Origin of the sequence: Arthrobacter sp. JZ12 (assembly GCF_035189165.1) — a bacterium.
In the GTDB taxonomy this organism is placed as follows: domain Bacteria; phylum Actinomycetota; class Actinomycetes; order Actinomycetales; family Micrococcaceae; genus Arthrobacter_D.
This window is the reverse complement of the sequence record NZ_CP045246.1, coordinates 1,257,748-1,315,182: the sequence shown is the minus strand read 5'-3', so window position 1 is coordinate 1,315,182 and position 57,435 is coordinate 1,257,748. Positions and strand designations below refer to the sequence as shown.

The following is a 57,435-nucleotide window of genomic DNA, read 5'->3' as shown; positions in this document are numbered from 1 at the left end:
TGGCCATCCGCTCCTCGACCGAGTAGTCCCGATCCACCACCCAACGGACCGCCTCGGCGAGATCCGCCCGCTCGCTCTCGGCTAAGAAACCGACGTGGCCAAGGTTCACGCCGAGGAGGGGAACGTCGGTTCCCCGGACTAGTTCGGCGGCGCGCAGGATTGTGCCATCGCCGCCGAGCACCATGCCCAGCTCAATGTCGTTCAGCGCGACATCCGTGCCCAGGGTTTCGGTGGGAGCGGCGAGCATTCCGTACTCGGCCTGGATGTCACGGAGCTCCTCCGCCCGCATGACCGGCGACAGGCCGGCGGCGTGCAGGCGGGTACAGGCCTCTTGCGCGGCGGCCATGGCATCGTGGCGGCCGGTGTGGGCGAGTACCAGTATGCGTCTTCTCATCACGCTCCGTTGTATCAGGTGAAGATGGCCTCAGGCACCGCGGTTGGCCGCGAAGGCAGGGCTGCCGGTCACGGCGTCATGCGCAAGCCGCGCTGCCTCCCCCACGATCCTAGGCACCGGAGCGCCGTCAGGCACTCTTATCCACACGAAGAACTCGACATTGCCATTCTGTCCAGGCAGTGGACTGCGCGCGATGCCCTGGATCTCAAGGCCCGCTTTCAGCGCGGAGGCAACCACCCCGACGACGGCGTCGCGCCGCTGCGTCTCGTCAGTCACCACACCGGTGCGGCTGAGTGCGCTCTTGCCCACCTCGAACTGGGGCTTGACCATCAGGACCAGGTCGCCGCCGCTTCGCGTTGCCCGCGCCAACGGTTCCATGACGAGGGTCAGTGAAATGAAGGAGAGGTCCGCGACGGTCAGGTCGACCTGCCCGCCGATGGTTTCGGGATCGAGAAAGCGCACGTTCAGTCCTTCATGGACAAGTACCCGGGGATCGTTGCGGAGCTGGTCCACAAGCTGTCCGTGACCCACATCCACCGCCACCACCTCAGCCGCGCCGCGGCGGAGCAATACGTCGGTGAAGCCTCCGGTTGAGGCCCCGGCGTCGAGGCATCGCTTGCCGAGGACGGCCACCTCGGGGAACGCGGTGAGGGCACCGTCAAGCTTGTGCCCGGCACGACTGAGATAGTCGGGACGCTCGCTCTCCTGGAGCACCAGGTGGTCGGAGTCCGCGATCGTGGCCGAGGCTTTGTTCAGGACGTGTCCGTTCCTGAGCACGCGCCCTTCAGCAATCAGCTGCGCTGCGTGGGAGCGGGAACGGGCGAGTCCGCGGGACACCATGGCCTGGTCAAGGCGCGCCACCGTCAGTCCTGCTCCGCATTGAGCTCCGCGAAAAGCTCATCGTGCAAGCGTTCATAGACGCCGACCTGTTCGGGCTCAGCCATCCCTGGAATGGAGGAAAGTGCATCGAGCACATGGTCCACTGACTGATCAGAAGTTGGCTCAATGGCCGGAAAGTTTACCGGCTCCGTGACCGGAAGCGACGCCCGCTCAGCTGGAGAGGATTCTGTACCTTCCATGCGATTCACCCCTTCTGGTTCTGTTCCTCGTTGGTGAACCTGATGGTCGGCATCGCGGCCGCTTCCTGCTGGGGCGTTGCCGTCCACCACGCGGCGCAGCCTGCGCGCCAGGTGTCCAGGTTGTCCTGCCCGCCGCTCATGACCAGGACACCGTCCAGGACGGTAGCCTGGGACGAACCGCAGGTGAAGGTTCCGCCCTGTTCGGTGATGTCCGGATATGGAAGATGGAGCTGCTCGAGGTTCTCGAGCAGGTAGGTGGGACGCTCATCCGTGACGGCGGCCAGTGCCGTCTGGACCGTATCGACGCCCGTCAGGACCAGGGCCGTCGCCATGCCCGCCCGATTCCCACCAAGGATGTCGGTGTCCAACCTGTCGCCCACGACGAGGGCGGTGTCGACGCCGAGGTGGTTCGCCGCCGTCGTAAATAGCTGTGCCTCCGGTTTGCCGGCTACGAGCGGACGCTTGCCGGTGGCAGCGCTCACTGCTGCCACAAGGGAGCCGTTACCGGGGGCGATACCGCGCGCCTGCGGAATGGACATGTCGGTGTTGGTGGCTACCCAGACTGCCCCGCCAGCAACGGCGTACGCCGCTTCAGCCAGGTCCTTCCAACCCAGCGATGGGTCGAAGCCCTGAATGACCGCATCCGGAACCGGACCTGCAGTGGTCACCGGTACCAGTCCCTGCTCGGCGACGTGCTGGGCCAGGACGGCACTGCCCGTCACCAGCACGGTGGAACCCGGTGGCACCTGTGCTGCGAGCAGCTCGGCCCCGGCCAGCGCGGAGCCGAAGACCTGTCCGGCGGTAGCGGGAGCACCTAGTTCCCTCAGGTGAGCTGCGACCTCCGCTGAGGACCGGGAGGCGTTGTTGGTGATGTAGGCGAGAGCCACTCCCTCGCTGGCGAGCCGCTCGAGTGCCTCGGTAGCTCCCGGGATAGCGGATGGGCCGGCGTACACCACGCCGTCGAGGTCCGCCAGAACCGCCCCGTACTGGGCGACCAGCGCGGTCATCACGTCACTTCCCGTCGTCACGCGTCTCCTTTGCATCGGCGGTGTCCGACTCTTCCCGGGCCGGTTCCGTCGCAGCGGAGACGCTCTCTATGGTTCCGCGCGCCGCATTCCGGTCCTGTCCGACGGCCTCGTCCTCATCGCCGACCAGATCAATGATGTCCGGCTCGGCGAAGGCTCCCGTTCCGAGGGCGTTCTCGGCTACGTCTGCCTGCCGACGCCACGATTCGGCTTCCTCTGACCGTCCGACGGCTTCGAGGGCGTCTGCGTAGGCACGGAACAGGCGCGGGCTGTAGCTGAACGCACGGTTCTTGTTGAGCTGCGGGATTTCGAGGGCGGCGACGGCGGCATCGAGCTGTCCGAGGTCAGTGCGTGCGCCGGACTCGACCATCGCCAGTTCAACCTTGCCGGCGGTGTCCAGGCTCGAAGCATCTTCCGACCGGACGAGGTCCAGGGCACGGTCGGGCCGCCCCAGGCCACGCTCGCAGTCAGCCATGACCGGCAGGTGCGCGTTGGACCCGCTGATACGCCGGTAGGTGCGGAACTCGCGGAGCGCTTCACCGTAGTGGCCGGCCGCGTACGCTGTGAGGCCAACTGCTTCACGGACGACGGCCAGACGGCCGCCTCGACGGCTGGCCGCCAGGGCGTGCTGGAAAGCGAGCTCAGGCTCGTCATCGATGAGGCGTCCGGCCATTACGAGGTGCTTGGCTACCCAGAGGGAGCTACGCTCCTCGAGATTGCGCACCTCCGCACGGGCTGCCTTGTCCAACTCGTTTCCGGTGACGTCCTCATCGATCTCGGGAGAACGCTCACGGTCGGGCCGGTTGGCACTGCGCAGGTCGCGGGCGTTGTGCGGGCGAGCGAACTGGCCCTCACCCCGGCCAGCGTCATTGCCGGAACGCTCCGGCCGGTCGAATGAGCGGCGGTCATCGCGGCGAGAACCGCCCTCACGCGAGAAACCGCCCTCACGACGCTGACCGCCCTCACGCGTAAAGCCACCCTCACGGCGCTCACCACTATCCCGCGAGAAACCGCCCTCACGACGGGGACCACGATCCCGAGAGAAGCCGCCCTCACGGGAGAAACCGCCCTCACGACGGGGACCACCCTCACGGCGCTCACCACGATCGCGGGAATAGCCCTCACGGCGCTCACCACGGTCGCCGGAATAACCACCCTCACGACGCTGACCGCCCTCACGGGAGAAACCACCCTCACGACGCTGACCGCCCTCACGGGAGAAACCACCCTCACGACGCTGACCGCCCTCACGGGAAAAACCACCCTCACGACGGGGACCACCCTCACGGCGCTCACCACGATCACGCGAGAAACCACCCTCACGACGCCCACCACGATTACGCGAGAAACCACCCTCACGACGCTGACCGCCCTCACGCGAGAAACCACCCTCACGGCGCTCATCTCGATCACGTGAGAACCCGCCTTCGCGGCGCTGGCTACCATTGCGCGGCGTACCGGAAGTCCGCTCGGACCGGTCGCCGTCGTAGCGACGACCTCCACCAGCCGAGTTCCGCGCTTCAGTGCCTGACGAGTTGCGGCGCCAGCCGTCCTGGCGATCCTCGCGCTTACCGCGATTGGGTTCCTTGTCAGCCATGGCAGCAATATTCCTCTCGTCATGAGCTGACCTGACGGTGGCAGGGCGCTCTTCGCTGTTCATCTATCGGGAGTCTCGATGGACTCCATGACCTTCCATTGTAGGTAGGCCGGGCCTTGGAGGCAGTTTCCGTTAAATGACTGAGGCTCCGACCATGCTGTCGGAGCCTCAGTGCTAAATGTTGTCCGGCGGTGTCCTACTCTCCCACACTCTCTCGGGTGCAGTACCATCGGCGCTGTGGGTCTTAGCTTCCGGGTTCGGAATGGGACCGGGCGTTTCCCCCACGCTATGACCGCCGTAACCCTGTTACCCGCCCCCGAACACGTGTTGGTGTGTGGGGTGGGAAGTCTTGTGGTTACAACTTCGTGGTTATGACTAACCTGTATTCAGTTGTGTGTGGTTCCCCAACTACCTGGGGGTTGTTGGTTGGGAACCGCATAGTGGACGCGTAGCACCCCGTGTTCCCACCAGTGGTGGGGGGGTTTGTGTGGTGTCAAGTTATCGGCGTATTAGTACCGGTCAGCTTCACGAGTCGTTAGTCCTCGCTTCCACATCCGGCCTATCAACCCAGTGGTCTAGCTGGGGGCCTCTCACACCAAATGGTGTATGGAAATCTCATCTTGAAGCAGGCTTCCCGCTTAGATGCTTTCAGCGGTTATCCCATCCGAACGTAGCTAATCAGCGGTGCACTTGGCAGTACAACTGACACACCAGAGGTTCGTCCGTCCCGGTCCTCTCGTACTAAGGACAGCCCTTCTCAAATTTCCTACGCGCGCAGCGGATAGGGACCGAACTGTCTCACGACGTTCTAAACCCAGCTCGCGTACCGCTTTAATGGGCGAACAGCCCAACCCTTGGGACCTACTCCAGCCCCAGGATGCGACGAGCCGACATCGAGGTGCCAAACCATGCCGTCGATATGGACTCTTGGGCAAGATCAGCCTGTTATCCCCGAGGTACCTTTTATCCGTTGAGCGACGGCCATTCCACAATGTGCCGCCGGATCACTAGTCCCGACTTTCGTCCCTGCTTGAGATGTCTCTCTCACAGTCAAGCTCCCTTGTGCACTTACACTCGACACCTGATTGCCAACCAGGCTGAGGGAACCTTTGGGCGCCTCCGTTACTTTTTGGGAGGCAACCGCCCCAGTTAAACTACCCATCAGGCACTGTCCCTGACCCGGATTACGGGCCGAAGTTAGATATCCAGAGTGACCAGAGTGGTATTTCAACGATGACTCCACCCGAACTGGCGTCCGGGCTTCACAGTCTCCCACCTATCCTACACAAGCCACACCGAACACCAATACCAAACTATAGTGAAGGTCTCGGGGTCTTTCCGTCCTGCTGCGCGTAACGAGCATCTTTACTCGTAGTGCAATTTCGCCGAGTTTATGGTTGAGACAGCGGGGAAGTCGTTACTCCATTCGTGCAGGTCGGAACTTACCCGACAAGGAATTTCGCTACCTTAGGATGGTTATAGTTACCACCGCCGTTTACTGGGGCTTAAATTCCCAGCTTCGCCCACAAGGGGCTAACCGGTCCTCTTAACCTTCCAGCACCGGGCAGGAGTCAGTCCGTATACATCGTCTTGCGACTTCGCACGGACCTGTGTTTTTAGTAAACAGTCGCTTCCCCCTGGTCTCTGCGGCCCCGATCCGCCTCCGGACAGCAAGTGTCCATCACGGTTGGGGCCCCCCTTCTCCCGAAGTTACGGGGGCATTTTGCCGAGTTCCTTAACCATAATTCTCTCGATCGCCTTAGTATTCTCTACCTGATCACCTGTGTCGGTTTGGGGTACGGGCAGTTGGAACCTCACGCCGATGCTTTTCTAGGCAGCATAGGATCACCGGATCCCCACCCATGGTGGGGCCCATCGGATCTCAGAGTCGGTATCAAAACCAGGACCACGGATTTGCCTATGATCCCTCCTACATCCTTAGACCGGGACAACCATCGCCCGGCCCGGCTACCTTCCTGCGTCACACCTGTTAATACGTTTACCTCCCAAGATCAGGTCCCACGCTCCCCACCAACACTGGGTCCGAAGACCACTCGATGGTGGTTTGGGTGGTTAGTATCCCTTGTTCAGTAGGGGCGGTTCTTCACCGGTACGGGAATATCAACCCGTTGTCCATCGACTACGCCTGTCGGCCTCGCCTTAGGTCCCGACTTACCCAGGGCAGATTAGCTTGACCCTGGAACCCTTGATCATTCGGCGGACGGGTTTCCCACCCGTCTTTCGCTACTCATGCCTGCATTCTCACTCGTGTAGGCTCCACCACTGGTTTACACCGCAGCTTCACCGCCCACACGACGCTCCCCTACCCATCCACACTCCTGAACCACGAAGGCTAGGAACAAATGTGAATGCCACAACTTCGGCGGTGTACTTGAGCCCCGCTACATTGTCGGCGCGGAATCACTTGACCAGTGAGCTATTACGCACTCTTTCAAGGGTGGCTGCTTCTAAGCCAACCTCCTGGTTGTCTGAGCAACTCCACATCCTTTCCCACTTAGCACACGCTTAGGGGCCTTAGTTGGTGGTCTGGGCTGTTTCCCTCTCGACTATGAAGCTTATCCCCCACAGTCTCACTGCTGCGCTCTGACTTACCGGCATTCGGAGTTTGGCTGACGTCAGTAACCTTGTAGGGCCCATCGGCCATCCAGTAGCTCTACCTCCGGCAAGAAACACGCAACGCTGCACCTAAATGCATTTCGGGGAGAACCAGCTATCACGAAGTTTGATTGGCCTTTCACCCCTACCCACAGCTCATCCCCTCCATTTTCAACTGAAGTGGGTTCGGTCCTCCACGACGTCTTACCGTCGCTTCAACCTGGCCATGGGTAGATCACTTCGCTTCGGGTCTAGATCACGCCACTCACTCGCCCTATTCAGACTCGCTTTCGCTACGGCTACCCCACACGGGTTAACCTCGCGACGTAACACTAACTCGCAGGCTCATTCTTCAAAAGGCACGCCATCACCGGAACAAAGCCGGCTCTGACGGATTGTAGGCACACGGTTTCAGGTACTATTTCACTCCCCTCCCGGGGTACTTTTCACCTTTCCCTCACGGTACTGGTCCGCTATCGGTCATCAGGGAGTATTTAGGCTTACCAGGTGGTCCTGGCAGATTCGCACGGGATTCCTCGGGCCCCGTACTACTTGGGATACATTCCAAGCGGCAGCACGCATTCCGGCTACGGGACTCTCACCCACTCCGGTCGGGCCTTCAAACCCATTCACCTATACGCCTGCACTCACTTCACCAGCCCGGCAGAACTGGCACGGAACGTCCCGCAACCCCAGTGATGCAACGCCCGCCGGCTATCACACACCACTGGTTTAGCCTCATCCGCGTTCGCTCGCCACTACTAACGGAATCACTATTGTTTTCTCTTCCTGTGGGTACTGAGATGTTTCACTTCCCCACGTTCCCTCCACGCACCCTATGTGTTCAGGTACGGGTCACTCAGTCACTCGCACGCTGAGCGGGGTTTCCCCATTCGGACATCCTGGGATCACCGTTCGGTTATCAACTCCCCCAGGCTTATCGCAGATTCCCACGTCCTTCTTCGGCTCCTGATGCCAAGGCATCCACCGTGTGCCCTTAAAAACTTGACGATCACACACAACCAACACACCAACCCCAAAAGGCCGGCACATCAATCGCGTGCACACAAAAATTTAAGATGCTCGCGTCCACTATGCAGTTCTCAAACAACAACCCCAACACACACCCCCACCACCCCAACCAGGGCAACAGGAAGTCATGCGCAGGAAACCAGAAACACCAGAAAAACCACACCCAACCCCACCACAAAAAAGCAGGACCAAAGCATGGGCTCCTGTTGCCTCAGGACCCAACAGTGTGCCAAAAGGAACCCAACCAACACCACCAACACTTTCCACGCACCCACCCCACAAAAAGGGACAGGAACCGTACTCACGCCAACAGCACCAACCAGGCACCAAATCCGTTGATATTCCACCCATGAGCACCCACCGCAGAACAAACGCCTGCGCAATGGGCTTACTCCTGACAACCCCCACCCAACACATAGGAAGGACAGAAAGCTGTAGGCGCTCCTTAGAAAGGAGGTGATCCAGCCGCACCTTCCGGTACGGCTACCTTGTTACGACTTAGTCCCAATCGCCGGTCCCACCTTCGACGGCTCCCTCCCACAAGGGGTTAGGCCACCGGCTTCGGGTGTTACCAACTTTCGTGACTTGACGGGCGGTGTGTACAAGGCCCGGGAACGTATTCACCGCAGCGTTGCTGATCTGCGATTACTAGCGACTCCGACTTCATGAGGTCGAGTTGCAGACCTCAATCCGAACTGAGACCGGCTTTTTGGGATTAGCTCCACCTCACAGCATCGCAACCCTTTGTACCGGCCATTGTAGCATGCGTGAAGCCCAAGACATAAGGGGCATGATGATTTGACGTCGTCCCCACCTTCCTCCGAGTTGACCCCGGCAGTCTCCCATGAGTCCCCGGCATAACCCGCTGGCAACATGGAACGAGGGTTGCGCTCGTTGCGGGACTTAACCCAACATCTCACGACACGAGCTGACGACAACCATGCACCACCTGTAAACCGGCCACAAGTGGCCGACACATCTCTGCGCCGTTCCGGTTCATGTCAAGCCTTGGTAAGGTTCTTCGCGTTGCATCGAATTAATCCGCATGCTCCGCCGCTTGTGCGGGCCCCCGTCAATTCCTTTGAGTTTTAGCCTTGCGGCCGTACTCCCCAGGCGGGGCACTTAATGCGTTAGCTACGGCGCGGAAAACGTGGAATGTCCCCCACACCTAGTGCCCAACGTTTACGGCATGGACTACCAGGGTATCTAATCCTGTTCGCTCCCCATGCTTTCGCTCCTCAGCGTCAGTTAATGCCCAGAGACCTGCCTTCGCCATCGGTGTTCCTCCTGATATCTGCGCATTTCACCGCTACACCAGGAATTCCAGTCTCCCCTACATCACTCAAGTCTGCCCGTACCCACCGCAGATCCGGAGTTAAGCCCCGGACTTTCACGGCAGACGCGACAAACCGCCTACGAGCTCTTTACGCCCAATAATTCCGGATAACGCTTGCGCCCTACGTATTACCGCGGCTGCTGGCACGTAGTTAGCCGGCGCTTCTTCTGCAGGTACCGTCACTTTCGCTTCTTCCCTACTGAAAGAGGTTTACAACCCGAAGGCCTTCATCCCTCACGCGGCGTCGCTGCATCAGGCTTGCGCCCATTGTGCAATATTCCCCACTGCTGCCTCCCGTAGGAGTCTGGGCCGTGTCTCAGTCCCAGTGTGGCCGTCCACCCTCTCAGGCCGGCTACCCGTCGTCGCCTTGGTAGGCCATTACCCCACCAACAAGCTGATAGGCCGCGAGTCCATCCAAAACCACAAAAGCTTTCCACCAACATGGCATGCGCCAGAAGGTCGTATCCAGTATTAGACCCAGTTTCCCAGGCTTATCCCAGAGTCAAGGGCAGGTTACTCACGTGTTACTCACCCGTTCGCCACTAATCCCCCCAGCAAGCTGGGGATCATCGTTCGACTTGCATGTGTTAAGCACGCCGCCAGCGTTCATCCTGAGCCAGGATCAAACTCTCCGTAAAAAAATACAGACACAACACAAACCCCCGGAAAAAGAAGGCCCATGCTGCACAAAATTCGAAACCAGCTAAAAACCAGCCACCCCACAGGGGCAGGATGACCAGCAATCAACCAATCAAAAAATCGGTATCAACAAACATGGCACACTATTGAGTTCTCAAACAACAGAAGCAATTCACGTAATTTGTATTTGTATTTACATTTCCGTGCTGCGACATTTCAAATCTATTTGATCCGATTTCTTCTTGTCAAATCCGCTTTTTCGGCGGAAATTCGACCAAAGAATCCGAATCCGCCCACCACAAACCGCCTGGCTTGAACTTGCACATTCAGTGCGCGTCCGTACCACTCAGATTTTTGGAGGGAGTGTGTCGCTCTTGCCAGGCTTTTCGAACTTTCAGTTCGTTGTCCCGGCCGCGGCGACTCAGAAAACATTACACCGGCTCGATGGCCAACGCAAATCGACTTCGAACCAGCTTTGGAAACTATCCCACTTCGACGGTCGCGAGGGTCCGTTTTCCGCGCCGGAGCAGCAGGAACCGGCCATGGAGGAGCTGCTCGGCGGCAACAACGGTATCGGGATCCGACACCTTCTCGTTGTTCACGTAGGCTCCGCCTTCCGCGATGGTTCGGCGGGCAGCCGAGTTGCTAGGCGCAAGCCCGCTGGCAACCATCAAGTCGACGATCCCCAGTCCGCCGCCGTCGACCTTTGCGGAGGGCAGCTCCGCGGTTGCGGCGCGAAGGGTGCCTTCGTCGAGCGCGGCCAGGTCGCCCTGGCCGAACAGGGCAGCCGATGCAGCGATGACCTTCTCCGTGGCGTCAACGCTGTGCACCAGGGAGGTGACGTCGAAAGCCAGCGCGCGCTGGGCCTCGCGAAGGTGCGGCCGGCCTGCCACTGCTTCAGCAAGTTCGTCGATCTCGGCCCGCGTGCGGAACGTGAAAACCTTCAGCCGGTCAATTACATCGGCATCGGAAGTGTTCAGCCAGAACTGGTACATGGCGTACGGAGTGGTCATAGCCGGGTCGAGCCAGACGGCGTTGCCTTCGCTCTTGCCGAACTTGGTGCCGTCCGAATTGGTGATCAGTGGTGTACCGATCGCGTGGACGCCCTTGCCCTCCACTTTACGGATGAGCTCTGTCCCGCTGGTCAGGTTGCCCCACTGGTCGGACCCACCGGTCTGCAGGACGCAGCCATGATCGCGGAAGAGATGCAGGTAATCCATTCCCTGCAGAACCTGGTAGCTGAATTCCGCGTAGCTGATGCCCTCGTCGGAGTTCAGGCGCTTGGCGACCGTCTCCTTCTTGACCATGGTGCCCACGCGGAAGTGCTTGCCGACGTCGCGCAGGAAATCGATTGCGCTCATCGGCGCGGTCCAGTCAAGGTTGTTGACCATCCGGGCAGCGTTCTCACCCTCGAAGCTGAGGAAGCGCTGCACCTGTCCCTGCAGGTAGCCGACCCATTCGGCGACCGTCTCCTTGGTGTTCATGGTTCGCTCGGCCGAAGGACGGGGGTCACCGACGAGACCGGTGGAACCGCCCACCAGTGCAATCGGCTTGTGCCCGGCCAGCTGCAGGCGCCGAAGAGTCAGCAGCTGCACGAGGTTTCCGAGGTGCAGGCTGGGTGCAGTGGGATCGAACCCGCAGTAGTAGGTAATTGGGTCCCCGGCGAGGAGCTTCTCCAGCTCCGCTTCATCCGTCGAGACGTGGATCAGGCCGCGCCACTTGAGTTCCTGCCAGAGGTTCTCGAATGAACTGTCATTCTGCTGTTCGGTCACGGCTGTATCCGGGGATTGGGTAGCTTGTTGCACTGCATCAAATTATCAGCCCTCAATCCCTTCAGGAATTTCACCGGTGGAGATGAGACGCAGGCGCTGGGTGGGACGGGTCATCGCGACATACAGGTCCCCCACGCGAACCGCTTCGGTCCGAAGCATCTCAGCAGGTTCGAGGATTACGACGCCGTCGAACTCAAGACCCTTGGATTCCCGGGGGGTAGTAACCACAATGTCCTGTCCCAGGCCTCCGGCGCCCTGGCCAACCCGCGCGCTGTACACCGCGCTTACGGCCCTACGCACGCTATCCACGATGCGCTCCGGTGCGATCACGGCGAGCAAACCGCCGGCCACCGCCTCGAGCTCCTCCGGAAGCACCGCGAGCAGCGACGGCTCCAACTGCTCAACCCGGTCGATGACGGGATCCCACCGGCCCTCGCGGACCGCCTTGGGCGCAGAAACCACTAGCCCGGCCGCGTTGGCCATGCGCACCGCCGCCTCGGCAATCTGCGCCGGGGTGCGGTAGTTGACCGTCAGTTCCTCCAACTGCCAGCGATCACCGACAAAAGGTTCGAGCGCCTGCTGCCAGGAGTGCGTGCCTGCCGCGGAACTGGTCTGCGCAATATCGCCGACGATGGTGAACGACTTGAGCGGACATTTGCGCATCAAGAGGCGCCACTGCATTGGAGAAAGTTCCTGCGCCTCATCGACGACAACGTGCCCGTAGGCCCAGGTGCGGTCAGCGGAAGCACGCTCTGCAGCGGACAGGCGCACGTCCGCGATCGCGTTGTGCTCCGCGAGCGCCTCGGCACTCAACACGCCGTCGACGCCGGCATCAGCAAGCGTGGCGTGCATGTTCTCCAGTGCGCGCTCGGCGTTGGCGAGGTCGCGGCGTCGTTCCTGTTCCTTCTCGGCCGCACTGCGGCCTGCTGATGCATCCAGCTCGCCGAGCAGTTCCGCCGCCTCGTCAAGGAGCGGGACGTCGGCCTCCGTCCACGGAGCGTCTTCGGGCCGGAACAGCAGTTCGCGCTGGGCAGCGGAAAGGTGGTCGGCTGCCGCTTCGAGCTGGGCGGGTTTGGCAAAGAGGTCGCGCAGCAGTTTCTCGGGCGTCATGGGCATCCACGCCAGGTTCAGCGCAATCCGCACGTCCCGCGACGTGCGCACATCCTCCGCCAGGTAGGACCGGTCAGCGTTGTTCCCGGCACCCGAGGACGCTTCGAGCTTCTCAGTGAGCTGCTCGGTCAACTCACGGAGCATGATCTTCACGAAGGTGGCCCGTGCCTCGTTGTGCGGCTTGCCGGTTGCCCGTGCGCGGTCACGGGCGCGCCGCACCTGCCGGGGAGTGAGCGTGAGGATGGTGCCCTCGACATTCAGCTTGCGGTTCTCCGCCGGAATCCGCTGGCGATTGGCAACCGCCCGCTTCACGACGTCGGCCATGTCCAGCCTGCCCTTTAGCTCCGCCACCGCTTCGTCCGGCTCCGGGATGGTCTGGATTCCGGGCATCAGGCTGCCGATGCTTGCCATGACCACGCCGGTCTCACCCAGTGAGGGAAGCACCCGTTCGATGTACTTCATAAAGGCGTTGGTGGGTCCGACAAGCAGCACACCCGCCGACTTCAGGCGGTCGCGGTGAGTGTAGAGGAGGTACGCGGCGCGGTGGAGGGCAACAGCTGTCTTACCCGTACCCGGCCCACCCTGCACGACGACGACGCCGGGAAGCGGTGAGCGGATGATGCGGTCCTGCTCGGATTGAATGGTGCCGACGATGTCGGACATCTGCCCTGTGCGGCGGGAATTAAGTGCGGCGAGCAGCGCCCCCTCCCCCTGCAGGGAGTCGGACTCGCTGAGCATGGAGGCGTCCAGGACATCGTCCTCGATAGCCACGACGTCGCGCTTGGAGAGGATCAGGTGCCTGCGTCGCCGCACGCCCATTCGTTCGAAGGCGGTGGCCTGGTAGAAGGTGCCGGCTTCGGGAGCGCGCCAGTCCACCATCAGCTGCTGGAGGTCCTCGGTGGAGAGGCCGATGCGGCCGATGTACCGCTCCTCGCCGGAGTCCAGGTCGAGGCGACCGAATACCAGGCGGTCATCGACCGCGTTCAGCTGCGCGAGCCGGTCCTCGTACATGGTGGCGAAGGCGTCCCGCTCGGACCGGTTCTGGTGCGATCCGGCCGCGATGGTCCGGCGCACCTGATCCAGCTGGCGCTGTTTCTCGGCGCGCAACTCATCAAGGCGCTGGTACAGACCGGCGACATATGAGCGCTCATGGTCCAGCTCGTTGCGGGCTACTGACATATCAGGCATTGCGCGTTCCCTCTCGCAAAGGCGGACCGTCAATTCTATCCCGTGTAGCGCGATTTTCCATGAACGTCCCCCCGGATCGATGCTGAATGGTTAGCTAGATGGTGACTAGGGAATGAACGGGGGTCGGCACCACTGCGGCTCCCCCGAGGCCTGCGAGCTCCAGTACGACGGCGATGCCCACCACTTCCGCGCCGGCCCGCTCCAGCAGGCGCACGGCTGCCGAGAGCGTTCCGCCGGTGGCGAGGACATCATCAAGCAGAAGTACCCGGGTGCCGGGAACGAACTCGTCCTGGTGGATCTCGACCGCCGCGCTGCCGTACTCGAGCGCGTACTCCTCCCGAAGCACTTCCCGCGGGAGCTTGCCTGGCTTGCGCACTGCAGTCACCCCCGTTCCGGACGCGAAGGCTGTCGCGGCGGCGAGTATAAAGCCGCGGGCCTCGACGCCTGCCACCCGGTCGAACGTGCCGGCGAACGGTTCGATCAGCGCGTGCACTGTCGCCGAGAAGGCGGCCGAATCGGCAAAGACCGGGGTCAGGTCGCGGAAGGTGACGCCGGGCTTCGGGAAGTCCGGAACGCTTTGGCACCGGGACAGAATGAGATCCTGAACCGATTCTTTGCTCATTGATTCGCCGTTCTCGAAGTTTGGGACTGGGGAGTCTGGGACTGGGAAGTGTGGGATTGGGGCTTGGTTACGCTTCGGGGCTTTGCAGCCGGGCGGTAAGTGGAGACACTGGGCTCCCCGGCGAGCCAGTAGCGCCACGGATAGGCGGTGGATCCGCCCGGTCCACTCACTCCTACCCTGGGCCCGGTAAGCACGTGGGAGGGGTCGGCTGGGTGATCCGGCAGTTCCAGCCGGAGGGGCTCCGCAAACACGTCAGCGCCGTCGAGTGCCCGGTCGATACCGAGCGCCTGCGCAAGGCGCGCCGGACCCCGTGCAAGGTCGCGGTCGGACCGCGGGTTCCCGCGGCGCCGTCGGGCGGTTTCCACTCCACCGGTGATTTCACCGGCGCGAAGCAGCAGCCCGGTGGCTTTGCCCGGAACACCGCACACGACGTTGGCGCAGTAGTGCATCCCGTAGGTGAAGTACACGTACAGGTGGCCGGCTTCCCCGAACATGGTGGCGTTCCTGGCTGTTTGTCCGCGGAAAGCGTGCGACCCCGGATCCACCTCCCCCATGTAGGCCTCAACCTCGGTGATACGGACCGTTACCGGGTCACCGCCGTCGGAGTGAGTGAGGTGCGCGCCGAGCAGAAGCGGAGCGACCTCAACGGCCGGATGAGCGATCCGACTGCGCTGAAGGGCTGAATCCACCAAAAGACCGTATCAAGACGGCGGGTACCTCTCGGCACAGCTATGTCCGATTTCCGCTAGAAGCAGACCCCTCGTCCTGTCAGGATGGATGCATGGATTTTTGGCAGCGGTACCGGGCGATCGAGTCGCGGGACGCCAGGTTCGACGGCCAGTTCGTGACCGCGGTGGCGTCCACGAGGATTTACTGCCGCCCATCCTGCCCGGCCCGGACTCCCAAGCCGTCGAACGTCACGTTCTATCCCACCTCGGCGGCGGCGCACGAAGCCGGCTACCGGGCGTGCAAGCGCTGTCTCCCCGAAGCAGTCCCGGGGACGCCCGAGTGGAACCTCCGCTCTGACACAGCAGCGCGGGCTATGCGGCTGATTGCCGACGGCGAGATCGACCGCAGCGGCGTTCCCGGCCTTGCCCTGCGGCTTGGATACTCAACCCGGCAACTCGGCCGGATCCTGACGTCTGAACTGGGTGCCGGCCCCCTCGCCCTGGCCAGAGCCTGCCGTGCCCAGACCGCACGGGCGCTGCTCACCGCCACCGACATGCCGTTCGTCGACGTCGCGTTCGCCTCCGGGTTCAACAGCATCCGGCAGTTCAACGACACTGTGCAGGAGGTTTATGACCTGTCGCCCACCCATCTTCGGGAGCGGAGCCGGAAGAGGTCCCATGCCTCGACCGCCGGTTCGGCCACCTCCCTGAATCTGACGCTGCCGGCACGCCAACCCTACGACGACGGCATCTTCACCTTCTTGCAGGCACGCGTCGTGGACGGTGTGGAGCAGGGCAGCGAGGAAACCTACGCGCGACTCGTGCGCCTTCCGGGTGGTGAAGGCTGGTTCCGGGCCCGGCTCGCGCCCGCCGGCCTGGATGTATCGGTGGTCGTCCAGCACCTCAAGGACCTTCCCGCGCTGCTCTCACGCATCCGTCGGCTGTTCGACCTCGACGCTGACCCCCTTGCCGTCGACGGCGTTCTGTCCGCGGAACCACTGATGGCAACACGGGTTCGGCGTTACCCGGGCATTCGGCTCCCGGGAGCGGTGGACCCCAAGGAGATCCTCATCCGGGCCATGATCGGCCAGCAGGTTACCGTCGCCGCTGCCACCAAAACCCTCAATTCCCTCAGCGTGCTGGGAGAACAGTCCACTCTCGGCGTGCCGGGCTTTTCTCGGCTCTTTCCCACCGCTGCCGCACTCGCGGAGGCCGGACCGCTGCTGAAAGGACCGGAGCGACGCCGTTCCAGCTTCCTCGGCGCCGCAGCCGCCCTCGCTGAAGGAGATCTCTCGCTGGGTGTAGGTGACACTCCCGCCGAACTGGCGGCTAAACTGCTGCCGCTGCCCGGTATCGGGCCGTGGACCGTCCGGTATGCAGCGATGCGGATCCTCGGTGCCACCGACATCCACTTCGACAACGACGCCGCTGTCCGGACCGGTCTGGCGCGTCTGCTCAGTGGCGCGGCGAATTCCGGCACGGAAGAAATCGCCGCGGCAGGAACCGCCGCCGCACCGCGATGGCTGGACCGTTTCAGTCCCTGGCGCTCGTACGCAACCATGCATTTGTGGCGAATTGCCGCCGAAGAGCGCGCAGACAAGCGTCTCCAAGCGCGGGCACCGCACGCAGCATCCCCGGGTGCACCACGAAAGGCTCTTGCATCATGACAAACCTCACTGCCACCCAAGCTACGCCGGACGGTCCCTTCACCGTAATAGCGCGCGACGGCGTCGTCCTTGCCTCGGGCTGGACCGCAGAAACCACCGAACTCACCGGTCAGATCCACCCCACACTGCGGGCGGAAGCGCTCGAGGAGGTAGCTTCGCTGGGTTCCATCACGGACGCGGTATCTGCGTACTACGACGGCGACCTGAGCGCCGTCGACACCGTTCCCGTGCACCAACTGTCCGGCCCCTTCCGGAATCATGCCTGGGAGGTGCTTCGGCAGGTGGCGCCGGGCCGGCCCGTGACCTATTCGGAGTACGCGAGGCTGACCGGGCGGCCCGCCGCAATCCGGGCAGCGGCCGGAGCATGCGCCTTCAACGCCGCAGCCCTCTTTGTGCCCTGCCACCGCGTGATCAGGACGGACGGAAGCCTGGGCGGCTTCCGCTGGGGCCTGACCGTGAAGACAAGCCTGCTGGAGCGGGAAAGGACAGCGGTTCAGGCGGGATTGCCCACACCCGTCCTGTAGAGATCCTCCAGCGCGTGCAGCTTACGGGTGCTGGCATGCGGCTGGCCCCCTTCGAGGGACACCGCCACGGCATCCAGGTGGGCGTGCCACCGCGCCATGAGGGCAGGAGCGTCCGCGAGGTCCTCAAGCACGTGCCGTACCGTCAGCCGCGTCCTTGCACCGTCGGTCCTCAGGTCCACCTCCGCCTGCTCGACCATAGGCTGCTGCTCGGGATCCGCGGTCAGCGCGTCGTTCACCAATGGAAGCGGAGCCGGCAGGCAACGATCGAAGTGGACCATGGTCACGCCGTCGGCCGTTTCCAGCATGCCCATGGTGTTGGAGAGATCGAACTCGGCGGCATAGGCGTCCCTTAGCGCGGCCCAGTCGCCGGAGGGCTGAGGATCCCGACCGGCGGCGACGTCATCCAGTGCGGCAAGGATCTGCTGCCAGCCGGCAGCGCCTTCCGTCAGGAAGTCCGGAGTTTCCGACCGTGCCTGGAACTGGAGGAGGGTGCCGCCGTCGCACTCCAGGACACGCCACTCAAGAATTGATTCGAGACCGAGCGCGTCCTCCCAGCTGATCTGCAGGCTGGTGGGCGGATTGAGCTGAAGCACGGTGCCGGTGCTGGCTCCCGCACCCAGATCGAGCGAGTACTCCTTCCCCAGCTCCCACTCGGAGGCCAGTTCACCCAGCCAGAGGCGCACCTTGGCCGGCTCGGTGAGGAGGTTCCAGATGTAGGAGCGCGGGTAATCGAATTGCCGGTCGAAGGCCAGCGCGTACCCATCGCTCAGCCGCTCGATCCGGCCGAGCGGCACCCTGGAGTGGGCCGCCTGTCGATCAACGTCCGCCGTCATTGTGCTCCTCGCTTGTGCCGGGCACTTCAGCTAAGTTCCCAACTTAGTACGGTCAGGCGCGCGGAGCCACCGCTGCCGGCCAGGGCAGCAATTCTGGCAGATCGACGGCGTCACCCGCCGCAGTGGCGTCCAGGCTCCCTACCGGCGTCCGTCCTGCCATCCATGCGGCCATGTCCTGCAGCCGGCCGGCGACGACGACGGTGCGTACGGTGTCGTTTTGCCCGGGGTCGCTTTGCCCGGCGTCGGCTGCTCCGGGGTCGCCTGCGCCGGCGTCGCCTGTTCCGGTAGTCAGCGTTCGCGGCTGCTCGCCCAGCGGCTGCAGCTCGAGCGCCGTGCCGTCAGGAACCCGGGCTGTGAGGAACCCGATGAGGTGATCACAGAAATCGGGATCCCAATCCAGTGGTGTGTGGCCGGCGTCCAGGTCCGTTGCATGGATGGTCAGTTCCCGCCAGAGCGCCAGCCCACCGTCCCGGACGGTTCCGTCGCGGTAGGAGATACGGCCTTCCCATCCATCCGGCGCCAGGCCGGCGAAGCTTTCCACGACTTGATCGACGGCCTGGACGAGGTTGGAGAGCTGCTCTTCCGCGGGACGCTGGGCGCGGAGTTCTATGTCCCGGACCCGCCCCTCGTATCCCCCGTCGTAGAACTCGATCCGCTCGCCGCGGGCGGCATACTCGATCTGCCGCTGCAAAGCGCGGGCGACTCCCTCAACGTGTGCAACCACGTGGGCACGGCTCCAGTCGGGCAATGCGGAAGGGGCCGCCAGCGAGTCTCTGTCCAGATCGGCGGCGGTGCTGAGCAGGCTGCGGCCGGCGGAGGAAAGCCTTTCGGCGAGATCTTGCGGAGCGGAAGAGATCGGGAGGTTCACGGGCATCCTCGGTCAGGCACTATGGGTTTCCTCACCGACGATACCCGTGAACCCCGCAGAACTATCCAGCTATACGGCCGGTACCAGCGCCGAGCGCACCTCGGCGAGTTGGGCACGAAGGGCGTCGAGCTGCCGGCGGACAGCAGCCGGGGCCGTTCCACCCTGGGAGTGCCGGCTATTCAGGGAACCCTCCACCGTCAGCACCTCGCGTACACCCGATGTGAGGTGTTCGGAGATTCCCGCGTAGTCCTCGTCGCTCAAATCCCAGAGCTCGACGCCGCGGCTCTCGGCCAGCTTGACCGCCGCGCCCGAGAGCTCGTGCGCTTCCCGGAAGGGCACTCCCTGCCGAACCAGCCATTCGGCGACGTCCGTTGCCAGCGCGAAACCGAGCGGGGCGAGCGCCGCCATACGTTCGGTGTTGAACGTCAAGGTGGCGATCATGCCCGACACCGCAGGCAGGAGCACCTCAAGGGTGTCGACGGCGTCGAACACAGGCTCCTTGTCCTCCTGCAGATCGCGGTTGTACGCAAGCGGCAGGCCCTTCAGGGTTGCCAGCAGGCCGGTCAGGTTGCCGATGAGCCTTCCGGCCTTTCCACGGGCCAGCTCTGCGACATCCGGGTTCTTCTTCTGCGGCATGATCGAGGAACCGGTCGAGAAGGAGTCGTGCAGGGTCACGAAGGAGAACTCCTTGGTGGCCCAGATGATGACCTCCTCGCTGATCCGGGACAGGTCCACGCCGATCATTGAGCAGACCCACGCGAACTCCGCGTACACATCCCGGCCGGCGGTCCCGTCGATCGAGTTGTGCGTGGCGGAGTCGAAGCCAAGCTCGGCAGCGACCGCTTCGGGATCGAGTCCCAGCGAGGACCCGGCGAGCGCTCCCGAGCCGTACGGCGATACGGCCGCCCGACGGTCCCAGTCCTGGAGCCGCTGCAGGTCGCGCAGCAGTGCCCACGCGTGGGCGAGCAGGTGGTGGCTCAGCAGGACCGGCTGCGCGTGCTGCAGGTGGGTGCGTCCGGGCATCGGCACCTCGGGGTGCGCTTTCGCCTGCTCAATCAGCGCATCGATGGTGGCCAGCACGCCAACAGCGATGATGCGGGCGTGCTCGCGCAGGTACATCCGGCCAAGCGTTGCCACCTGGTCATTCCGGGAGCGTCCGGCACGGAGCTTGCCGCCCAGCGCTGGGCCCGCGCGCTCGATGAGGCCGCGTTCGAGTGAACCGTGCACGTCCTCGTCCGACTCTGCCGGCACGTAAGCGCCGGTGCGGACGTCGTCGTCGAGCTGGTCCAGCGCAGCAAGCATCCCGCTGAGCTCACCGTCGTCGAGCAGGCCGGCGCGGTGCAGGACGCGGGCGTGCGCCCGCGAACCCGCGATGTCGTGCCGTGCCAGCCGCCAGTCGAAATGCGTGGACTTGCTCAGGGCCGCGAGGGCGTCCGCGGGGCCGCCGGAGAACCGGCCGCCCCACAGCGACCCCTCATTGGTGCCGTGTGCCTCTGCCATCAGCTACTGCCCGGCGCGTTGGTCGCGGCCGGAGGCCACCTTGGACGACAGACCGAAGATCTCGATGAACCCGCGCGCCATGGACTGGTCGAAGGTATCGCCGGTGTCGTAGGTTGCCAGGTTGAAGTCGTACAGGCCGACGTCGGACCGGCGACCGGTGACCGTGGCGCGGCCGCCGTGCAGTTCCATGCGGACGTCACCGGTGACATAGCGCTGGGTGTCGTCGATGAAGGTTTCCAGTGAACGCTTCAGCGGCGAGAACCACTGGCCGTCGTACACCAGTTCGGTCCAGCGCTGGTCGACGGTCTTCTTGAACCGTGCCTGCTCGCGCTCGATAGTGACGTTCTCGAGTTCACGGTGTGCTGTGATCAGGGCCATGGCGCCAGGAGCCTCGTAAATCTCGCGGCTCTTGATGCCCACAAGACGGTCCTCGACGATGTCAATCCGGCCGACGCCCTGGGCGCCCGCACGGCGGTTCAGCTCCTCGATAGCCTGCAGCGGCGTGACGGCGTGCCCGTCGATTGCCACCGGGATGCCCTCCTTGAAGGTGATGACTACCTCATCGGGTGCCGGCGAGAATTCCGGCGAGTCGGTGTAGTCGTACACGTCCTTGGTGGGGCCGTTCCAGATGTCCTCCAGGAAGCCCGTCTCGACGGCGCGTCCCCAGACGTTCTGGTCGATGGAGAACGGGTTCTTCTTGGTGGTCTCGATGGGCAGGCCCTTCTCCTCGGCGAAGGCGATGGCCTTGTCGCGGGTCAGTGCCAGGTCGCGGACCGGTGCGATGCATTTCAGGTCCGGGCCGAGGGTCTGGATGCCCACTTCGAAGCGGACCTGGTCGTTGCCCTTGCCGGTGCAGCCGTGTGCCACGGTGGAAGCGCCGAATTCACGTGCTGCGGCGACGAGGTGCTTCACGATGACCGGGCGGGAGATGGCCGAGACCAACGGGTAGGCGTCCATGTAGAGCGCGTTGGCCCGGAGGGTCGGCATGCAGTACTCGTTGGCGAACTCGTCCCGTGCGTCAGCGACGTAGGCTTCGACGGCGCCGCAGCCCAGGGCACGCTGGCGGATTGTCTCCAGCGACTCGCCGCCCTGTCCGACGTCGACGGCCACCGCCACAACTTCCGCTCCGGTTGCCTCGGCGATCCAGCCGATTGCCACCGACGTATCGAGTCCGCCCGAGTAGGCAAGGACAATGCGTTCAGTCACTTCAATAGCTCCTCTTGATTGGTATGTGTTCGATGTTCGACCCGCTGGTCGAGGTCTTGTGGTTCAGGCTGTGCTGCTTCAGGACGCGGCTTCGTGCGCGAACTGCAGGAACCGGGCAGCGACCTCTGCCCCGCCCGAGGGGTCCCGGGTGACCAGGAGGATGGTGTCGTCTCCGGCGATCGTACCGAGCACGGAGGGCATCACCGAATGGTCGATGGCCAGGGCTAGGAAATTGGCTGCACCCGGCGGCGTCCGGAGCACCACCAGGTTTCCCGACGCTTCTGCCGTGACCAGCAGTTCGCCGCACAGGCGGGAGAGCCTGCTGTCCAGGATCTCCTGCGTGACTCCGCTCTGGGGAGCGCGTCCTCCGCCCTCCCCCGGCACCGCGTACACCAGCGCCCCGTCCTTGCCGCGCATGCGGACTGCGCCCAGCTCCACCAGGTCGCGAGAGAGCGTGGCCTGGGTGACCTGGTGCCCGTCCGCGGCGAGCAGCTCGGCCAGCTCCGACTGGGAACGGACCGACTGTCCCGTCAACAAAGCACGAATCCGCGCCTGCCTGGCGGTCTTCGTTGTCGGCTGGCCAGTGGGCTGACCTGTCGGCTGGCCAGTGGGTTGCAGGGCCGTCACGCGCGCTCCATCAGCCACACCATCAACGCCTTCTGCGCGTGCAGCCGGTTCTCCGCCTCATCCCAGACAACGGACTGCGGACCGTCGATAACCTCGGCGGAGATCTCGTAGCCCCGGTACGCGGGCAGGCAGTGAAGAACGACGGCGTCGGCAGCCGCCTGCGCAAGCAGCGCCTCATCGACGGTGTACGGACGGAAAAGCTCGAACCGCGCGGCCTTAGCGGCGTCGTCGTCGATCTCCTGCCCCATAGACACCCAGGTGTCCGTGGCAATGACGTCCGCCCCGGCGGCCGCTTCTGCGGGGTCGGTGGTGACAAGGACGGATCCGCCGGTTTCAGCGGCGCGGGCGTTGGCGGCGTCGATGATCCGCTGCTCCGGCAGGTAGCCATTCGGCCCGGCAATTCGAACGTGCATTCCCGCGGTCACCCCGGCCAGCAGGTAGGAGTTGGCCATGTTGTTGGCCGCGTCACCGAAGTAGGCCAGCGTGAGTCCGGCCAGCTGTCCCTTGTGTTCGCGGATGGTGAGGAGGTCGGCGAGCAACTGGCAGGGGTGGTAGTCATCCGACAGTGCGTTGATGACCGGAACCGATGACTCGGCGGCCATCTCCTCGAGACCTGCCTGCGCGAACGTGCGCCAGACGATAGTGGACACCATCCGTTCAAGGACCTTCGCGGTGTCGCTGATGGACTCCTTGTGTCCGAGCTGGGATTCTCCGGAGCCGATGATCAGCGGCACCCCGCCGAGGTCGGCGATACCGGTCGCGAAGGACACCCGGGTGCGGGTGGAGGTCTTGTCGAAGATCACCGCAACAGTCTTGCGGCCGGATCCATCTCCGGCGTAGGGAGCCTGCGAGTACGGCTTTTTCTTCAGCTCGAGCGCGAGGTCCAGAACCTCGGTCTGCTCCGCCTGCGTGAGGTCTGTGTCAATCAGGAAGTGGCGGGTCATGTGGAAGTCTCCAGTACAGGTCTGTGGTGGTCAGGCGCCGCTGGTCCGGGCGGCAGAAAGGATGCCCGGAAGCGCGTCGAGGAAGCCCTGCGCCTCGGTGCGGGTCAGGATCAGCGGAGGGGCCAGCCGGAGGGTGGACGGAGTAGGCGCATTGATGATGAAGCCCTGGGCGAGAGCCTCCTGGACCGCCGCTACCGCGAAGTCACCGTCAAGGTCGAATCCGATCAGGAGTCCCTCCCCGCGGACCTCCACGACACCGGGCACAGCGGCGAGACTGCTGCGCAGGAAGGCGCCGACGTCGTTCGCGTTCTGCAGTACCGAACCGGCTTCCAGGGCGTGCAGGGTTGCAAGCGCCGCGGCGGTCGCCACCGGATTTCCGCCGAAGGTGGTTCCGTGCTGGCCAGGCGTCAGCAAGGCTGACACCTCGCTGCCAAAGGTGATGAGCGCACCGATCGGGAACCCGCCGCCAAGGCCCTTGGCCAGCGTCATGGCATCCGGGGTGATGCCGCTGGCCTGGTGGGCAAACCAGCGCCCGGTGCGTCCGACTCCGGTCTGCACCTCGTCGAGGATCAGCAGCGCTCCGGTTGCCCGGGTCAGCTCACGCGCCCTGCGCAGGTACTCGTGGCTGAGCGGGCGCACTCCCGCTTCCCCCTGGATGGGTTCCAGTACGACGGCGGCAACCGTCTCATCGAGCGCGCTCTCCAGCGCGTCGATGTCGTTGAAGGGCAGGTGCTCGACTCCGCCGGGAAGCGGCTCGAACGGCTCGCGGTAGGCGTGCTTGGCGGTCAGTGCGAGCGCACCCATCGTGCGGCCGTGGAATCCGCCCTCGAGGGCGAGGATGCGGGTTCGCGGCTTGCCGTCCTGGAATGTTGCGCTGTTGCGGCGGGCCAGCTTGAAGGCGGCTTCCACCGCTTCCGTACCGGAGTTTGCGAAGAAGACCTTCGAGCCTGCGCCGGCTCCGGCGAGTGAGAGGAGCTTTTCCGCCAGAGCCACCTGCGTGGGGCTGGTGAAGAAGTTAGAGACGTGCCCCAGCGTTGCCAGCTGCGATGAGATGACGGAGGTGACGAACGGGTGGGCGTGGCCCAGCGCGTTCACCGCGATGCCCCCGAGGAGGTCCAGGTACTGCTTGCCGTCGGCGTCCCAGACCAGGCAGCCGGAGCCGCGCACCAGGACACGCTGCGGGGTGCCGAAGACCCCGAGCAGGGAGTTGGAGTAGCGCTGCAGCCACTCTTCGCCCCTGGCCTGGTCAACGAGCGCCGACGCGGCGACGGGGGTCAGATCGGAAGCGGTCACCGGGAGACCTCCTCGTCGGGCACAACCTGGGTGCCGATTCCTGCAGTGGTGAAGATTTCGAGCAGCATGGAGTGGGGTTGGCGCCCGTCCACAATGTGCGCACGCTCCACTCCTCCGTCGATGGCCTTGAGACACGCGGTCATCTTCGGGATCATTCCCGACTCGAGGCCGGGCAGGAGATCCCGGAGCTCGGCTGCGGTGAGTGAGGAAATCAGGCTGGAGCGGTCGGGCCAGTTGGAGTACAGGCCCTCCACGTCGGTCAGGATCACGAGCTTGGAGGCATTCAGCGCCTCGGCGAGGGCGGCGGCAGCGGTGTCGGCATTCACGTTGAGCACCTGCTGGGTGGGGTTTCCTTCGCCGTCGAATTCCGGCGCCACGGTGGAGATCACGGGGATGCGTCCGGCTTCAAGGATGTCCAGGATTGCCGCAGGGTTGACTCCTACCACTTCCCCGACCAGGCCAAGGTCCACCTCCTCGCCGTCCACCACGGTGCCCGTGCGGACGGCGTGCAGCAGGCCGCCGTCTTCGCCGGACAGGCCCACGGCGTATGGTCCGTGCGAGTTGATCAGGCCGACGAGTTCCCTGCCCACCTGGCCGGTGAGGACCATCCGGACAACGTCCATGGCCTCGGGCGTGGTGACGCGCAGCCCGCCCTTGAATTCCGAGGTGATGCCCAGGCGGTCCAGCATCCCGTTGATCTGCGGTCCGCCGCCGTGCACGACGACGGGACGGATGCCCGCGTGATGGAGGAAGACGATGTCCTCGGCGAACGCACGGCGGAGCTCGTCATTGACCATGGCGTTTCCGCCGTATTTGACCACCACGGTGGTGCCTGCAAACCGCTGGATCCAGGGCAGCGCCTCGATCAGGGTGGCCGCCTTGTCCTGCGCGGCGTTCAGGGTGTTCACATTCATCTCCAGCCCGGAGTCCTTGGGACTCCGTGGGTTCCGGGCGAATCAGCTCGAGTAGGCCGAGTTCTCATGGACGTAGTCGTGGGTGAGGTCGTTGGTCCAGATTGTCGCGGACTCCGAACCGGCGTTCAGGTTGATCTCCACCGTGACAAGGCGCTGGCTCAGATCCACCAGGTCGCGGGAATCCCCGATCCCTCCGCTCCGGCAGATCTGCACGCCGTTCATCGCCACGTCGAGCTGGTCGGGCTCGAAAGCTGCGTCCGTGGTGCCGACCGCCGCAAGTACCCGGCCCCAGTTGGGGTCGTTGCCGAAGATGGCCGTCTTGAAGAGGTTTGAGCGGGCGACGGCGCGTCCCACTGTCTCTGCGTCCTGCTCCGTGGCTGCGTTGTAGGTGCGGATGGCGATGGTGTGGCTTGCGCCCTCGGCATCCTCGATGAGCTGATGGGCCAGGGAGGAACAGACCGTGGTCAGCGCCTCGGCGAACTGCGCGGGGTCTGGCCGTACACCGGTGGCTCCGGAAGCCAGCAGCACAACGGTGTCGTTGGTGGACATGCAGCCGTCAGAGTCGGCGCGGTCGAAGGTGACGCGGGTGGCAGCCCGGAGCGCGGTGTCCAGCAGTTCCGGATCGACGAGGGCGTCGGTGGTCAGGACCACCAGCATGGTGGCCAGTCCCGGGGCGAGCATTCCCGCCCCCTTGGCCATCCCGCCGATCGAGTAGCCCTCACTGGGCTGGTCCGGGGACGCCGGGTAGGAGGCCGTCTTCGACACGGAGTCCGTGGTCATAATGGCTTCCGCCGCTGACTGCCCGCCGCCGTCGCTCAGCCTCTCCGCCGCTTCCTGGACCCCCGCGAGCAGCTTGTCCATGGGCAACTGCTCACCGATGAGGCCGGTTGAACAGACAAAGACGTCCGTAGCCGACAGTCCCAGCACCTCGGCGGCGTGCTCAGCGGTGCGGTGCGTGTTCTGGAAGCCCTCCGGGCCGGTGCAGGCGTTGGCTCCGCCGGAATTGAGGACGACGGCGTCCACCCGGCCGTCGGATACGACCTGCCGGGACCAGTGCACGGGAGCGGCGGCCACCCGGTTGGAAGTGAACACCGCGGCGGCGTAGTGGTGCGGACCGTCATTGACGACGACGGCGACATCACGTGCGCCGGTGCTCTTCAAACCGGCCGCCACGCCTGCGGCGCGGAATCCCTTGGGTTCGGTAACGCTCACGGAGCTACTCCTGATCCGGTCAGGCCCGCAGTCTCAGTCAGGCCGAGGGCGATGTTCATGGACTGCACGGCCCCGCCGGCGGTTCCTTTGGTGAGGTTGTCGATTGCGCAGCTGATGATGACCCGCCCTGCGTGCTCGTCAAAGGCGAGCTGGAGGTGAACGGCGTTCGAGCCGAGGACGGACTGGGTGGCAGGCCACTGCCCCTCGGGCAGGAGCGTGACGAAGGGCTCGCCGTCGTACGCTTTCTCCCAAGCCTCCCGCAACTGGGCCGCGCTGGATCCAGTACGGACCTTCGCCGTCGCGGTGGTGAGGATGCCGCGTGACATGGGGGCCAGCGTCGGAGTGAAGGACACAGTGACCGGCGCTCCTGCGGCCCAGCCCAGGCCCTGCTCGATCTCCGGAGTATGGCGGTGGCCGCCGCCGACGCCGTAGGGACTCATGCCGCCCATGACTTCCGATCCCAACAGGTGCGGTTTGAGTGCCTTGCCGGCTCCGGAGGCACCCGAGGCAGAGACGATGACGACGTCGTCGTGCTCGAGCAGCCCTGCGGAAAATCCCGGGGTGAGCGCCAGCAGCGCGCTGGTCGGGTAGCAGCCGGGCACGGCGATACGGCGCGCACCGCGCAGGGCATTCCGGGCGCCAGGCAGCTCTGGCAGGCCGTAGGGGAAGGTGCCCGCGTGTGCCGAGCCGTAGAACTTCTCCCAGGCCTCGGAATCCTCCAGCCGGTGGTCGGCTCCGGCGTCAATCACGAGCACATCGTCGGGCAGCTGCGCGGCGATGTCGGCGCTGGCACCGTGCGGCAGGGCCAGGAAGACCACGTCGTGTCCCTGGAGGTTCTCAACGGTGGTTTCCTGCAGCTCGCGCACGGCCAGCGAGTGCAGGTGCGGCTGCACCTCACCCAGGCGGCTTCCCGCACTGCTGTGGGCTGTGATGGTGCCGATGGACACGTCCGGGTGGTTCGCAAGCAGGCGTAGCACTTCTCCGCCGGCGTAGCCGCTTGCTCCCGATACCGCTACCGAAATACTCATGCTGCCCATCGTACAGTAAATGCTCAGTAAATATTCAGTTCAACACATAGTTATTCATCGGCTGTGCCTGGCGCTGTCGAGGAATGCGTTCCGGCTGCGCCGAGTTGTCGCGATTCGCAGGCACAATTCAAATGAACCCATTGATCCAAGGAGAGGAAGACACCCATGCCCACTGCCATTGCGGCCAGCCAGGCCGGCGAACCGGAGGTCCTTGCCCCGATCCCGATCGATCGGCCCACCCCGACGGGCTCACAACTACTGGTCAAGGTCGCCGCAGTGGGAGTGAACTTCATCGAAACCTACCAGCGCGCGGGCATCTACAAGGTGGAGTACCCCTTCATTCCCGGCGGAGAGGCCTCCGGCGAGGTCGTCGATGTGGGGCCGCAGGCGGATGGGTTCTCGGTGGGCGACCGCGTCGCCTTCGCTGAGGGCGCGGCCTCCTATGCCGAGTTCACGCTTATCGACGCAGCCAAGGCGCTCCCGGTGCCCGACGGCGTCGACCTGGAGACCGCGGCCGCCCTACCCCTCCAGGGGATGACTGCGCACTACCTGATCAACTCCACCTTCCCGGTGCAGGAAGGGCAGACGGTACTCACTCACGCCGGCGCAGGCGGCACGGGTCTGCTGCTGACCCAGATGCTCAAGGCCAAGGGGGCGCGGGTGATCACTACCGTGTCCACCGATGAGAAGGAAGAACTCGCGCGGGAGGCAGGAGCCGACGTCGTGCTCCGCTATGAGGGATTTCCGGAGCAGGTCCGGGACCTGACCGGCGGAACAGGCGTGGACGTGGTGTTCGACGGCGTCGGGAAGGCTACTTTCGACGGATCCCTTGCTTCCATCCGCGAACGGGGCATGCTGGTTCTGTTCGGGGCGGCATCCGGTCCCGTGCCCGCGTTCGACCTGCAGCGCCTCAACAGCTCGGGCTCGCTGTATGTGACGCGTCCGAGCCTGGGTTTCTATCTCCGTTCGGCCGAGGAGCGGCGGTGGCGGTCCGGAGACGTTTTCGGCGCCGTCGTTAACGGATCCCTCTCAGTCCGCATCGGTGCCCGCTACCCGCTCGCCGAAGCGGCACAGGCACACACCGACCTGCAGGCGCGCAGAACCACGGGAAAGATCCTCCTGATCCCCTAGCCCTGTGTTAAACAGCGTTGAGTTGGCAGGACACTCCCCGTTTGGTTGCCCATTCGGGGTGTGTCCTGCCAACTCAACGCACGGGTTGGTGGAAGAGGAATCAGGACTTAGCGCTGCACGGCCCCGTGGCGCTCGGCGGCGAGATGAACGGCGGCGTCTCGTGCAGCGCTCGCCTCGTCGGCGGTCAGCGTGCGGTCAGGAGCGCGGAAGCGCAGGGCGAAAGCCAGCGACTTCTTCCCCTCGCCGATGCCCTGGCCCGAGTAGACGTCGAACAGGTGCACCTCCTCGAGCAGTTCCCCTGCGCCTTCGCGCAGAGTCTCCAGCACGGCCTCGGACGGCAGACCGGCGTCCACCACCAGCGCAACGTCCTGCGTGGTGGCCGGGTACGTGGACAGGTTCCGGGCAACGATGACATCCGGTGCGGCATCGAACAGCAGGTCGACATTGATTTCCAGCGCCACAGTCCGGGGCGGGAGGTCCTGGGCTGCGACCAGCTTGGGGTGAAGCTCGCCTGCGTATCCGAGTATCTCTCCGCTGCGAAGGCTGATTCGGGCGGTCCGTCCGGGGTGGAAGGCCTGGTGCTCGCCCTGCTCCACTACCAGTTCAACCCCGACGACGTCGGCCATCAGCCGCACGGTGTCAAGCGCATCAGCCCAGTCCCAGGGACGCGGGGCGTGCCCGGGAGCTGCGGGTGAATCCTTGCCGAGGAAGACAGCAGCGATGGTCAGCGGCTGCAGCGGCAGTCCGCCGTACAGTGCGTCCAGGGTTTCTTCGCTGGGCAGGGCGCCCAGTGGCGGGATGCTCTCCGTACCGAGGGTGTCCTGCGGAAGGAAGACCAGTCCCGCTTCGAACAGCGCCAGATCCCGGAACCCACGCGACGAGTTCCGCTTCGCAACCTCGAGCAGTCCCGGCAGGATGGAACGGCGAAGGTAGCCGAACTCCGCGCTGAGCGGGTTGGCCAGCTTCACCGCGGAACCCGTGCCCTCCGGCGCACCGAACAAGGAGTTCGATTCCTCGGAGACGAACGGGTACGACAGCACCTCGGTCAGACCGGAGTCGGCCAGTGCAGCCAGCACCCGGCGCCGCTGCTGCTGCGCGCGGGTCAGGCCGCGACCGGGCGGGGCGACGGGAAGGCGTGACGGAATCTGGTCGTAGCCCACGAGCCGGGCAATTTCCTCGGCGAGGTCGTCCTTGATGGCAAGATCCTGGCGCCAGCTCGGGGACGTTACGCGCCAGCCGCCGTCGTACTCCTCCACCTCGGCGCCCAGATCCGTGAGGGCACCCAGAACCTGCTCGGGCGCGAAATCGATCCCGATGCGCTCGGATGCGTAGCCGGTCGGCAGGTCGATGACCACGGGCTCCGGTGCGGCACCAATGTCGGTGATGCCGGCGTCGGCGGTTCCTCCGGCCAGCTTCACCAGCAGGTCCACCACGCGCTGGGCAGCGACGTCTGCAATATGCCAGTCCACTCCGCGCTCGAACCGCTTGGAGGCTTCGGACGGCAGCTTGTGGCGGCGGCGGGCACGGGCGATCGATACCGGGTCGAAGTGCGCGGACTCGACCAGGACGTCGGTGGTGGTGTCGGAGACCTCGGTGGCCGCACCGCCCATGACGCCGGCAATGCCGATGGCGCCGGATCCGTCGGTGATCAGCAGGTCCTCGACGTGCAGTTCACGCTTGCGGTCGTCCAGTGTGACCAGGGTTTCCCCCGGGTTGGCACGCCGTACAACGATGTCTCCGGTGAGCTTGGCGACGTCGTAGCAGTGCGTCGGCTGGCCCAGCTCAAGCATCACGTAGTTGGAGATGTCTACCGGCAGGGAGATGGAGCGGATGCCGGCCAGGCGCAGGCGTGAAACCATCCATTGCGGAGTGGGTCGGGTGGCATCGACGCCGCGCACCACGCGCGCGACGAACCGGTCACAGCCCTCATTGCCGTAAATGGGCGCCGAATCCTCGATGCGGACCGGGTAGCCGGGGCCGACAGCCGGGTCGACGGCGACGGCGGCGGCCGGGTCGGTGAAGCTGCCGCCGGTGGCGTGGGCGTACTCCCGCGCGACACCGCGGATCGAGAAGCAGTAGCTGCGGTCCGGCGTGACGTTGATTTCGGCGGCCTGGTCATAGAGGCTGAGCAGTTCCATCGCGTCGGATCCCACCTCGGGGTCCAGCCCGAGGGTTGAGAGGACGAGGATGCCGTCGTGGTCATCACCGATGCCGAGCTCGCGCACGGAGGCGATCATGCCGGCCGAGACGTGGCCGTAGGTTTTGCGAGCGGCAATACGGAAGTCGCCGGGCAGCACCGCACCGGGCAGGGTGACAACCACCTTGTCGCCCTCGACGAAGTTGTGCGCGCCGCAGACGATGCCCTGTACACCCGACGGGTCGATCCCCTTTTCGGTGAGGGTCTGCTCAGCCCCCTCCGGAACCACGCGGACCTGGCACCAGTTGATGGTCTTGCCGTTGCTCTGCGGTTCCTTCTCGATGGAGAGCACCTGGCCGACGACGATCGGTCCGGACAGGGTGTCGGTGGGCCGGTGCACGGCCTCCTCTTCAAGTCCGACCTTGACGAGTTCGGCCATCACATCTTCGGCCGTTGCTTCGGCCGGAACCTGGGCGTACTCACGCAACCAGGAAAGTGGAATACGCACGGTTAGATCTCCATCCCGAAATGCTCGCTGAAACGTACGTCGCCCTCGATCATGTCCCGCATGTCCAGGACCTCATTGCGGAACATGAGAGTGCGCTCGATGCCCATGCCGAACGCGAAGCCGGAGTAGACCTCGGGGTCGATACCGGCCGCACGGAGCACATTGGGGTGCACCATGCCGCAGCCTCCCCACTCGATCCACTGCGGGCCGCCCTTCGCGCCGGGGTGCCAGATGTCCAGCTCCGCGGACGGTTCGGTGAAGGGGAAGTAGTTCGGACGGAGGCGGATGCCGGCGTCCTCGCCGAACATCAGGCGGGCGAAATGCTCAAGCGTGCCGCGCAGGTCGGCCATGCTGAGGCCCTTGTCGATTGCGAGGCCCTCGAACTGGTGGAACACGGGAGTGTGGGTAGCGTCCAGTTCGTCGGTGCGGAAGACCTTTCCGGGGCAAAGCACGTAGATCGGTACCTCCCGTTCCAGCATTGCCCGCACCTGTACCGGCGAAGTGTGCGTCCGCATCAGGAGGTGGGCGTTCGGCGGCTCGACGAAGAAGGTGTCCTGCATCTCACGCGCAGGGTGGTCGGGCTTGAAGTTCAGCGCGTCGAAGTTGAACCACTCCGACTCGACTTCCGGTCCTTCCGCGATTTCCCAGCCCATGCCCACGAAGATGTCGCTCACCCGCTCCTGCAGGATGGACAGCGGGTGCCGGGCACCGGCACGACGGCGGCGCGGAGCCGCGGTCACGTCGACGGCCTCCTCGATAAGGATCCGCGCGTCGCGCTCGGCCTCGAGCTCTGCTGTCCGGGCGGCGAGCGCCTGGTTGATGCGTCCGCGTGCCGGCCCGATGTTCTTGCCTGCCGCAGCCTTCTGGTCCTTGGCGAGGGAGCCGATGCTTCGGTTGGCGAGGCTCAGCGGCGACTTCTCGCCCGTGTGGGCCAAACGGACCGACTTCAGTTGGTCGAGGTCGCCGGCACCGGCGATGTCGGCCAGGGCGCGGTCCACAGCGGCAGCAATGGCCTCGGTGTCCAGTGGGTCGGGAGCGACGACGGCGTCCGGCGCCGCCTGGTCCGCGGGCGATATTGGTTCAGACATGAGTGTGCTTTTTACCTTGGTGTCGTGAGCGCATGGGTGCCGGCGGCAGCGTCCAATCAGCATTTCGGCGGCCCTGCCAGTCTAGAGGACTGCGTGCCGGTCGCCCGAATGGCATGTGGACCTGCTCAAGCGGCTTCGCCCTAGACTTACGGCCATGAAGGGCGGCGAGAAACTTCGGTGGACGCTCAACTGGCTGAACGGTTCCACCCTGCTGGGCCTGCTGGCTGCGAGGATCGGTGGCTGCGAGATCAGGCCCGCCGCGAACGGGCTGATCTTCGCTCACTTCTATTCGCCGCGGCTGCCTCACGCCGCTGCCTTCACCGTGGGGTGTGTTGTGCTCTTCCGCGCCGGTCCGGAAGAGGTCGCCGGACGACCGAAACTCGTTGCGCACGAAGCCCGCCACAGCACCCAGTACGCACTGTGCCTTGGCCTGCCGTTCCTCCTGGCCTATTTCCTTGCCGCTGGGATCTCGTGGCTGCTGTCGGGTGACCCTGCCTCACGGAATCCGTTCGAGAGGGCAGCCGGTCTGCACGACGGCGGCTATGCGGAGCGTCCCGTTCGCCGGATTTTCCGCAGTCGCAAAGACTCGGGTTCCTAGTGTTCGGGTTCCTAGTGTTCCGCGCCCGCCGGAACCGGAAGATCCGTCTGATGCTGCAGGCTTGCCCGCGCAATGATCACGAGGCCCGCGGCCATCTCCTCGATCAGCATCCCTGGCGCCCGGTGGGCCATCGCCTGTTCGGAGGAGAACGGGACATGGACAAAACCGCCCCGGGTGGCGGAACGATCCTGCAGGAGGTCCATCAACCCGTAGAAGACATGGTTGCAGACATAGGTTCCAGCCGTCTGCGACACCGCTGCCGGCAGACCCGCTTCGGTCAATTGCACCAGGCTGCGCTTGAGGGCAAGCGAACTGAAGTAGGCGGCGGGTCCGTCCTGACGTACAGGCACGTCCACCGGTTGGTTTCCCGCGTTGTCCGGGATCCGAGCGTCATCGAAGTTGATTGCCACCCGTTCGAGGGACAGTTCGGCGCGGCCGCCCGCCTGCCCGACGCAGACCACAAGATCAGGCTGATGGGCCTCAAGGGCGCCGGCAAGGACTCCGATACTGGTACCGAAGACACACGGAAGCTGAACCGCTGCAGCAGGTTCCCCGGCGTCATTGAGCAGGGCAGCCGCCCGCTGTGCCGCACCCCAGGACGGGTTGGTGCTTTCACCGCCGAACGGCTCGAATCCGGTAAGAAGGATCATTGATCCAGCCTAGCGTGTCTCGCCGGACTTCCTTGGAACATATGTTCTAATGAAAACATGCGGTGGGATGCGCAGAAGACAGAAGCAACAACCTCCGACGGCGGGGCCCTCCTGCCGCTGGCGGGTCTGGTAAGAAGCGTGCGCACTCCGGAGTTCGCAGGCATCACCTTCCACGAGGTCCTCGCCAAGTCCGCACTGAACCGGGTTCCGCCAACTTCCGGCATGCCATTCTCCTGGACGATCAACCCTTATCGGGGATGCTCGCACGCCTGCGTCTACTGCTTCGCCCGGAAGACCCACAGCTACCTCAACCTGGACACAGGGCTGGATTTCGATTCCCAACTCGTAGTGAAGACCAACATCGGTGAAGTTCTGCGCCGCGAGGTCGCCAAGCCCTCCTGGCAGCGTGAACACGTCGCCATGGGAACCAACACCGATCCCTATCAACGGGCGGAAGGCCGGTACAGGCTCATGCCGGACATCATCCGCGCACTGGCGGAGAGCGGCACGTCCTTCTCGATCCTCACCAAAGGGACACTGCTCAGCCGTGACATTCCGCTGCTGCGCGAAGCCGGCCGTCAGGTGACCATCGGGATGGGCATCTCACTGTCTGTGATCGACGCGGACCTGTCCTCAGTGGTGGAACCCGGCACGCCCACTCCACGCGCCCGTCTTGACCTCATCTCCCGGCTACGTGAAGCAGGACTTGCCTGCGGAGTTATGGCCATGCCGATCCTGCCCTGGCTGACGGACAGCGATGAGGCCCTTGACCGGTTATTTGCAGCGTTGGCCGGTGCCGGTGCAACAGGTGTGTCGGTCGGGGCGCTGCATCTGCGTCCCGGTGCCCGGGAATGGTATATGGCCTGGCTCTCCAAGCATCACCCCGGACTTGTGGGCCGTTATCGCAGGCTCTACGGGAGCGGCACTTATGCCTCGGCGGAGTACCGCACGTGGCTGGCCGAGCGTGTTCGGGTGTACCGTCGACGTCATGGCCTGGCCGCCGGGGCCAGGTTCTTCCGGGACAATGAGCGGGCTGACCCGGCACTGGCGCGCGCCGGGTCCAAGCCGGAAAGCAAGCCGGGGAGCAAGCCGGAAAGGCAGCCGGAGCCGACGCTGTTCTAGTCGGTGCTGCAAGCAGGGCAAGTAGTGCGGTTGCAGGTAGTGCGGTTACAAGCAGCGAGCTAGGCCAGCTCGCTGACGGGCACCAGCCTGCCCAGCAGCGCATCAACGATGGGGCGGTCCGCGGGAATCCAGGGCAATCCGGTCAACTCGGCTGTGTCCCGAAGATCCACCCACCGGAGCTCATCGTGATCCTGCAGTGCCGCCGGCACTCCTGCAGTGATCACCGCGACCCAGACGCGCATCGAAGCGGTCTCGTTCAGGGGCCACCCCTGCCGGTCCGGGCCCTCAAGTTCCGCCCCCAACTGAACTTCGACACCGAGTTCCTCGCGCACTTCCCGCTGGAGCGCCTCCATATCGTCCTCGTCCGGCTCCACCTTGCCGCCAGGGAACTCCCACTGCCCGGCGAACTGCTCGGGCGCCGTTCGGCGTGCTGCCAGAAGCTTCGTGGGCGAAGTCAGCGAATCAACAATTGCCGCGCCGACGATCTGCTTGCGCTGGGTCTGGGTCATCCTGCCAGTGTAATGAGCCGTGTCGGGCAGGAACGCTTTCTCAGAAGATCGCGTTGAGACCGTTCCATCCGGTGCCCAGGGCCGTGCGTGGCCGGAAGGTCGATCCGCCGGTACCGGGGTAGAGCCAGAGTTGACCGCTGGCGTCCCGGGCCACCAGGTCGGCGATTCGGTCGCCGCTGAGGTCGCCGGCGCCGACAATCGCCGTCATCGCATTCCAGCCGGCGCCGACGCGCACGCGCGGCAGCCAGCCACCGGTCCCGTTACCCGGGTAGAGCCAAAGGACACCCGTGGCACGGTCGCGAGCAACGACGTCGTTCGCCCGGTCTCCGTTGAGGTCGCCCGTGGCCACAATCGCGCTGAATCCATTCCAACCGGAGCCGACCCTGGCCCTCGGCAGCCACCCGCCGGCGCCGTTCCCCGGATAGAGCCACATGGCACCGGTTGCCGCTTCCCGCGCCAGGAGGTCCATCCGCTGGTCGCCGTTGAAGTCCCCCGGCGCAACGATGCTGTTGAAGCCGTTCCAGCCGCTGCCCACCCGCAGCCGGGGCAGGAAGCCTCCGGTCCCGTTGCCCCGGTACAGCCAGAGCGCTCCCGTTGCTGCTTCCCGGGCAATAACATCCGAAGGACCGTCACCGTTGAAGTCGCCGACGGTCTCCAGCGCATTGAAAATGTTCCAGCCATTGCCGATCTGCACGCCGGGATTCAGCCTCGAAGCACCGGTTCCGGCATAGAGCCGCAGCACACCGGTTGATCCAACACGGGCAAGCAGGTCGTTCCGCCAGTCGCCGTTGAATTCTGCGGTGGAACCGGTCAACGAAGAGGCCGGAATGGGCAACGGTGTGAAGGCGTAGGGCTCGCAGGTGCGGTCATAGTCCCGCGTATCGTCGTACCACTGTGAGATGTACACCCGGCCGGCGGAGAAGCTCGGCGGGAAGCACCGATCGAGCGCCTCATTGGGATAGTCCAGTCGCCCGGCAGTGGCCCAGACGGGCACGCCCGACAGGCGCCAGCCTCCGGTGATCTCCTGCCAGCCGGACGCAAAGGAGTAGAGCCCATAGGCGAAGCCGGCGTCGCGCAGGCCACGCATGAGCCCCTCGATGACGTAGCGGTTGTCGCGCTGCTGCGCCACGGTAGCCACCGGCCAGGGCTGGGCAGGGCGGGGTTCGACGTCGATCCAGACCACCGGCGGACGGAAGCCGATCCGGGCCATGCTCTGCACGGCAAACCGTGCTTCGGCGTACCCGACGTTGGACAACCGTCCCGCGGGGGTGGTTGAGGACCAGGGTCCGGCGGCCTGATTCGCGGCCAGCTGCGTCGGCGTGGGATACGCGGCCATGGCATAGCCGTGCGCGGGCTTCCCGTTGGTCCGCGCCCACGCCACCTGGTCAGCCAGGCACGGGTTTTCGGTGAAGGGCAGCCCACGCGTCAGCCCAACAATCACGAACTGCGATTGCGGAGGCGGCAGCGGAAGACCAAAGCCGCCCTGCGCCGTCGAACACTGCGGCCACGACACATCATGGCCGAAGAGTGGAGCGGCATGCGCGGCCGGCAGTGTGGTGCCCAGCATGCCGAGAACCAGGCTCACCGTAAGCAGTAGCGTCGTAAGGACCCGGCGTACAAGCGACGGCGGCGCCGTCACCCCCGGACCGCACGCATCGCAGGAAATGGAATTTTGGGGATTGACGTCCATGGCTCCGCACTCCTCGCGCCGTTCCAATTTTAGGACCGGATGCAAGTGTGCGTTCCGTCAAAGAAGGAATCTATTTGGCGTCGAAACGGTCTCGGAACCGTAAAGTGGATGCAGGGGTACCCGCAGCAAAGGAACGCGAATAATGAGCGGTTCCGGCGCGTTGTACCCGAAGGACATCCGTCCGCCCCTCCTGCTCAACGATGCGCGGCACTCTCCGCACGCCGGATCGGCGTCCATCCATCGAAATGAGTTCGCGTGACACCAGCAACCTCACCACTGCCCGTCCGTAACCTGGTCCTGGCGATCCTGGCGCTCGCTGTTGGCGGGTTCGGCATCGGCACCACGGAATTCGCCATCATGGGCCTCCTCCCGGACATGGTGGCGGATATGGGGGTCGACATTCCGGCCGGCGGCCATGTGATCTCGGCCTACGCCCTCGGAGTCGTGGTGGGCGCACCGCTCCTGGCTACCCTGGGGGCCCGGCTACCGCACAAACGGCTGGCGCTCGCGCTCATGACTCTGTTCACGGCCGGAAACCTTTCGTCGTACTTCGCCGACGAGTATGGCTGGCTGCTGGTATCACGGTTTGTCTCCGGCCTGCCGCACGGAGCGTTCTTCGGTGTGGCCGCAGTGATTGCCGCGTCGCTGTCCTCCCCCACCCGTCGCGCACAAGCAGTGGCAATGGTCATGATGGGTCTGAGCGTCGCGAACGTGGTCGGAGTTCCCTTCGCCACCTGGCTGGGCCAGCAGTTTGGGTGGCGCAGCATGTTCATTCTGGTCGTAGCAATCGGCCTGCTAACCCTCCTGCTCATCCTGCGCTTCGTTCCCCACCAGAAGGTCCGTGAAGGAGCGAGCATCACACGCGAACTCGGTGCCCTCAAGCGAGGTCAGGTCTGGATGACCCTGCTGATCGGAACCGTCGGATTCGGCGGCTTCTTCGCCGTCTACACCTACATCTCGCCCACCATGACCGAAGTGGCCGGGATGTCGGAGGCGCTGCTCCCGCTGGTTGTTGCGCTGTACGGGCTGGGCATGGTGGCAGGCAATATGGTGGGCGGCCGGCTGGCCGATATCTCGGTGATGGGCACGATCTACTGGGTCATGGGTGCAATTTCGGCCTGCCTTCTGGTCTTTGCCATTGCGGTGCAGTGGGCTCCCACCGCGCTGCTGTTCGTCTTCCTGGTCGGGGCCATCGGCTCGTCGCTGATTCCCTCGCTGCAGGTTCGGCTCATGGATGTGTCACCCGACGCGCCGTCCCTGGCCTCATCGATGAACCACGCAGCGCTCAATACAGCGAATGCCCTGGGTGCCTTCCTTGGCGGCGCTGTCATCGCCTTCGGTTGGGGATACACCGCGCCTGCGCTGGTGGGCGCGGTACTCGCCGCTTTCGGGCTCGGCGTCGCGCTCCTCAGCGGCCGGATGGACCGCCGGGGGGCGAAGGCGACTCCTGTCCCGGTGCCGGTCTCGGGTTAACGGATCCGGCCTCTCCAGCTGTACCGTCAGGCCCGCTGGGCGCGCGCGGAAGCGTACAGGCAGACCGTTGCGGCCGTGCCCACATTCAGGCTTTCGGCGCTGCCATAGATAGGCACCGATACGCGGTAGTCAGCAGCGTCCAGTACGGCCGGTGCAAGGCCCTGGGCCTCATTCCCGAAAAGCCATGCTGTGGGCGCCTCCAAGTGCGGTCCGTCCGCGTCCTCGTGGGGTGCCGCTGACGACGACGGCGCCAGCCGCCTCTGTGCGCTGGCGTCCTGGAGCGCGTCCAAATTTTGGTCCCCGTAGCCGTCTGCGGCGAGGACCGCAATGCCGCGCTGCTTCAACTGCTCGAGGACGTCTTCGGTTCCGGCGCCGACGACGACCGGCAGGTGGAAGAGCGATCCCACGGTGGACCGGACAGTCTTGGGGTTGTAGACGTCCACGCTGCTGTCGGTGAGGATTACGGCGTCTGCTCCGGCGGAGTCAGCGGCACGCAGGATGGTTCCTGCGTTGCCCGGGTCGCGGACCTCCACCAGCACCGCAACCAACCGTGGCTCCGCGGCAAGCACCGAGTCCAGCGAGACGTCGATGAATCTGCAGACCGCAAGGGCGCCCTGTGGCGTCACCGTGGAACTCATCGCCGCGAGAACCTCGGACGTAACCATCCTTGGGGGCACTACCGCACCGAAGTCAGGGTAACGATCCAGCGTTTCGGCCGTCAGGAAAACATCCTCGACCACCCCTGGTTCACCCGCCGACTGCCGCTCCTGGTGCAGGCGGAGCGCTTCCCTTACGGCCTGCGGTCCTTCCGCAAGGAAGCGCCCCTGCCGGAAACGCGCCGAACGCCCCGCAAGCTTGGCTACATCACGCACCCGATCTGCTCGGGTGTTGGTAAGTAGCGGTGCCTGGGGGCGTTCGAATGCGCTCATGAAATTGTCGATCGGCCCAAGCCGATCTGATGTCTTGACTAGGCCTGCGCCGGAGCGGAGGTGTCAGACGGCAGGGAGTCCTTGGCAACCTTCACCAGTGCGGCGAATGCGTTGGCGTCGGTAACGGCGAGATCTGCCAGCATGCGGCGGTCAACCTCTACACCGGCGGCCTTCAGGCCCTGGATGAGGCGGTTGTAGGTCAGGCCGTTGGCGCGGGATGCAGCGTTGATGCGCTGGATCCAGAGGCGGCGGAAGTCGCCCTTGCGCTTGCGGCGGTCGCCGTAGCTGTAGACGAACGAGTGGAGCAGCTGCTCCTTCGCCTTGCGGTACAGGCGCGAACGCTGACCGCGGTAACCCTTGGCGCGCTCAAGAATAACCCGGCGCTTCTTGTGGGCGTTGACCGCCCGCTTCACACGTGCCACGTGCGTACTCCTTAGTTAGATCGTCCGGACAAGTGAGACCCCCGCGGCCTGCAGCCGCGCCGAGGGGCATCCGGAAGTTGTAGTTGGGTGGGTGTTAGACGCCGAGCATCTTCTTGATGGTCTTGGTGTCGGCCGGCGAGACGATCTGGTCACTGGCCAGACGGCGGGTCAGGGTGGAGGACTTGTGCTCCAGGTAGTGGCGGCGGTTGGCCTGCTGGCGCTTGAGCTTGCCGCTGCCGGTCAGCTTGAAGCGCTTCTTGGCGCCACTGTGTGTCTTCATCTTCGGCATGGAAACCGATCTCCTTTGGTCTCCGCCAGCACTCTGCCGGCGGTCTTGCGGTATCCGCAGCGAACTGCGGTGCTTACGTAGCGCGTCGCTGCCTTGCGGCAGCCGGTCCCCTAGTTGGAACCCGACGGCTTCGGTCGGTTAGGTGAGCCCTTGGCGGGGGCCGCCTTACCGGAAGGCTTTGGTGCAGCGGGCCTCGGCTTCGGCGCGGCTCCCGGCTTGGGTGCTGCGCCCGGCTTCGGTGCCGCTGACTGCGGCGTTGCTGCCGGCTTGGGTGCCGGTGCAGGCTTCGGCGCCGGTGCTGCGGCCGGCTTCGGTGCCGGGGCTGCCGGCGCTTCGGCAACCGGAGCTTCAGCAACCGGCGCTTCAGCAGCCGGAGCCGTTTCCACGGGTTCAGCGGCCGGTGCTGCCTGCGCTGCAACCGGCGCTTCAGCCACGGGAACCTCAGCAGCCGGAGCTTCAGCCACGGGAACCTCAGCAGCGGGAGCCTCGTCAGCAGCCGGAGCAGACGTACCTGCGGAACGCAGCTCTTCAGGCAGCAGGTCGCCGATGCTCTGCGTCATTGGGCCCTGGCCAGAAGTGTCAATCTTCGCCTTGGCAGCCTCGTTGGCGGCCTTGGACTCGGCACGCTGAGCAGCGCGCCGTGCTTCGGCCTTGGCCTCAGCCTTGTTCTTCACCGGACCGATGACCATCACCATGTTGCGCCCGTCGATGCGGGGTGCAGACTCGACGACGCCGACCTCGGCTACGTCCTCAGCGAAGCGCTGCAGAAGCCGGATGCCCATCTCCGGACGCTGCTGTTCGCGGCCGCGGAACTGGATCATTGCCTTGACCTTGTCCCCTGCACCGAGGAACCGGAGGGCGTGTCCACGCTTGGTCTCGTAGTCGTGCGTGTCGATCTTGAGCCGGAAACGAATTTCCTTGAGCACGGTGTTGGTCTGGTTCTTGCGCGCTTCACGCGCCTTCACCGCTGCCTCGTACTTGTACTTACCAAAATCCATGAGCTTGGCCACCGGCGGCTTGGCCTGCGGCGCAACCTCAACAAGATCAAGGTCGGACTCAGCGGCGAGGCGGAGGGCGTCTTCAATGCGGACAATCCCAACCTGTTCGCCCGCAGGTCCTACCAACCGCACCTCTGGGACGCGGATACGATCGTTGATTCTTGGCTCGCTAATGTGCTGCTCCTGATGTCAGTTGTAAACCTGGACCGCCTGCAAAAAGAGAAGGCCCCCAATTGCATGCGCAATCGAAGGCCTCGGGCATCAGTGCATAGCGCATTCCTGGGCGGAATGCTGCACCGACCTGAACCCGGCTGCCTGGATCTGCCTCGAGGGCAGTGGCGGCAATCGCGGGTGGGAGAGGACTCCGCTTGCATACTGGTGATCTTTTTCATGCCGTTGCCGGCCACAAAAAATAACGACCGCCAGTCGGTCTGTGACAAGCTTACCAGCATGAGCACAGCAGACAGTAATCCCGAGGCTACCCGCCACACCTTCCCCTCTGCCGGCGAGGAGGCCACATCGGGTTCAAGCGGGCCCACCGGAAGACACGACCATGTGCGGGACATCGCGGAAGTTGCCGCCGTCGAAGTCATCACGACGTCGGCGGTCCACCTCATGAGCGCGGCTGCGGTCAAGTGCGGCCTGGCGGAAGGAACCGACGCCGAGACCTACAAGGATCTCGACGAGGCACGGAAACTCATTACGGCGCTGGCCGGATTCATCACCGCAGCAGCCCCCGAGATCGGGAGCCAGCATGCAGGTCCCTTGCGCGACGGCCTGCGGTCGCTGCAGCTGGCCTTCCGGGAGGCCTCAATTATCCCCGATGCGCCGGGCCAGGGTCCGGGCGAGAAATTCACGGGTCCGGTCAACTGACCTTCGAAACAGCACCAGCACTATCTGACGGCGGGCAGCTCAGGCGGCCCGCCGTCGTCGTACCTGCTGCGCCGCAAGGCAAAGCAGGGTGAGGACTGCCGCAGCCGAACCAACTGCCACAAACCCTCCCCAGGGCCCAACGGAGTCGATCAGGAGCCCGGCAAGCGGAGCTCCGAGTGCCACACCCGAGGTGAGGGCGGAGCCATACCAGCCCATCGCCTCTCCCCTGCGTTCTTCGGGGACCAGGTGGGCAATCCGCTCGGACGCCGCCGAGAGCACCGGGGCGCACAGCATTCCCGGCGCGATGGACAGCAGGGCGAGCACCAGGGTGTTCTGCGCGAACCCCATCGGGATGGTGAGGATGCTCATCGCAAGAAGCAGGATCATCGGTGAGAGCGGGCGGTGCATCGCGCCATAGATCAGGCCGCCAACTACGGACGCTCCGCACCAGGCAAGAAAGACCCAGCCCAGTTCGGAAGCGCGATTACCGTCTTCGAGGACCGCGATGATTCCGACGTCGGATCCGGCCAGCACCAGGCCCGCTCCGGCGGCAACCACCATCACCACGGCCACCGGGATGGTGAGCCAGGCGAAACTGGACGCCACGCGGGCACGGACGGCCGTCCTTCGAGCAGGCCGGGCGCCCGGAAGCAGTTCGGCGGAGGCTTCGCTGACGTGCGCCGGCGCTGCGGCGACCATCGCCTCAACGGCAGCCTCGTCATCTTGCGCCGCGGACGGAACCGCGCTCACCGTGCCCGGCTGCGTGCTGCGGGTGGGCGGATTGAACCAGATCAGGAACAGACCGGCTACTGCAGTGGAAAGCCCGACGGCGGTCAGCCCGGTCACGGTGGAGACCTGGGTCGCCAGGACCGCGCCGAGCGCAGGTCCGCCCATGAAGATCATCTCGGTGGCCACGGCGTCCAGCGTGAACGCGGTCCTTCGCGAGTCGCCGCTGACCAGCACGCCGAGTGACTGCCGGACCACGGAGAACACCGGCAGCGTGAACAGGCCTCCCACCAGTGCAGCGACGAGCAGCCACTCGTACGGCAGGTGGGGCGCCACCGACCAGATAACCGCCTCGGCGATCACGGACGGGATGAGCGCTATCCGCAGGCCCGCGGTGTCAACGCGCCGTCCCCGCCAGGGCGCGCCGACGGCCACGCCGATGGTCATGATGGCTGCGACCGCGCCGGCTTCGGCGTAGCCCCTGTCCAGCGTCTGGACAACATGGAGGGTGAGCAGCACTCCTGCGGCTGAGTGCGGGAAGCGTGCGATCATGCCGACAATAAGCAGTCGGCGCACCGGGACGATCCTCAGCAGATCCCGGTAGACGGAGAAATTCAACGTTGTTCACTTTCACGCGGGCCCTTACCGCGTGAAAGATCACCGCGAGAGCCGGATTTCGAGCGAGTCCACCCGCTCGACGAAGTCCTGCAGGTTCTGAAGGCGGCTCTGAAAGGCCTGGACTGTGGACCGGACCGCTTCCTGCGTAAGACCCTCGCGCAGGACGAGCGTGAGAAGGAGCTCGGGCCCGGCTCCGCCGCCTCCAATAACTGTACCGTTAGCCGTTCGGCTGGAAACCCCCGCGCCCGGGGCCGCTTCGACCCTGCGGATGCTTTCATTCGGAGCAGCAGCGTCCCCGAGCAGCCTCGCCAGCGCGGGATCAGAGTACGACGGCGCCCACTCCTTCTGCTGGGCAAGTGCCCAGAGAGCGGGGCGGCGTACGACGAACGTCACGTCGGCACCCGGGTCAACGACCATGAGTTCGGCCTTCTCCGCGACGGCGGCCAGGGCCGCCCTCGCCGCGTAGACGGCCACCGGCCGTGCGTCGGGATGCCACCGCTCAAGCTGCGCGGTCGATGTGAAGACCGGCAGGGCCCTTCGTCCGTCGGGAGCCTTGATGGTCACGAGGGCCATGTCGGCTTCCTTGTCGCCGTGGGAGTGCGTGTCCGGGACCGGGTCCTCGGCGGAATCCGCGCCGCCGAGTTCAGCTATAACCGGAACGAACACGCGAATGCGCGCTAGCGCGCGCACTACCGCCGCCTCGTCGGAGCGTCCGGCCACCAGGTCCCGGACTGCTTTTTCGTACGCGGGCGGGATCCCGCCGTCGTCCTTGTCGAAAGCGTGGAGCGGGTTGCCCTCGCCGGACAGGTCGCGACCCTCCCAGGGCCGGCCGGCAGAATCGGCAACGTTCCCTGCCAGCGCGGCCTCAATGTGTGCCGGGAGCTTCCGCTGTGTCATGACTAACCGACCGGGCGGCCCGCGATGTCCAGCGCCTGCGGCAGGGTGAAGGCTCCGGCGTATAGGGCCTTGCCGACAATCGCGCCTTCAAGGCCTTCGGGGACCAGCTGACGCAGCGCGGCGAGGTCATCGAGGTTGGAGATACCGCCCGAAGCCACGACGGGCCGCTCGGTCTTCTCAAGCACCTCACGGAGCAGTTCCAGGTTGGGACCGCGCAGGGTTCCGTCCTTGGTCACGTCCGTGACGACGTAGCGCGCGCAACCGGCATCATCGAGGCGGGCCAGGACTTCCCAGAGGTCGCCGCCCTCCTTGGTCCACCCGCGGGCCGCGAGGGTGGTACCGCGCACATCGAGGCCGACGGCGACCGCGTCACCGTAACGGGCGATCGCGCTCGCGGTCCACTCGGGGTTCTCCAGTGCCGCCGTGCCCAGGTTGACGCGCTCCGCGCCGAGTTCGAGGGCCTCTTCGAGGGAGGCGTCGTCCCGGATCCCGCCGGAAAGCTCCACCTTGATCTTCAGTTCCTGAACCACGCGCCGCAGGATCTCGCGGTTGGAGCCGCGCCCGAATGCTGCGTCCAGGTCCACGAGATGGACCCACTCGGCGCCGTCGTTCTGCCACTGCATCGCAGCATCCAGGGGGTCACCGTAGCTCGTTTCGCTTCCGGCTTCACCCTGGACCAGGCGCACCGCCTGGCCGTCGGCAACGTCGACCGCGGGAAGCAGTTCAAGGATGGGCGATTCGGTGAAGGGACTCATGCAGTTCCTTTGTTCGAGTGGGTTGCTGCCGGATGCGACAGGTTATGGAGTAAGGGTGAGCAGGTAGGCGGCGACCAGGGCCATGACAGCGAGCACGCCGAAACTTACGATGAGCGCCCGCGGCATTCCCTGCTTGTGGAACGAGACGACGCCGCCGATCAGCAGCCCCGCAAGTCCCATGAGGAGTACGCTCCACATGGGTCAGCGCAGACTGCCGGTCCAGTTGCGGAGCAACTGTGCGCCGGCGTCCCCGGACTTTTCCGGGTGGAACTGGGTTGCCGAAAGCGGACCGTTCTCCACCGCCGCGATGAAGGGGCCGCCGTGCGTGGACCAGGTCACCAGCGGCGGGTGCATTGCCGGCTGGTTGACGTCGAAGTTCCACTCCTGCACACCGTAGGAGTGGACGAAGTAGAACCGTTCGTCGCCGATGCCGTCAAAAAGCACTGAGCCTGCCGGCGCGTCGACCGTGTTCCATCCCATGTGCGGGACCACGTCCGCCTTGAGACGCTCGACGGTGCCGGGCCACTCCCCCATTCCTGCGGTGCGCACGCCGTGCTCCACGCCCTCTTCGAAGAGGATCTGGAGTCCGACGCATATACCGAGCACCGGCCTGCCTCCGGCTACCCGGCGGCCAATCATCCGCAGCGCGTCTACCTCCTTGAGGCCCTGCATGACCGCGGCGAAAGCTCCAACACCGGGAACCACCAGACCGTCTGCGTTCAGCACATCGTCAGGGGTTGCGCTGAGCGTGACGTCAGCTCCCACGTGCTCGAGGGCGCGGACAGCGGAGCGGATATTTCCCGAACCGTAGTCGAGGACGGTTACTTTCGGCGCGCTCACAGGGCCCCCTTGGTGGAAGGAATTCCGGTGACGCGCGGATCCGGCTCCACGGCAGCCCGGAGCGCACGCGCAAAGGCCTTGAACTGCGCCTCGACGATATGGTGCGGATCCCTGCCGCCCAGGACGGTCATGTGCAGGCAGATTTGGGCATGGAGGGTGATCGCCTCAAAGACATGTCGCGTCAGGGAGCCCGTGAAGTGTCCGCCGATGAGGTGGTATTCCTGGCCGGCAGGCTCCCCGGAGTGCACCAGGTACGGCCTGCCGGAAATGTCCACGACGGCGTTGGCAAGAGCCTCGTCAAGCGGAACCGTGGCTTCCCCGAACCGGCGGATGCCCGCCTTGTTTCCAAGCGCTTCGCGAAGCACCTCTCCGAGGGTGATGGCGACGTCCTCGACAGTGTGGTGGACGTCGATGTGTGTATCACCGCTGGCCCGCACCGTGAGGTCGATCGATGAGTGCTTGGCCAGTGCCGTGAGCATGTGGTCGTAGAAGGGCACCGAGGTACTGATCTCGGAGCGCCCGGTCCCGTCGAGGTCAAGCTCGACGAACACCGACGATTCGCTGGTGGTCCGCTCACGTCGGGCAGTGCGAAGGGCGGTAGCTTCCGCGGTCATTGGGAGTCCTTAGGGGTTGTAACGGCAATTCGCGGGCGTCAGAACCCGCGTATGCATCCGCGTCCAGTCTAGGAGACGCTTGGACGGATAAGGGATTCGAGAGTCTCGAGGAAGATGCTGGTCTCTTTCTCGGTTCCCGCAGTCACCCTCAGGTGGTTGGGGATGCCGACGTCACGGATTAAGACCCCTGCATCGAGCAAGCCCTGCCAGACCGCCCGCGGGTCCTCGAGCCCACCGAACAGCACGAAGTTCGCGTCCGAAGGAGCCACAGTCAGTCCCATGCCTGTCAGCTCGGTGACGATCCGGTCCCGCTGGCGTTTGATCTCGTTCACGTTGGCGAGCAACCTGTGGGAGTGCGTGAGGGCAGCAACTGCGGTGGCCTGGGTAACTGCCGAAAGGTGGTAAGGAAGCCGGACCAGCCTCAGCGCGTCGGCGATCTCCGGCGCTGCCGCCAGGTAACCGAGCCGTGCTCCGGCAAGCGCGAAGGCCTTGCTCATGGTCCTTGACACAATGAGGCGCTCCCGTCCGGGAAGCAGTTCCAGGGCGCTGGGCGTTCCCTCGTGGGAGAACTCTGCGTAGGCTTCATCGACGATGATGATGGCCTGGGCGGCCTCTCCGGCGTCGTAGACCTCGGCGACGACCTCTTGGGTCAGCGCCGTCCCGGTGGGGTTGTTCGGGCTACATAGGAACACCACGTTTGCGCCGGTAGCTGCCACCTCTTCGGCGGCCGAGCGAGCGTCCAGGTTGAAGTTCTCCTGCCTGCTGCCCGTTACGTAAGCGGTGCCGGTGGAGCCCGCGAGCAGCGGGTACATGGAGTAGGTAGGCGGAAAACCGAGGGCGCTCCGGCCAGGGCCGCCGAATGCCAGCAGGATGTGCTGCAGGACCTCATTGGAGCCGTTCGCGGCCCAGATATTGTCAGCCGTGAGCCCGTGACCCAGGTAGTGCGCGAGGTGCTCCCGAAGGACGGTGAACTCCCGGTCCGGGTAGCGGTTGAGGCCGGAAACGGCCTCCTGCACGGCTTCGACAATGGCCGACCGGACGTCCTCCGGCACACCGTACGTATTCTCGTTGACGTTCAGCAGTATGGGCACATCGAGCTGTGGTGCCCCATACGGACGAAGTCCGCGCAGGTTCTCCCGGAGTGGTAGTCGGCCAAGGCGTTCAAGCTGATCGGTCACCACCAGAGTTTAATGCCCCGCAACCGGCAACCAACAATCGGCGGTAGCGGACTGCGATGTTACGGCAGCGAAAGTTCTGCTGTCCCGGCGAAAGAGAAGGTGATCAGGGCTGCGCTACGGGAATGTGAAGGGACTGGCCCGCCTGGACAGTCGATGAGTTCAGCGCGTTGAGCTCAACGATCTCCTCAACCACGGCACGGGGATCGCGTTGCGGCGCATACTCTGCTGCCAGGGACCACAGGGTTTCACCGGCGGCAACGTTGACGTGAACGGTGGACGTGAAATTCCCCGGGGAGGACGACGCCTGCGCCTGTGAAGTGAAGAATGCACCGACAACAAGCGAAGCAGCCGCAAGGAGTGAAAGGGGCAGGGCCACCAGGACCAACCAGCCGCGCCTGGTTAGGCGCAGAGGCGATACAACAGGCCTAGGTTCCTCGCGGGGTGTACGCGCCGGGCCTGCCTGTGCGACTGCGGTGAGGCGTGCCCCTGAGAAGGGAGAGTGTCCGGCGATATCTAGCGTCGACATGGTGTCTTGCCTTTCTGGTGGACCGTCCAGAGCTTTTTTCGAAGCTATGTTCTATTCCTGCGTTTATTTCTAGCACCTATGAACTAATAATGTCGAGACTCGCTCGAACAAATGTTTGAAAAGGCCCACCCGCTGACCTAGCGTTACTGGCAAGGGTGAAGGTCCGGCCGCTTCGGGAACCAGCTCATCACCCACCACCGACAAAACAGGTTGGGGAGCCGGCACCACCGGCAACGCCGGTTCACTGGTAACAGGGAAGGCACCGGCAACAACGTCTCCCAGCCGTAGGAAAGGGATGGCAATTCGTGGCAGATCTCAGTGCGGCAGAGGGTGTGGCCGAGGTTCCCGGCGCGGCCATCAAGCGCGGGCGGGGACGCCCGCGGGGTCGTGCCACGCCAAAAGGACTGACTCCTCGGCAGAAGAAGATTCTCGAGACCATCCAGCGCAGCGTGGCCGCCCACGGCTACCCGCCGTCAATGCGTGAAATCGGCGACACGGTTGGGCTTGCCAGCTTGTCCAGCGTCACGCACCAGCTCGCTCAGCTTGAGCGGATGGGATACATCCGCCGGGACCCCAAGCGTCCCCGCGCAATGGAGATCCTGCTGCCTCTGACCCTCGCGGAGGACGCCCCCCGCGAGGCGCCCGACTTGACTGTGGCCGATCCCGAGCTGTCGCCGTCGTCAGCTGTTGATGCAGCGATGGTTCCCCTGGTTGGCCGAATCGCGGCCGGCGGTCCCATCCTCGCCGATCAACTCGTTGAGGACGTCATGCCGCTGCCGCGCCAACTGGTTGGGCACGGTGAGCTTTTCATGCTCCGGGTTTCGGGAGATTCAATGATCGACGCCGCAATCTGTGACGGCGACTGGGTGGTTGTACGCCGTCAGAACAATGCTGAGAACGGCGATGTCGTCGCTGCGCTGCTTGATGACGAAGCTACGGTGAAAACCTTCCGGCAGCGCGACGGCCACACCTGGCTTTTGCCGCAGAACACCAGCTATGAACCGATCCTCGGCGACCATGCAACGATCATGGGCAAGGTCGTATCAGTGATGCGGGCTCTCTGACGCTTCCGTGAACAGCGCTAGGCCGGCTGCGCTGACGCGGCCAGTCTCGACAGGATCGCCAGTGCGGTGGACCTGTCAGTCGTGGGCCAAAAGGGCGGCAGCGCGGCCCGAAGGAACCCACCATAGGCCGCGGTTGCAAGGCGGGAGTCAAGAACGGCCACCATCCCGCGGTCGCCGCTTGCCCGGATCAGTCGCCCCGCCCCCTGGGCGAGGCGGACTGCTGCATGGGTCGCCGCGACGCTCATGAAGCCGTTCCCTCCATTCTTCGCGACGTTACGGGTACGTGCGGTCATCAGCGGGTCGTCCGGACGAGGGAACGGGATTCGGTCGATGACCACCAACCGGCACGAATGACCCGGCACATCCACGCCCTGCCACAGTGACATTGTCCCGAACAGGCAGGTATCAGGCTCCTCAGCGAACTGCTTCACGAGTGCAGACATGGAGGACTCGCCCTGGCAGAGGATGTCGACGTCGACTCGTGCACGCAGTGCCTCTGCGGCCTCCTCCGCGGCCCGCCGGGAGGAAAATAGTCCCAGCGCTCCCCCGTGCGAGGCCTTGAGGAGCGCGGTGAGTTCGTCCAGTTGTTCTTCCGATGTGGACCGGCCAGGCTTCGGGAGGTCTTTCGCCACATAGAGAACGCCCTGCTTCGGATAATCGAACGGGCTTCCCACGTCCACGCCGGTCCAGGACGGCGCTCCCTCACCTGCGAGCCCAAGTGCACCGGCGACCGGTCCGAATTCGGATCCGATAGCAAGGGTTGCTGAGGTGAGCACGACCGTGTGGTCCTCGAACAGGCCCTGTCGCAGGCGTCCGGCCACCGACAACGGCGCAATGCTGATGGTGGCCGGCGCGGAATCATCCGCCGGCGAATACCCGGATCCGGGAGTGAAGCTGCTTGGTCGGCTTGCCCAGAGCACCTCATTGGCGCTGCCGGCAGCGACCATCCGTTCGCAGAGTTCGAGAATCATCAGAAGGCGTGACCGTGCCATCTGCCTCCCGCCGTCGGCCGCCTGTCCAGAGCCGTCCGACGCGGACTCCGACAGCGCCAACCGGCAGGCTTCACGCAACTGCACCAGTGAGAATTCCTGCGCCTCGTTCAGGCCTGCCGCCATCAGGCCGCTCGGCTGTGCGTCGAAGGCGTCCTCGAACGCCCGCTGCGCCGCATTCAGGACGTCTGTATCCACACCGAGGTGACGGCGCGCTGCTGTTGTTGCGGCGGCCACGAGGGAGCCCGAGAGCTGGCCGGACACCGCCGATGTAACGCGGTCATGGAGCTCATGCGCCTCATCGATGACCACCACGTCGTGCTCAGGGAGGACGGCAAGGCCCTCGAACGCATTGATGGCAAGCAGGGCGTGATTGGTGATCACGATGTCTGCCTGGCCGGCCTTCTCCCGGGCGAGCTCGCTGAAGCATTCTTCCGCTACCGGACACTTCTGGGCGCCGAGGCATTCCATGCTCGATACCGATACCTGCCGCCAGGCGCGATCGCTGACACCGGGCAGCAGTTCGTCCCGGTCCCCCGTCTCCGTCTCCTCAGCCCATTCGCGTAGCCGCACAATCTCCCGTCCCAGGGGCGTGGACGGCCCGGCCGCCGGGTGCGGTGCTGCGGATTCACCGTCCAAGGCGAACAGCGTGCCTGATTCGTCGTCGTCGGGAAAGCCGCCCGCGGTCTTGTGCCGGCAGACGTAGTTGCTCCGTCCCTTGAGCAAGGCGACGTTGACGGGGCGCGGCAGGGAATCACGCAGGGTCTCCAGGAGCCGTGGGAGGTCACGGTTGACGATCTGCGCCTGCAGGGCGAGCGTAGCCGTCGACACGATGGAGGTTGTGTCGGACCGGACGGCATGAGCGATGAGCGGCAGGAGGTACGCCAGTGACTTTCCGGTGCCGGTACCGGCCTGCACCAGCAAATGTCTGCCTGACTGAATGGCCTCCTCAACCTGGCGCACCATCTCGTGCTGCCCGCTCCGCCGCTGGCCGCCCATCGCTTCCACGACGTCATCGAGCAGTTCGAGGGGATCGACCTGCCCGTCAGCCATGTCGGACGAATTGCTCCAGTTCCGAGGCGAGGCCTTCCCTAACCATCACGTCTACCTCGGTCCCGTCCTCGACGTGCTCCAGTCGCAGGATCTCGGCGTCCGGCTGGTGCAGCCGGCTCACAACGTCTCCGCGCTGGTAGGGCACCAGGAGGTTCAGCTTGACGGTGGGGCGCGGAATCGACTTTCCGATGAGGTCCATCAGGTCCTCAATCCCCTGCCCGGTGCGGGCGGAGACAATGACGTGGCGCGGTTCGCGCTGCCGCAGCCGTTCCAGCACAAACGGATCGGCGGCGTCGGCTTTGTTGAGGACAACGATCTCGGGGACCTTCCGGGCGTCCACCTCGGTGAACACCTCCCGGACAGCGGCGATCTGGCCTTCGGGATCCGGATGGGAGGCATCCACCACGTGCAGGATCAGGTCCGCGTCAGCAACCTCCTCCAACGTGGAGCGGAAGGCCTCAACCAGCTGGGTGGGCAGCGAGCGAACGAATCCGACGGTGTCGGCGAGCGTGAACTCCAGTCCGTCCGGTGTCTGCGCGCGGCGGATTGTCGGATCGAGGGTGGCGAACAGGGCGTTCTCGACGAGCACCCCCGCGTCCGTCAGACGGTTGAGCAGCGAGGACTTGCCGGCGTTGGTGTACCCGGCGATGGCGACGGATGGCACCTCATGACGACGGCGGTTGGCCCGCTTGGTCTCGCGCGCCGGCTTCATCCCCGAGATTTCGCGGCGAAGCTTGGCCATGCGGGTACGGATCTTGCGGCGGTCCAGCTCGATCTTGGTTTCACCGGGACCGCGTGAACCCATGCCGGCACCGGCACCACCGACCTGGCCACCGGCCTGCCGGGACATCGACTCACCCCAGCCGCGAAGGCGCGGTAGCAGGTACTCAAGCTGCGCAAGTTCAACCTGCGCCTTGCCCTCGCGGGACTTGGCATGCTGCGCGAAGATATCGAGGATCAGCGCGGTCCGGTCAATGACCTTGACCTTCACGATGTCCTCGAGTCCGCGCCGCTGCGAGGGGGCAAGCTCGCTGTCGACGATCACGGTGTCAGCACCTGTTGCCATGACGATGCTCTTGAGTTCCTCTGCCTTGCCCGCTCCGAGAAAGGTTCCGGGGTCGGGCTTGAGACGGCGTTGGATGATGCCATCGAGGACTTCGGACCCGGCGGTCTCGGCGAGGGCAGCCAATTCCCGCAGGGAGTTCTCCGCTTCCTCGACTGTGCCTTCGCTCCAAATTCCCGCCAGGACTACGCGCTCAAGGCGCAACTGCCGGTACTCGACCTCGGTGACGTCCTCGAGTTCCGTGGACAGACCCGCGACGCGCCGCAACGCACGCCGTTCCTCCAAGTCCTGCTGCTCGCCGTCGAACGCGCTGTGTTCTTCTTCCAAATCCGACAGCGCCTGTGCGCGCGCGGAGGCTGCGCCGCCGAAACGGCTGACGGCTCCGCTGGGGGATGCGGGATCCTTGGCAAGTATCCGGTCTATGACAGCCTGGATTTCCTCCGGGCCCATTTCCGGCTCGGGCGTTGCCGACGCTCCGTGATGTGTGGTCATACTCTCCCTAGTTATCTGTCTTTCCATGGTAGTCCGCGGACCCGGCATCGTGGGCGTAATTCTCTGAGCGCGAATCCCTGGCACATTAGGCTGGAGCATTATGGATTCGCAGCACTATTTCAGCGCCGCGCCCTCCGGGCCGGACAACCGCCGCCCACTGCGGGTGGTTCTCGACGGATGGGAACGGGACCTTCTGACCTCCGGGGGCATCTTCAGCCCGGACGGGATCGACAAGGGCACCGCTGTGCTGTTGTCGGAGGTGCCGAAGCCTGAGGGCGCTCAACTGCTGGACATCGGCTGCGGATGGGGCCCGATTGCGCTGACCATGGCGCTGCAGGCGCCGGGCGCCCAGGTGACCGCGATTGACGTCAATGAGCGGTCACTGGCGCTGACACGGGAAAACGCCGCGCGTTTGGAGCTGGGTAACGTAACCGCGGTCCTGCCCGACGACGTCGACCCGGGCCTCACCTTCGACACCATCTGGTCAAATCCGCCGATCCGCATCGGGAAGGAAGCCCTTCATGAGCTCCTCCTGCGCTGGCTCCCCCGCCTCTCCGTGGGAGGCACGGCCTGGCTGGTTGTCCAGAAGAACCTGGGCTCGGACTCCCTGCAGCGGTGGTTGGCTACCGAACTTGCAGGCGGCTACGACGTCGGACGAGCTGCCTCGGTGAAGTCCTTCCGTATCCTGAAAGTCACGCGCCGCGCCTGATGAGGCTCAGTTGAATGTCTCAGTTGAAGGTTCCGCTGGCGACCAGGACGGCCGGACCACTCAGGTGGACATGCTCTACGCCGTCCTGTCCGGGATGGAAGCGGACACCGACGGTGCCGCCTGGAACAGTGACGTTCCAGACGGCGGGCGCGTCCTTCCCGGCCCAGAACCGGGTGGCCGCCGCCGCCGCGCATGCACCCGTTCCGCAGGACAGCGTTTCACCGACGCCGCGCTCATGCACGCGCATGCTGACCTCACCGATGCCGTCGCGCATCAACGGGTCGTGCGGCACGACAAATTCCACGTTGGTGCCGTGCGGTGGCACCGGCTCCACACGGGGTGCATCGATCAGGCGGGTGGCGCGCAGCTCAGAGAATTCGGCGAGGGCAACAACAGTATGCGGGTTACCCATGCTGACCGAGAGAGCCGGACGTGCAACCTCCAGACCGTCGGCTTCCACCAGTGAATCGGTCCCTCGGCCCTGCGCCGCTTCGGGGTAAATGAACGCCCAGGGACCCATGTCCACCGAGTAGCCGTCCGCCGACCGCTCTACGATCTTTACTCCCCCGCGTGTTCCAACGGCGACTGCGGCCCCCGGTTCAAGAGCAATAAGTCCCCGACTGATCAGGAAATGCACGAAGACGCGCACCCCGTTGCCGCACATTTCCGAGACGGATCCGTCAGCGTTCCGGTAGTCCATGAACCACTGTGCTTCCGGGCTGCCCTGCAGCAGGGCCCGCCCCTCCGGAAGCATCGACGACGGTACGGCCCTGATGAAGCCGTCAGCTCCGATCCCTCGGTGCCGGTCGCAGGCAACCGCAACATCAGCGGCCGACAGTTCGATGGAACCGTCCGGGTCGGCGACGAGGATGAAATCGTTCCCCGTGCCGTGGCCCTTGCTGAAGGCGATGCCGGACAGCGCGGTGCGGGCGGTTGATGCGGTCTGGGATGCTGTGGTCACCGTTCTAGGATAGGGGCCCGGAGCGTCGAAGGGCGCTCAGCACGTGATCGAGCAGCCCTGGATCGAGCCAGTCGAACCACTGCACGCGCTCGTCAGCACGGAACCAGGTGAGCTGGCGCCTGGCGAACCGACGCGTGGCGTTGATGGTGTCCTCTGCCGCCTCCGCAACAGACCATTCGCCGTCGAGCACGCGCAGGAACTGGCCATAGCCCAGAGCGCGCGCCGCAGTACGTCCTTCGCGGAGGCCGTTGGCCTCCAGTTCACGCACCTCGTCCAGTAGGCCGCGTTCCACCATCGCGTGAACACGCTTCGCCAGTCGTTCCCGCAGTACATCCCGGTCGACCTGGAGCCCGAACTGGACAGCGGGTTGGTGATAGACGCGCTGCGGCATGTAGGAGCTGAAAGGCCGCCCGGTGATCTCGAAGACCTCCAGGGCGCGGACGATGCGTCGGTCGTCGCCCAGCCGGGCACCGGACACCGGATCCACCTCCGCGAGACGGGCGCGCAACGCGGCCGTTCCCACCATTTCGATCTCATCCTCGAGCCTTGCGCGCACTTCTGCGTCGGTGGGCGGGAACTCAAGCTCGTCGAGCGCGGCCCGCACGTACAGCCCGGATCCGCCGACCAGTATGGGGACGGCGCCTCGGGAGCGGACGTCGGCGATTATCGCCCTGCTGCGCTGCTGAAACCATGCGACGCTCACCTCCTCACGGACATCAAGGACGTCCAGGAGGTGGTGCGGTATGCCGGCCCGCTCCTCCGCTGTGACCTTCGCAGTCCCGATGTCCATTCCCCGGTAGAACTGCAGCGCGTCGGCGTTGATGACCTCACCACCGACCGCCTCTGCCAGCGCTATGCCCAGTTGGGACTTCCCTGACCCGGTGGGACCGACGACGGCTATCAGCGGCACTGCCTCCGGCACCTGTTGTTTGGGCACCCTAGCTGCGGCGGACGGGCAGCGAGGGCATCCCGAGGGAAACGCCCTTGCCGGTGCCGGATGCAGGAGTAGGCACTGCACAGGACTCGGCCTGGGAGCGATCCCAGGCGTCGCCCGCCCGCGAACGCCGGAGTGAGTAGTCCTGGATGGACGGGTCGGCAATCAGGTGGAAGGGAGCTGCCTGGGTCACCGTCACAGTGACGAGGTCTCCAGGGCGCGGGGTTTCAGCGCCGTCGGGCACTGAGAAGTGCACCAGGCGCTGGTCGCGGGCACGACCGCTCAGCCGGTGGGTTTCGTGGGCCTTGCGGCCCTGCTGTGCGGTGACGAGCACCTCCACCTGCCGACCCACCTGCGCGGCGTTCTCTTCTCCCGAGATACGGTCCTGGAGTTCGATCAGACGCTCGTAACGCTCCTGCACGACAGCCTTGGGAAGCTGGTCCGGAAGCTCAGCAGCAGGCGTTCCGGGCCGCTTCGAGTACTGGAAGGTGAAGGCCGTGGCGAAGCGCGACTGCTCCACTACCCGGAGGGTCTCCCTGAAGTCCTCCTCCGTCTCCCCCGGGAAACCGACAATGATGTCCGTGGAGATTGAGGCATGCGGCATTTTCGCCCGGACCCTGTCCAGAATCCCGAGGAACTTTTCGGACCGGTAGGAGCGACGCATGGCCTTCAGGATGCGGTCAGAGCCTGACTGCAGGGGCATATGCAACTGGGGAGCCACGTTCGGCGTTTCGGCCATGGCGTCGATCACGTCGTCCGTGAAAGCTGCCGGATGGGGGCTTGTGAAGCGGACGCGTTCGAGGCCTTCAATATCGCCGCATGCGCGGAGCAGCTTCGCGAATGCGCCGCGGTCCCCGAACTCCACTCCGTAGGAGTTCACGTTCTGGCCCAGGAGCGTCACTTCGATGGCACCATCTGCGACCAGCGCTTCGATCTCCGCGAGAATGTCACCCGGACGCCGGTCCTTCTCCTTGCCGCGGAGCGACGGCACGATACAGAAGGTGCAGGTGTTGTTGCAGCCCACGGAGATGGAAACCCACCCCGAGTACACAGAATCTCGCTTGGTGGGGAGGGTTGACGGGAACACGTCCAGAGATTCGAGGATCTCCAACTGGGCTTCCTCGTTATGGCGTGCCCGTTCGAGGAGCGCGGGGAGCGCACCGATGTTGTGCGTTCCGAAAACGGCGTCAACCCACGGGGCCTTGCTCAGGATCGTGTCACGATCCTTCTGTGCGAGGCATCCGCCCACGGCGATCTGCATTCCCGGCCGGGCCTGCTTGATGGGGGCGAGCTGGCCGAGGTTCCCGTAGAGCTTGTTGTCTGCGTTTTCCCGCACGGCGCACGTATTGAACACAACGACGTCGGCCTGCGCGCCCTGTGCTGCCTCGCTATAGCCGGCGCCCTCCAGCAGGCCCGCAATGCGTTCGGAGTCGTGCACGTTCATCTGGCAGCCGAAAGTACGCACTTCATACGTGCGAGCAACGGTTGAAGCGGGGGCCAGCGGCACGGTCAAGGAGGAGGAAGCAATGGTGGAACTCACCCATTAAGGGTACGGCCCACCGCCTGCTGCCCCAATCCAATGCCGGCACCGGCAGGCGGGGGCTTCAGTCGGAGTCGAGGATGTCCTTGACGATGGCGAAGGAGACAGACGGTCCGTAGCCCTTGCGCGCAAGCATGGACACCAGGCGGCGTACCTGCTTGTCGCGTTCAACCGGGTCGGACGGGTCGGCGAGCGGCCGCAGCTTCCGCCGCACCAGTTGTTCTGCTGCATCCCGTTCATCCTCGTCGGTGCGCTGGGAGAGGGCGTCCTCGGCGAGGTCTCCGGTAATCCCCTTCTCAGCCAATTCCCGTTTGATCGCCGACCTCGCCAAGGAACGGGTCTGGGCGCGGCTCCGAACCCACATC

Annotated in this window: 51 protein-coding genes and 3 rRNA genes (2 of these 54 cut by a window edge); 9 read left to right on the top strand and 45 right to left on the bottom strand. The window is 64.9% G+C overall.

Annotation, left to right across the window (positions count from 1 at the left end; translation table 11 throughout):
- The 12 genes from GC088_RS06120 to GC088_RS06065 form a co-directional block, all read right to left on the bottom strand.
- Positions 1-394: the 5' portion of an NAD kinase gene (locus GC088_RS06120; RefSeq protein ID WP_323961388.1), read on the bottom strand. It extends 533 nt beyond the left edge of the window; 394 of the gene's 927 nt are visible here — the first part of the coding sequence; it begins with the start codon at positions 392-394; its stop codon lies beyond the left edge, outside the window.
- A gap of 30 nt (positions 395-424) precedes the next feature.
- Positions 425-1,255 (bottom strand): TlyA family RNA methyltransferase, encoded by an 831-nt coding sequence (locus tag GC088_RS06115; RefSeq protein WP_323961387.1) that lies wholly within the window; start codon positions 1,253-1,255, stop codon positions 425-427.
- Between the two features lie 2 nt (positions 1,256-1,257).
- Positions 1,258-1,473, bottom strand: coding sequence for a hypothetical protein (locus tag GC088_RS06110; RefSeq protein WP_323961386.1), 216 nt, complete (start codon positions 1,471-1,473; stop codon positions 1,258-1,260).
- Between the two features lie 5 nt (positions 1,474-1,478).
- On the bottom strand, positions 1,479-2,480 hold the full coding sequence (locus GC088_RS06105) for an HAD-IIA family hydrolase (protein ID WP_323961972.1): 1,002 nt from the start codon (positions 2,478-2,480) through the stop codon (positions 1,479-1,481).
- 4 nt (positions 2,481-2,484) lie between these two features.
- Positions 2,485-4,095, bottom strand: a complete 1,611-nt coding sequence (locus tag GC088_RS06100) for a hypothetical protein (RefSeq protein ID WP_323961385.1) — start codon at positions 4,093-4,095, stop codon at positions 2,485-2,487.
- Between the two features lie 183 nt (positions 4,096-4,278).
- Positions 4,279-4,395: ribosomal RNA gene (rrf, locus tag GC088_RS06095) — 5S ribosomal RNA — on the bottom strand.
- Positions 4,396-4,584: 189 nt separating this feature from the next.
- Positions 4,585-7,722: ribosomal RNA gene (locus GC088_RS06090) — 23S ribosomal RNA — on the bottom strand.
- A 470-nt stretch (positions 7,723-8,192) separates the two neighbouring features.
- Positions 8,193-9,717, bottom strand: a 16S ribosomal RNA gene (locus GC088_RS06085).
- Together the 16S, 23S and 5S rRNA genes form the textbook arrangement of a ribosomal RNA operon.
- A gap of 483 nt (positions 9,718-10,200) precedes the next feature.
- Entirely contained in the window at positions 10,201-11,490 is a 1,290-nt protein-coding gene (gene tyrS, locus GC088_RS06080) for a tyrosine--tRNA ligase (RefSeq protein ID WP_323961384.1), read from the bottom strand.
- A 45-nt stretch (positions 11,491-11,535) separates the two neighbouring features.
- Positions 11,536-13,788: a HelD family protein gene (locus GC088_RS06075; RefSeq protein ID WP_323961382.1), complete on the bottom strand. Its 2,253-nt coding sequence runs from the start codon at positions 13,786-13,788 to the stop codon at positions 11,536-11,538.
- Between the two features lie 94 nt (positions 13,789-13,882).
- Positions 13,883-14,410 carry an adenine phosphoribosyltransferase gene (locus GC088_RS06070; RefSeq protein ID WP_323961381.1) on the bottom strand — a complete coding sequence of 176 codons (528 nt, stop codon included), beginning with the start codon at positions 14,408-14,410 and terminating at the stop codon, positions 13,883-13,885.
- Positions 14,407-15,099: a DNA-3-methyladenine glycosylase gene (locus GC088_RS06065; protein WP_323961380.1), complete on the bottom strand. Its 693-nt coding sequence runs from the start codon at positions 15,097-15,099 to the stop codon at positions 14,407-14,409. Before GC088_RS06065 ends, GC088_RS06070 begins: the two co-directional genes overlap by 4 nt.
- A gap of 92 nt (positions 15,100-15,191) precedes the next feature.
- On the opposite strand from GC088_RS06065, the gene GC088_RS06060 reads away from it, so the two are divergent.
- A complete protein-coding gene (locus GC088_RS06060) occupies positions 15,192-16,745 on the top strand; it encodes an AlkA N-terminal domain-containing protein (protein WP_323961379.1) in 1,554 nt (517 codons plus the stop codon).
- Positions 16,742-17,269 (top strand): methylated-DNA--[protein]-cysteine S-methyltransferase, encoded by a 528-nt coding sequence (locus GC088_RS06055; RefSeq protein ID WP_323961378.1) that lies wholly within the window; start codon positions 16,742-16,744, stop codon positions 17,267-17,269. The genes GC088_RS06060 and GC088_RS06055 overlap by 4 nt, the downstream gene beginning before the upstream one ends.
- Here GC088_RS06055 and GC088_RS06050 read toward each other — a convergent pair.
- The 10 genes from GC088_RS06050 to argC all read right to left on the bottom strand — a co-directional run bounded on the left by GC088_RS06050 (position 17,239) and on the right by argC (position 27,694).
- Positions 17,239-18,102: an SRPBCC domain-containing protein gene (locus GC088_RS06050; RefSeq protein ID WP_323961377.1), complete on the bottom strand. Its 864-nt coding sequence runs from the start codon at positions 18,100-18,102 to the stop codon at positions 17,239-17,241. The genes GC088_RS06055 and GC088_RS06050 overlap by 31 nt on opposite strands.
- A 52-nt stretch (positions 18,103-18,154) precedes the next feature.
- On the bottom strand, positions 18,155-18,970 hold the full coding sequence (locus tag GC088_RS06045; RefSeq protein WP_323961376.1) for a maleylpyruvate isomerase family mycothiol-dependent enzyme: 816 nt from the start codon (positions 18,968-18,970) through the stop codon (positions 18,155-18,157).
- Between the two features lie 69 nt (positions 18,971-19,039).
- On the bottom strand, positions 19,040-20,470 hold the full coding sequence (argH, locus tag GC088_RS06040; RefSeq protein ID WP_323961374.1) for an argininosuccinate lyase: 1,431 nt from the start codon (positions 20,468-20,470) through the stop codon (positions 19,040-19,042).
- 3 nt (positions 20,471-20,473) lie between these two features.
- On the bottom strand, positions 20,474-21,676 hold the full coding sequence (locus GC088_RS06035) for an argininosuccinate synthase (RefSeq protein WP_323961372.1): 1,203 nt from the start codon (positions 21,674-21,676) through the stop codon (positions 20,474-20,476).
- 78 nt (positions 21,677-21,754) lie between these two features.
- On the bottom strand, positions 21,755-22,294 hold the full coding sequence (locus tag GC088_RS06030; protein WP_323961970.1) for an arginine repressor: 540 nt from the start codon (positions 22,292-22,294) through the stop codon (positions 21,755-21,757).
- Positions 22,295-22,299: 5 nt separating this feature from the next.
- A complete protein-coding gene (gene argF / locus GC088_RS06025; protein WP_323961370.1) occupies positions 22,300-23,247 on the bottom strand; it encodes an ornithine carbamoyltransferase in 948 nt (315 codons plus the stop codon).
- A gap of 30 nt (positions 23,248-23,277) precedes the next feature.
- Positions 23,278-24,540 (bottom strand): acetylornithine transaminase, encoded by a 1,263-nt coding sequence (locus tag GC088_RS06020; protein WP_416377502.1) that lies wholly within the window; start codon positions 24,538-24,540, stop codon positions 23,278-23,280.
- A complete protein-coding gene (gene argB / locus GC088_RS06015) occupies positions 24,537-25,454 on the bottom strand; it encodes an acetylglutamate kinase (protein ID WP_323961368.1) in 918 nt (305 codons plus the stop codon). The genes GC088_RS06020 and argB overlap by 4 nt, the downstream gene beginning before the upstream one ends.
- 42 nt (positions 25,455-25,496) lie before the next feature.
- Positions 25,497-26,666, bottom strand: coding sequence for a bifunctional glutamate N-acetyltransferase/amino-acid acetyltransferase ArgJ (argJ, locus tag GC088_RS06010; protein ID WP_323961366.1), 1,170 nt, complete (start codon positions 26,664-26,666; stop codon positions 25,497-25,499).
- Positions 26,663-27,694, bottom strand: a complete 1,032-nt coding sequence (gene argC, locus GC088_RS06005; RefSeq protein ID WP_323961365.1) for an N-acetyl-gamma-glutamyl-phosphate reductase — start codon at positions 27,692-27,694, stop codon at positions 26,663-26,665. Before argC ends, argJ begins: the two co-directional genes overlap by 4 nt.
- Before the next feature lie 165 nt (positions 27,695-27,859).
- Here argC and GC088_RS06000 point away from each other — a divergent pair, with 165 nt between their 5' ends.
- The gene (locus GC088_RS06000; protein WP_323961364.1) at positions 27,860-28,825 is read left to right on the top strand and encodes a quinone oxidoreductase family protein; all 966 of its coding nucleotides are present in this window, start codon (positions 27,860-27,862) and stop codon (positions 28,823-28,825) included.
- Between the two features lie 107 nt (positions 28,826-28,932).
- On the opposite strand, the gene pheT is transcribed toward GC088_RS06000, so the two are convergent.
- Together pheT and pheS are read right to left on the bottom strand one after the other, a co-directional pair.
- Positions 28,933-31,470, bottom strand: a complete 2,538-nt coding sequence (gene pheT / locus GC088_RS05995) for a phenylalanine--tRNA ligase subunit beta (RefSeq protein WP_323961361.1) — start codon at positions 31,468-31,470, stop codon at positions 28,933-28,935.
- Positions 31,471-31,472: 2 nt separating this feature from the next.
- Complete coding sequence (gene pheS, locus GC088_RS05990) at positions 31,473-32,558, bottom strand: phenylalanine--tRNA ligase subunit alpha (RefSeq protein WP_323961360.1); 1,086 nt, start codon at positions 32,556-32,558, stop codon at positions 31,473-31,475.
- A 154-nt stretch (positions 32,559-32,712) separates the two neighbouring features.
- Between pheS and GC088_RS05985 the strand changes: the two genes are divergently transcribed.
- Positions 32,713-33,156, top strand: coding sequence for a hypothetical protein (locus tag GC088_RS05985; RefSeq protein ID WP_323961359.1), 444 nt, complete (start codon positions 32,713-32,715; stop codon positions 33,154-33,156).
- Positions 33,157-33,167: 11 nt separating this feature from the next.
- Here GC088_RS05985 and pcp read toward each other — a convergent pair whose 3' ends face one another.
- Positions 33,168-33,806: a pyroglutamyl-peptidase I gene (gene pcp / locus GC088_RS05980; protein ID WP_323961358.1), complete on the bottom strand. Its 639-nt coding sequence runs from the start codon at positions 33,804-33,806 to the stop codon at positions 33,168-33,170.
- A 57-nt stretch (positions 33,807-33,863) separates the two neighbouring features.
- Here pcp and GC088_RS05975 point away from each other — a divergent pair, with 57 nt between their 5' ends.
- Positions 33,864-34,928, top strand: a complete 1,065-nt coding sequence (locus tag GC088_RS05975) for an Rv2578c family radical SAM protein (protein ID WP_323961356.1) — start codon at positions 33,864-33,866, stop codon at positions 34,926-34,928.
- A gap of 59 nt (positions 34,929-34,987) precedes the next feature.
- Here the strand turns inward: GC088_RS05975 and GC088_RS05970 are convergent, their stop codons facing one another.
- Together GC088_RS05970 and GC088_RS05965 are read right to left on the bottom strand one after the other, a co-directional pair.
- Positions 34,988-35,437 carry a (deoxy)nucleoside triphosphate pyrophosphohydrolase gene (locus tag GC088_RS05970; protein ID WP_323961355.1) on the bottom strand — a complete coding sequence of 150 codons (450 nt, stop codon included), beginning with the start codon at positions 35,435-35,437 and terminating at the stop codon, positions 34,988-34,990.
- A 40-nt stretch (positions 35,438-35,477) separates the two neighbouring features.
- Entirely contained in the window at positions 35,478-37,127 is a 1,650-nt protein-coding gene (locus GC088_RS05965; protein ID WP_323961353.1) for an FG-GAP-like repeat-containing protein, read from the bottom strand.
- 255 nt (positions 37,128-37,382) lie between these two features.
- Between GC088_RS05965 and GC088_RS05960 the strand changes: the two genes are divergently transcribed.
- Positions 37,383-38,600: an MFS transporter gene (locus tag GC088_RS05960; RefSeq protein WP_323961352.1), complete on the top strand. Its 1,218-nt coding sequence runs from the start codon at positions 37,383-37,385 to the stop codon at positions 38,598-38,600.
- A 26-nt stretch (positions 38,601-38,626) separates the two neighbouring features.
- Here the strand turns inward: GC088_RS05960 and GC088_RS05955 are convergent, their stop codons facing one another.
- The 4 genes from GC088_RS05955 to infC form a co-directional block, all read right to left on the bottom strand.
- Positions 38,627-39,529, bottom strand: coding sequence for a TrmH family RNA methyltransferase (locus tag GC088_RS05955; RefSeq protein ID WP_323961349.1), 903 nt, complete (start codon positions 39,527-39,529; stop codon positions 38,627-38,629).
- A 38-nt stretch (positions 39,530-39,567) separates the two neighbouring features.
- Entirely contained in the window at positions 39,568-39,951 is a 384-nt protein-coding gene (gene rplT / locus GC088_RS05950) for a 50S ribosomal protein L20 (RefSeq protein ID WP_323961347.1), read from the bottom strand.
- A 94-nt stretch (positions 39,952-40,045) separates the two neighbouring features.
- Positions 40,046-40,240 (bottom strand): 50S ribosomal protein L35, encoded by a 195-nt coding sequence (rpmI, locus tag GC088_RS05945; RefSeq protein WP_323961345.1) that lies wholly within the window; start codon positions 40,238-40,240, stop codon positions 40,046-40,048.
- A gap of 110 nt (positions 40,241-40,350) precedes the next feature.
- Positions 40,351-41,370, bottom strand: a complete 1,020-nt coding sequence (infC, locus tag GC088_RS05940) for a translation initiation factor IF-3 (protein ID WP_416377501.1) — start codon at positions 41,368-41,370, stop codon at positions 40,351-40,353.
- Positions 41,371-41,688: 318 nt separating this feature from the next.
- Here infC and GC088_RS05935 point away from each other — a divergent pair, with 318 nt between their 5' ends.
- The gene (locus GC088_RS05935) at positions 41,689-42,111 is read left to right on the top strand and encodes a DUF1844 domain-containing protein (RefSeq protein ID WP_323961344.1); all 423 of its coding nucleotides are present in this window, start codon (positions 41,689-41,691) and stop codon (positions 42,109-42,111) included.
- A gap of 39 nt (positions 42,112-42,150) precedes the next feature.
- Here GC088_RS05935 and GC088_RS05930 read toward each other — a convergent pair whose 3' ends face one another.
- The 8 genes from GC088_RS05930 to GC088_RS05895 all read right to left on the bottom strand — a co-directional run bounded on the left by GC088_RS05930 (position 42,151) and on the right by GC088_RS05895 (position 48,265).
- A complete protein-coding gene (locus tag GC088_RS05930) occupies positions 42,151-43,455 on the bottom strand; it encodes an MFS transporter (RefSeq protein ID WP_323961342.1) in 1,305 nt (434 codons plus the stop codon).
- 39 nt (positions 43,456-43,494) lie between these two features.
- Positions 43,495-44,352 (bottom strand): SseB family protein, encoded by an 858-nt coding sequence (locus GC088_RS05925; protein WP_323961340.1) that lies wholly within the window; start codon positions 44,350-44,352, stop codon positions 43,495-43,497.
- Positions 44,353-44,354: 2 nt separating this feature from the next.
- Complete coding sequence (priA, locus tag GC088_RS05920; protein ID WP_323961338.1) at positions 44,355-45,107, bottom strand: bifunctional 1-(5-phosphoribosyl)-5-((5-phosphoribosylamino)methylideneamino)imidazole-4-carboxamide isomerase/phosphoribosylanthranilate isomerase PriA; 753 nt, start codon at positions 45,105-45,107, stop codon at positions 44,355-44,357.
- A 42-nt stretch (positions 45,108-45,149) separates the two neighbouring features.
- Positions 45,150-45,287 carry a CG2302 family histidine operon protein gene (locus GC088_RS05915; RefSeq protein ID WP_323962145.1) on the bottom strand — a complete coding sequence of 46 codons (138 nt, stop codon included), beginning with the start codon at positions 45,285-45,287 and terminating at the stop codon, positions 45,150-45,152.
- 21 nt (positions 45,288-45,308) lie between these two features.
- The gene (gene hisH / locus GC088_RS05910) at positions 45,309-45,947 is read right to left on the bottom strand and encodes an imidazole glycerol phosphate synthase subunit HisH (protein ID WP_323961337.1); all 639 of its coding nucleotides are present in this window, start codon (positions 45,945-45,947) and stop codon (positions 45,309-45,311) included.
- Positions 45,944-46,561 (bottom strand): imidazoleglycerol-phosphate dehydratase HisB, encoded by a 618-nt coding sequence (gene hisB, locus GC088_RS05905; protein WP_323961335.1) that lies wholly within the window; start codon positions 46,559-46,561, stop codon positions 45,944-45,946. The genes hisH and hisB overlap by 4 nt, the downstream gene beginning before the upstream one ends.
- 68 nt (positions 46,562-46,629) lie before the next feature.
- A complete protein-coding gene (locus GC088_RS05900; RefSeq protein WP_323961333.1) occupies positions 46,630-47,739 on the bottom strand; it encodes a histidinol-phosphate transaminase in 1,110 nt (369 codons plus the stop codon).
- 103 nt (positions 47,740-47,842) lie between these two features.
- Complete coding sequence (locus GC088_RS05895) at positions 47,843-48,265, bottom strand: LysM peptidoglycan-binding domain-containing protein (protein ID WP_323961332.1); 423 nt, start codon at positions 48,263-48,265, stop codon at positions 47,843-47,845.
- Positions 48,266-48,621: 356 nt separating this feature from the next.
- Between GC088_RS05895 and lexA the strand changes: the two genes are divergently transcribed.
- Positions 48,622-49,329 carry a transcriptional repressor LexA gene (lexA, locus tag GC088_RS05890; RefSeq protein WP_323961964.1) on the top strand — a complete coding sequence of 236 codons (708 nt, stop codon included), beginning with the start codon at positions 48,622-48,624 and terminating at the stop codon, positions 49,327-49,329.
- Positions 49,330-49,346: 17 nt separating this feature from the next.
- Here the strand turns inward: lexA and GC088_RS05885 are convergent, their stop codons facing one another.
- Together GC088_RS05885 and hflX are read right to left on the bottom strand one after the other, a co-directional pair.
- Positions 49,347-51,371 carry an ATP-dependent DNA helicase gene (locus GC088_RS05885; RefSeq protein WP_323961330.1) on the bottom strand — a complete coding sequence of 675 codons (2,025 nt, stop codon included), beginning with the start codon at positions 51,369-51,371 and terminating at the stop codon, positions 49,347-49,349.
- Positions 51,364-52,926 (bottom strand): GTPase HflX, encoded by a 1,563-nt coding sequence (gene hflX, locus GC088_RS05880; RefSeq protein ID WP_323961328.1) that lies wholly within the window; start codon positions 52,924-52,926, stop codon positions 51,364-51,366. The genes GC088_RS05885 and hflX overlap by 8 nt, the downstream gene beginning before the upstream one ends.
- 100 nt (positions 52,927-53,026) lie before the next feature.
- Between hflX and GC088_RS05875 the strand changes: the two genes are divergently transcribed.
- A complete protein-coding gene (locus GC088_RS05875) occupies positions 53,027-53,635 on the top strand; it encodes a class I SAM-dependent methyltransferase (protein ID WP_323961326.1) in 609 nt (202 codons plus the stop codon).
- 19 nt (positions 53,636-53,654) lie between these two features.
- Here the strand turns inward: GC088_RS05875 and dapF are convergent, their stop codons facing one another.
- The 4 genes from dapF to GC088_RS05855 all read right to left on the bottom strand — a co-directional run.
- Positions 53,655-54,596 carry a diaminopimelate epimerase gene (dapF, locus tag GC088_RS05870; protein WP_323961324.1) on the bottom strand — a complete coding sequence of 314 codons (942 nt, stop codon included), beginning with the start codon at positions 54,594-54,596 and terminating at the stop codon, positions 53,655-53,657.
- Positions 54,597-54,600: 4 nt separating this feature from the next.
- Positions 54,601-55,533 (bottom strand): tRNA (adenosine(37)-N6)-dimethylallyltransferase MiaA, encoded by a 933-nt coding sequence (miaA, locus tag GC088_RS05865; protein WP_323961322.1) that lies wholly within the window; start codon positions 55,531-55,533, stop codon positions 54,601-54,603.
- 1 nt (position 55,534) lies between these two features.
- Positions 55,535-56,974, bottom strand: coding sequence for a tRNA (N6-isopentenyl adenosine(37)-C2)-methylthiotransferase MiaB (gene miaB / locus GC088_RS05860; protein WP_416377519.1), 1,440 nt, complete (start codon positions 56,972-56,974; stop codon positions 55,535-55,537).
- A 160-nt stretch (positions 56,975-57,134) separates the two neighbouring features.
- A protein-coding gene (locus GC088_RS05855; RefSeq protein ID WP_323961320.1) for a regulatory protein RecX crosses the window boundary here: on the bottom strand, positions 57,135-57,435 show its 3' portion. Its footprint extends 302 nt past the window's final position; only the last 301 of its 603 coding nucleotides appear in the window; its start codon lies off the right edge, out of view; it ends in the stop codon at positions 57,135-57,137.

Coding starts and splice junctions, on each gene's coding strand:
- GC088_RS06110 (WP_323961386.1), bottom strand. CDS start 1,473: ATGGAAGGTACAGAATCCTCTCCAGCTGAGCGGGCGTCGCTTCCGGTC.
- GC088_RS06105 (WP_323961972.1), bottom strand. CDS start 2,480: ATGACCGCGCTGGTCGCCCAGTACGGGGCGGTTCTGGCGGACCTCGAC.
- GC088_RS06100 (WP_323961385.1), bottom strand. CDS start 4,095: ATGGCTGACAAGGAACCCAATCGCGGTAAGCGCGAGGATCGCCAGGAC.
- GC088_RS06075 (WP_323961382.1), bottom strand. CDS start 13,788: ATGCCTGATATGTCAGTAGCCCGCAACGAGCTGGACCATGAGCGCTCA.
- GC088_RS06070 (WP_323961381.1), bottom strand. CDS start 14,410: ATGAGCAAAGAATCGGTTCAGGATCTCATTCTGTCCCGGTGCCAAAGC.
- GC088_RS06060 (WP_323961379.1), top strand. CDS start 15,192: ATGGATTTTTGGCAGCGGTACCGGGCGATCGAGTCGCGGGACGCCAGG.
- GC088_RS06055 (WP_323961378.1), top strand. CDS start 16,742: ATGACAAACCTCACTGCCACCCAAGCTACGCCGGACGGTCCCTTCACC.
- GC088_RS06050 (WP_323961377.1), bottom strand. CDS start 18,102: ATGACGGCGGACGTTGATCGACAGGCGGCCCACTCCAGGGTGCCGCTC.
- argH (WP_323961374.1), bottom strand. CDS start 20,470: ATGGCAGAGGCACACGGCACCAATGAGGGGTCGCTGTGGGGCGGCCGG.
- argF (WP_323961370.1), bottom strand. CDS start 23,247: ATGACCCGCCACTTCCTGATTGACACAGACCTCACGCAGGCGGAGCAG.
- argB (WP_323961368.1), bottom strand. CDS start 25,454: ATGAATGTGAACACCCTGAACGCCGCGCAGGACAAGGCGGCCACCCTG.
- argC (WP_323961365.1), bottom strand. CDS start 27,694: ATGAGTATTTCGGTAGCGGTATCGGGAGCAAGCGGCTACGCCGGCGGA.
- GC088_RS06000 (WP_323961364.1), top strand. CDS start 27,860: ATGCCCACTGCCATTGCGGCCAGCCAGGCCGGCGAACCGGAGGTCCTT.
- pheS (WP_323961360.1), bottom strand. CDS start 32,558: ATGTCTGAACCAATATCGCCCGCGGACCAGGCGGCGCCGGACGCCGTC.
- GC088_RS05985 (WP_323961359.1), top strand. CDS start 32,713: ATGAAGGGCGGCGAGAAACTTCGGTGGACGCTCAACTGGCTGAACGGT.
- pcp (WP_323961358.1), bottom strand. CDS start 33,806: ATGATCCTTCTTACCGGATTCGAGCCGTTCGGCGGTGAAAGCACCAAC.
- GC088_RS05975 (WP_323961356.1), top strand. CDS start 33,864: ATGCGGTGGGATGCGCAGAAGACAGAAGCAACAACCTCCGACGGCGGG.
- GC088_RS05970 (WP_323961355.1), bottom strand. CDS start 35,437: ATGACCCAGACCCAGCGCAAGCAGATCGTCGGCGCGGCAATTGTTGAT.
- GC088_RS05965 (WP_323961353.1), bottom strand. CDS start 37,127: ATGGACGTCAATCCCCAAAATTCCATTTCCTGCGATGCGTGCGGTCCG.
- GC088_RS05955 (WP_323961349.1), bottom strand. CDS start 39,529: ATGAGCGCATTCGAACGCCCCCAGGCACCGCTACTTACCAACACCCGA.
- rpmI (WP_323961345.1), bottom strand. CDS start 40,240: ATGCCGAAGATGAAGACACACAGTGGCGCCAAGAAGCGCTTCAAGCTG.
- GC088_RS05935 (WP_323961344.1), top strand. CDS start 41,689: ATGAGCACAGCAGACAGTAATCCCGAGGCTACCCGCCACACCTTCCCC.
- GC088_RS05925 (WP_323961340.1), bottom strand. CDS start 44,352: ATGACACAGCGGAAGCTCCCGGCACACATTGAGGCCGCGCTGGCAGGG.
- priA (WP_323961338.1), bottom strand. CDS start 45,107: ATGAGTCCCTTCACCGAATCGCCCATCCTTGAACTGCTTCCCGCGGTC.
- GC088_RS05915 (WP_323962145.1), bottom strand. CDS start 45,287: ATGGGACTTGCGGGGCTGCTGATCGGCGGCGTCGTCTCGTTCCACAAG.
- hisB (WP_323961335.1), bottom strand. CDS start 46,561: ATGACCGCGGAAGCTACCGCCCTTCGCACTGCCCGACGTGAGCGGACC.
- GC088_RS05895 (WP_323961332.1), bottom strand. CDS start 48,265: ATGTCGACGCTAGATATCGCCGGACACTCTCCCTTCTCAGGGGCACGC.
- GC088_RS05885 (WP_323961330.1), bottom strand. CDS start 51,371: ATGGCTGACGGGCAGGTCGATCCCCTCGAACTGCTCGATGACGTCGTG.
- hflX (WP_323961328.1), bottom strand. CDS start 52,926: ATGACCACACATCACGGAGCGTCGGCAACGCCCGAGCCGGAAATGGGC.
- GC088_RS05875 (WP_323961326.1), top strand. CDS start 53,027: ATGGATTCGCAGCACTATTTCAGCGCCGCGCCCTCCGGGCCGGACAAC.
- miaB (WP_416377519.1), bottom strand. CDS start 56,974: ATGAACGTGCACGACTCCGAACGCATTGCGGGCCTGCTGGAGGGCGCC.